The sequence below is a fragment of the Rhodanobacter caeni genome (assembly GCF_039523575.1).
In the GTDB taxonomy this organism is placed as follows: Bacteria; Pseudomonadota; Gammaproteobacteria; order Xanthomonadales; family Rhodanobacteraceae; genus Rhodanobacter; species Rhodanobacter caeni.
Genome location: NZ_BAAAFO010000002.1, coordinates 912,453 through 960,871 on the forward strand (window position 1 = coordinate 912,453; position 48,419 = coordinate 960,871).

Consider the following 48,419-nt stretch of genomic DNA (forward strand, 5'->3'; position numbering starts at 1 on the left):
ACAACACCGCACCCAGCAGAAAGCCGATCGCGGTGGGCCAGCTCAGAAAGAATCCGATCAGCAGAAGCAGCACCACGCCGACCATCGCGATGGTGGTGTACTGGCGGTTGAGGTAGGCACGGGCGCCTTCCTGGATGGCCGCGGCGATCTCCTGCATTCGTTCGTTGCCCGGCGATTTGGCCAGGATCCAGCGCGCCGAGAACGCGCCATACAAAACCGCCACTACCGCACACCCCAGAACGATCCACCAGCCATGCTGTTGCAGCATCGGAGCCTCCCCATGAGTTGTCAGTGGCCGTCCGGACGGGCGGTCGCAACGAGTATAGGCAGAGGTTGCCGCACTGGCTGTTGTGCGGCGCAGCGCCCGGTGCGGGGCGCAAACAAAGGGGCCGTGCACGAATGCACGGCCCCGGTGGTCACGACGTGTGCCTGGTTCAGTTCAGCGCCACATCCAGGATGATGCCGGTGGCGATGGCGACCAGCAGGTAGTCGTTGTTGTCGGCCCTCACCCAGTGATAGCCGCGCGGCGGCGGGCGCAGGCGGTAGTGGCGATAGTCGCGCACCACGTAGATCGGCCCGCCGTAGCGATGCCCGCGCTGCCAGTGGTGGCGATAGTGCGGACGGTCGTAGCGGTGGTGATCCTCGCGGATGACCACGCGCGTGCGGTTGTAATGGCGGTTGTCGTAACGGCGAACGTCGTGGCGGTCGTGGCCGCGGCGATGGCCGTCGTACCGGTGGTCGTGGCGCTCGTGATGCTGCGCGCGCCGGTCATGGTCGCGAGGGCCGTGCTGGGCCAGGGCCAGGTTGCCGGTGGCCAGCAAAGCCACCGCGATGAGCAAACGGCTGACAAGTTTCATGGCGTTCTCCCTCGGTAAGCGCCCGACGCACGATGGCGGTCGCGGCGGATGGGGGAATCGTAGAAACGCGTAGCTGAACCCCGCACATGCGCCGATCGGACCTTTCAGCCGGCACTCAGCAAACGACCGGCCGCCTCAGGGCTTGAACGCCGGCAGCCGCGCGGTCACCGCCGCGTTCTTCAGCTGGACGTAGCTGGGCAGGCCGTTCCTGCCATAGGGCAAGGGCGCCTCGCCGCGGATCAGCGGGGCCAGGTAGCGGCGCGCCGCCGCGGTAATGCCGAAACCGTCGCGGCTGATGAAGCTCCTGGGCATCTTCTTTTCGCGATTGGCGATCTTCGCCAGCGGCGCCGGTTCGATCTTCCAGCGATACGGCGCGTCGGACGTGCGCACGATCACCGGCATCACCGCGTTCATGCCGGCCAATGCGTAGTCGACCGCGGCGCGGCCGACCGCGAAGGCTTGTTCGGCGTCGACCTTCGAGGCGGCATGCCGCGCCGAGCGCTGCAGGTAATCGGGCAGTGCCCAATGGTATTTGTAGCCCAGCTTTTCCTTCACCAGCGCCGCCAGCACGGGCGCCACGCCACCCAGCTGCGCGTGGCCGAACGCATCGCGCGTGCCCGCTTCGGCCAGGAATTGCCCGGCGGCATTGCGCACGCCCTCGGAGGCCACCACGGTGCACCAGCCCACGCGTTCCACCGTGGCTTTCACCCGCGCCAGGAACGCGGCCTCGTCGAACGCGTTCTCGGGAAACAGGATGATGTGCGGCGCCGCGTCCGCGCCTTCGCCGGCCAGGCCGGCAGCGGCGGCGATCCAGCCGGCGTGGCGGCCCATCACTTCGAGGATGAACACCTTGGTCGAGGTTTCGGCCATCGAGGCCACGTCGAGGCTGGCTTCCAGGGTGGAGATGGCGGTGTATTTCGCCACCGAGCCGAAGCCCGGGCAGCAGTCGGTGACGGCCAGGTCGTTGTCCACCGTCTTGGGCACGCCGATGCAGCGGATGTCGTAGCCCAGCGTCTTGCCGATCTGCGACAGCTTCAGCGCGGTATCGGCCGAATCGTTGCCGCCGTTGTAGAGGAACCAGCGGATGTCATGGGCGCGGAACACCTCGATCAGCCGCTCGTATTCGGCGCGGTTGTCCGCCAGCGATTTGAGCTTGTAGCGGCACGAGCCGAAGGCGCCGCCGGGCGTGTGACGCAGGGCCGTAATGGCGCTGGCGGTTTCCTTCGACGTGTCGATCAGATCCTCGCGCAGGGCGCCCAGGATGCCGTTGCGCGCGGCGTAGACCTTGACGCCCCTGGCCCGCGCCGCCTCGATGACGCCGGCGGCGGTGGCGTTGATCACGGAAGTGACGCCGCCGGACTGGGCGTACAGCAGGTTTCCGGCAGTGGCGGAGGAACGGCGGACGGGGCTCATGGCTATCCTCGGAAACGGCAAAAGGGGAGTGTGGCCGCGCGGCGGCCGAAGCGGCAACCGGTACCCATCACTCATGGCCGGCGCCGTCGCGCGGCAGCATGCCCGGTTTGACGGAAACGGGTGCAGACGTTAATTTGACGGTTGGTTTTCGGCATACGTTCGGGCGGCGGCAGTGTGCGGCGGCCCGTCGAACTTGTGGAGCATTATGCGACTCGTCCTACTTGGTGCGCCCGGCTCGGGCAAAGGTACCCAGGCCGCCCGGTTGAAGACGGATCTCGGTGTGCCGCATATCTCGACCGGCGACATGCTGCGCGCGGCCGTGGCCGCCGGCACGCCGATGGGGCTCAAGGCGAAAGCGGTGATGGAGGCCGGCCAACTGGTTTCCGACGACATCCTGCTGGGCATGCTGGAAGACCGCCTGGCACAAGCCGATGCCAAGGGCGGTTTCATCCTCGACGGCTATCCGCGCAACCTGGCCCAGGCCGATGCGCTGGATCAGCTGCTGGCCAAGATCGGCCAGCCGCTGGATGCCGTGATCAAGCTGGAAGTGCCCAACGAAGCCATCGTGGGTCGTTGCGAGCTGCGCTTCAAGGCGGAAGGACGCGCCGACGACAACCCCGATACCGTGCGCCGCCGGCTGGGCATCTTCGCCGAGCAGACCGCGCCGGTCGCCGATTTCTACGCCCGCCGCGGCAAGTTGCAGGTAGTCGATGGCGTGGGTGAGCTGGACGAGGTCACCGCACGCATCAAGCAGGCATTGCGGCGCGACTCGGTAGCCGCCAACGGCTGAGTTCTTCCTTCCCGTCGGGAAGGCTTTCAGGAAGCCCGGCATGCGCCTGCATATCCTCGGTATCTGCGGCACCTTCATGGGCGGTGTCGCCGCGCTGGCGCGCGAGCTGGGCCTTGAGGTCGAGGGTTCGGACAGCAGCGTCTACCCGCCGATGAGCGACCAGCTCGAAGCCCTCGGCATCGAGCTGATGCGCGGCTACGAAGCGAAACACCTGCAACCGGCGCCCGACCTGGTGGTGGTCGGCAACGCGATGAGCCGCGGCAATCCCGCGGTGGAGTACATGCTCGATCAGCGACTGCGCTACGTTTCCGGCCCGCAATGGCTGGGCGAGACGGTGCTGGCCGGGCGCGACGTGCTGGCGGTGGCCGGCACGCACGGCAAGACCACGACCACCAGCCTGCTGGCGCACCTGCTGGAAAGCGCGGGGATGGCGCCGGGATTCCTGGTGGGCGGGGTGCCGGGGAATTTCGGGGTGTCGGCGAGGTTGGGCGGAAAGCAGCCTTGTGGCGCCCAGAGTCCCCCTTCCGGCGCTTCGCGCCTCCCTCCCCCGCGAGCGGGGGACGTTGGGGTGGAGCCGTCTTCGACGGCGCCATTTGTTATTGAAGCGGACGAATACGACACCGCGTTCTTCGACAAGCGCAGCAAGTTCGTGCATTACCGGCCGCGCATCGCGATCCTCAACAACCTGGAATACGACCACGCGGACATCTTCCCCGACGTGGCGGCGATCCAGCGCCAGTTCCACCACCTGGTGCGCACGGTGCCCGGCAACGGCCGGCTGATCGTCAACGCCATGGACGAGCGCCTGGCCGAGGTGCTGGCGATGGGTTGCTGGACGCCGGTGGAAACCTTCGGCATCGGTTGCGGCGATTGGCAGGCCAATCTGATCGAAGCGGATGGCTCGGTGTTTGCTGTGCATCGCCGTGGCGAGCTGATCGGTGAAATCCACTGGTCGCTTTTGGGCAACCACAGCGTGATGAACGCGCTGGCCGCGCTGGCGGCGGCCGCGGCGGCCGGCGCCGATCCGCGTGCGCTGCTGAGGGCGTTTGCCGGTTTTCACAGCGTGAAGCGGCGGATGGAACAGATCGGCGATGTCGGTGGGGTGCGCGTCTACGACGATTTCGCCCATCATCCCACCGCCATCGCCACCACGCTGGCGGGGCTGCGCGCCAAGGTGGGGACGGCGCGCATCCTGGTGGCGCTGGAGCCCCGCTCCAATTCCATGCGCCAGGGCGCGCACGCCGCCGCGCTGGCGCCGTCGCTGGCCGATGCCGATGCGGTGGTCTTCCTGCGGCGCCCCGACCTGCCATGGAATGCCGCGCAGGTCACCGACGCCCTGCAGGGGCGCGGCACCACCGCCGCCAGCGTCGATGCACTGCTGGCGGATCTGCAGGCACTGGCGCGACCTGGCGACCAGGTGGTGTTCATGTCCAACGGCGGCTTCGACAACGCGCCGCACCGCTTCGTGCGGCTGTTGGCGGCGCAGTAGCCGCGTCCCTCGATGCGCTCGCGTGCGTGGCTTGCGTTCACGCGATCGCTTGTGACTAACTCGAACGCATGGCCGGCCTCGAACTCCTCCCCGACGTGCCGTTGTTCCCGCTGCGCACGGTGCTGTTTCCCGGCGGGCAACTGGCCCTGCGCATTTTCGAGCCACGCTACCTGGACATGGTGCGCGAATGCACGCGGCAGGACAGCGGCTTCGGCGTCTGCCTGATCCTGCAGGGGCGCGAGGCGGGCGCGCCGGCGGTGCCCGCGGCGGTGGGCACGATCGCCCGCATCACCGATTTCCACACCGGCGACGACGGGCTGCTGGCCATCGTCGTCGAAGGCGGCGCGCGGTTTCGGGCCGTGCGCACCCGCGCGCGTTCGGATGGTCTCCTGCGCGGCAGCGTGATCCTGTGGCCGCCCGATCCGCCGCAACAGATTCCGGTGGAATTTGCGCTGCTGCAGAGCATCGCCGAGCGGCTGGTGGAAACGATGGCACCGCATTTCCGCCACGCGCCGCGTTCGATGTACGACGACGCCGCCTGGGTGGGATGCCGCCTCGCCGAGCTGTTGCCGCTGGACGTGGAGGAGCAACAGCGCATGCTGGAGCTGACCGACCCCTTGCAGCGCCTGGCCGAACTGCGCGACGTGCTGCCCCGGTTCCAGAAATCGTAGCCCGCCTAGGCCGATCGGGCAGGCCGTAAGGCCAGTGCGGAACTGGCTGAACGCCTACTGACCCTTCACATCGCACCGGTGCATCATCAGCGCTCGGTGTGGAGCGTCCTGGACCTCAAGGAAAGCGGTACAGGGCGCACCATGGATGCGACAAGGACATGGAGCAGCTGCGGAAGGGGGCCGGGTTGCCTGAACCGGGGTTGCTGGCGCAAGCCAGGCCCGGCGGGAGAGGCAAATGGTCAATGGGAGCCGGGGATGCATGGTGTGGTTCGGCCACCCCGCCGAGCATGAGCGCGACATCCAGGGTGGGCCCGGTTGGCGAATTCGCCGCGTCGGCACCTCGATGGGCGTGGAGACGGATGTCCCGCAGGCGCTGGAGGCGCTGCGGCGCGCGGGAGATCCCTCGCGGCACGAGCTGGCCAGCGACGACCCCCTGGCGGATATGGTCGGGCACAGCCCCGCCATGGCGGCGACAGTGGCCAGCCTGTACAAGTTTGCACCGGTCGAGCTGCCCGTGTTGATCACCGGCGAAACGGGCACGGGCAAGGAAGTGGCGGCCGCCGCGCTGCATCGCCTGTCGGCCCGCCGCGCCGGGCCATTCGTGCCGATCAACTGCGGCGCGTTGCCGCCCAACCTGGTGCAGTCGGAGCTGTTCGGCCATGAGCGCGGCGCCTTCACCGGCGCCAACGCGCGGCGCATCGGGCATATCGAGCGTGCCGCCGGCGGCACCGTGTTTCTGGACGAAGTGGGCGACCTTCCGCTCGAAGCGCAGACCAACCTGCTGCGGTTTCTGCAGGAGGGCTCGCTGGAACGCGTGGGCAGCAGCCGGCCCATCACCATCGATGCGCGGGTGCTGGCCGCCACCCATGTCGACCTGGAAAAGGCGGTGGATCAGGGCAGCTTCCGCGAGGATCTCTACTACCGCCTCAATGTCCTGCGCGTGCACATGCCGCCGCTGCGCGAGCGCGGTGGCGATGTGGACGTGCTGGCGCAGCATTTTCTGGATCAGTTCCGCGAGCAGCACTGCAGCTATGCGCGCGGTTTCAGCAGTGCGGCGCGGCGTGCGATGCGCAGTTTCAGCTGGCCCGGCAACGTGCGCGAATTGCTGAACCGTGTGCAGCGCGCCGCCGTCGTGGCCGAGGATGCCCTGATCAGCCCGGCCGACCTCGACCTCAGCCCCAACCCCGACCCGGCCCATCGCAGCCTGGGGCTGGCACGCATCGCGGCCGAGCGCGACGCCATCGTCGCCTGCCTGCGCGAGAGCCAGTTCAACATCAGCGAATGCGCGCGGCGGCTGAGCATCTCCCGCGTCACCGTCTACCGGTTGTGCAAGAAGCACCAGCTGCAGCTGGATGACCTGCGCTGAGCGGGCGAAGCGGCACGGCAGGCGGCGCTGAACCCGCATCTTCAGGTTCTGCCGTCGTACGTGGATAATTGAGGGGAAGCCAGCCGCATTGCGGGCGGGCTGACACCATCCCCTTTGAATCCACGAGGCTTCGTCCATGGCGAAGTCTGGAGCCATTCATGCAATCGCCCAGCCCCGCCACGGCATCCCTGATCGACCTTGCCCATTACTGGTTGCCGCTGTACCACCCGCGCGCCATGGTGCTCGACTACGGCAGGGGTTCGCGTCTTTGGGATACCGACGGCAACGATTACGTGGATTTCGGCGCCGGCATCGCGGTGAACTCGCTGGGGCACCAGGACCCGGACCTGCTGGCCGCACTGACCGCGCAGGCGCACAAGCTGTGGCATGCCAGCAACGTGTTCTATACCGAGCCACCGCTACGGCTGGCGGAGGAACTGGTGGCGGCGTCGGGCTTCGCCCAGCGCGTGTTCCTGTGCAACTCCGGCTCCGAGGCGAACGAGGCGGCGATCAAGCTGGTGCGCAAGTGGGCGACCGCGCAGGGCCGGCCGCCCGAGCGGCGGGTGATCCTCACCTTCCGCGGCTCCTTCCACGGCCGCACCCTGGGCGCCGTAACCGCCACCGCGCAGCCGAAATACCAGCAGGGCTACGAGCCGTTGCCGGAGGGTTTCCGCTACCTGGACTTCAACGACGTGTCGGCGTTGGAGGCGGCATTTGCCGCCGGCGACGTCGCCGCGGTGATGGTCGAGCCGGTACAGGGCGAGGGCGGGGTCATGCCTGCCGCGCCGGGCTTTCTGAAGCGGGTGCGCGAATTGTGCGACGCGCACGATGCCTTGCTGGTGCTGGATGAAATCCAGTGCGGCATGGGCCGTACCGGAACCTTGTTTGCCCACCCGCAGGACGGCGTGACGCCGGACATCGTCACCCTGGCCAAGGCGCTGGGTTGCGGCTTCCCGATCGGCGCGATGCTGGCCGGGCCCAAGGTGGCCGAGGTCATGCAGTACGGGGCGCACGGCACCACGTTCGGCGGCAATCCCATGGCCGCGGCGGTGGCGCGCGTGGCGCTGCGCAAGCTGGCGTCGCCGGTACTGCTGGCCAATGTGGAAAAGCAGGGCGCGGCGCTCCGTGCAGGCCTGGCCGCGATCGGCGAAGAAAGCGGCCTGTTCGCCAGTATCCGCGGTCGCGGACTCATGCTGGGCGCGGTTTTGGCTGACGCCTACAAGGGTCGCGCCGGCGAAGTGCTGGAATACGCGGCGAAACACGGTGTGCTGCTGCTGCAGGCTGGCCCGGACGTGCTGCGACTGGTGCCGCCGCTCAACATCGGCGGCGCCGATGTCGTCGAAGGCCTGTCGCGCCTGCGCCTGGCCGTGCAGGAGCTGACCTCCGCCTGATGGCTGACAGCTGCCCGTTCTGCGCGATCGCCCGCGGCGCGGCGCCGGCCAGCGTGGTGCTGGACGAGGGCAAGGTGCTGGCCTTCATGGACTGGCGCCAGGCGGTGCCCGGCCACGTGCTGGTGATACCGCGCCGGCACGTGCCCGACATCTATGCATTGGCAGACGACGAGGCCGCGGCGGTGATGCAGGCGGCCGTGCGGGTGGCGCGCGCGTTGCGCGCCGCCTGCGATCCGCCCGGCCTGAACCTGTGGCAGTCGAACGGGGAGGCGGGCGGGCAGGAAGTCTTCCATTTCCACCTGCACGTGCATCCGCGCCGGATCGACGACGGCCTGCTGCGCGTCTATCCCGACGCTGTGCCGCCGCGAAGCGATGCGGATCGACTCGCCGCCATCGCGCAAGCGCTCAAGGCCCGTCTTGATCGTTGACCGGACGTGCACCGGCTGCACACCGGTCGCGCGGCATCATGCTTTTTTCATCAAACTTGCGGAGCGGCAATGAAATACCTGCACAGCATGGTTCGCGTACGCGACCTCGATGCGTCCCTGCGCTTCTACTGCGACGGGCTGGGCCTGCGCGAAGTGCGCCGCATGGACGTGCCCGCCGGGCGCTACACGCTGGTGTTCCTGGCGGCCGCCGAAAGCCCGGATGCAGAGGTGGAGCTGACGTACAACTGGGACGCCGACGAAGACTACGGTTCGGCCCGCAATTTCGGCCACCTGGCATTTCGCGTCGACGACATCTACGCCACCTGCGAACGCCTGCAGTCGATGGGCTACACCATCGGCCGGCCGCCCCGCGACGGCCACATGGCGTTCGTGCGCTCGCCCGACCTCATCTCGATCGAATTGCTGCAGGACGGGCATCTGGAGCCACGCGAGCCGTGGGCGTCGATGCCGAACACCGGCGTCTGGTGAGGCTCCGTCAGCCGCGCGCCTGGCGTAGCGCGCCGCGCGCCGCTTCCAGCGTATCGGCGATGTCCTGGTCGCTGTGCGCGCTGGACATGAAGCCGGCCTCGAACGCCGAGGGCGCCAGGTACACGCCGCGCTCCAGCATGCCGTGGAAGAAGCGGTTGAACAGGGCGCTGTCCGCCGCCGTAGCCTGCGCGTAGGTCTCGACCTTTTCCGCCCTGAAAAACACCCCGAACATGGCGCCCACGCGATTCGTGCTGAACGGCACGCCTTCGCCATCGGCCACCGATTGCAGGCCGTCGGTGAGCAGTCGGGTGCGTGCGGCCAGTTGCTGGTGGAAGCCGGGTACCTGGATCAGCTCCAGCATCGCCAGGCCCGCCGCCATCGCCACCGGGTTGCCGCTCAAGGTGCCGGCCTGGTAGATAGGGCCGCTGGGGGCGATCTGTTCCATCAGGTCGCGCCGGCCGCCGTACGCGCCCACCGGCATGCCGCCGCCGATGATCTTGCCGAAGGTGGTGAGATCCGGCGTGACGCCGTAATGCGCCTGCGCGCCGCCGAGCGCCACGCGGAAGCCGGTCATCACTTCGTCGAAGATCAGCACGGCGCCATGACGCGTGCAGAGCTCGCGCAGCGCGGCGAGATAGCCGTCCCTGGGCGGGATGCAATTCATGTTGCCGGCGACCGGCTCGATGATCAGCGCCGCCACATCGGCGCCGTGCTCGGCAAACAAGGCTTGCGCCGCCTCGATATCGTTGAAGGGCAGGGTCAGCGTGAGATCGGCATTCGCGGTGGGCACGCCGGGCGAAGTGGGCACGCCGAAGGTGAGCGCGCCGGAGCCCGCCTTCACCAGGAAGCTGTCGCCGTGGCCGTGATAGCAGCCCTCGAACTTCACGATCTTGCTACGCCCGGTGGCGCCGCGTGCCAGCCGGATCGCCGACATCGTGGCCTCGGTGCCGGAGTTGACCATGCGCACCATGTCGATCGAGGGGATCAGCCGGGTGATCGTCTCGGCCATCGTCACCTCGGCCGCGCAGGGCGTGCCGAACGACAGGCCATCCTTGACCGCGCGTTCCACCGCTTCGCGCACGGCCGGGTGGTTGTGCCCCACGATCATCGGGCCCCAGGAGCCGACGTAGTCGATGTAGCGTCGTCCCTCCACATCCCACAGATAAGCGCCGTCGGCCCGCGCGGTGAAAAACGGCTCGCCGCCCACCGACTTGAACGCGCGCACCGGCGAATTCACGCCGCCGGGCATCAGCTGCTGGGCACGATGGAACAGTTCCTGGTTGGTGGTCATGCAGAATTCCGAATGTGGAGTAGAGCGCGAGCAGGCGCCGACGGGCGGAGCGCTGCAGTCAGCGCAGCTGTCGACCGACCATTCTCCGTTGTGCGGCGATCCATCGCCAGCCATGGCGCCCCGGCGTGACGTTTTGACACGCCGCATGGCCGGGTTGGCGCGAACATGGACGCCATGGTGTCGCTTCGCCGTCATCGGATGGCGGCGCGCTTTCGCATTGCGAAACGAGTTGCGAGAATGGCGCATCCAGTCATGATCGAAGAATCCCTGCCATGAGTGTCAGTTCCAACCAGGCTACGGCCTTGCGCAAATGGATGTGCGTTGTTTGCGGCTATATCTACGACGAAGCGGAGGGTGTGCCCGAGGAGGGGATTGCCCCGGGGACGCGTTGGGAAGACGTGCCCGATACCTGGACCTGTCCGGACTGCGGCACCACCAAGGACGACTTCGAGATGATCGAGCTGGACTGAAGTCCGCGTTCTGCCAGCAAACGGCCCGATCCGGACAGCCAATCGGCCGGGTCGTCTGCTTCGATGTTCCCCAGGTACGCGCCGCGTACGCCTTGGCCGGGAGCATCCCCTTGCGACAATTCATACCGTTTGAAGACGAATGGGACGTGCTGGAAACCTTGCGGCCGGAGGATCTGATCCCGTACCGCGTTGGCCTGTTGGACGCCGCTCCTTCGGGTCAGCGCACGGGGCCGATCTCGCCCTCGATCTTCAGCTCGTCACCCGGCTGCGCGCCAATCCGCCGCGCCGTCCCTCCCGAAAGCTCCAGCACATAGCGCGCCGGGCCTTCGCTGGGATAGACCGGACATGGATCGGCTTGGCACGGCGGCACGTTCAACTGCATCGACACCAGCCGGCGGGTGGCGTCGAAATAGAGCATGTCCAGCGGGATGAGCGTGTTCTTCATCCAGAACGCCTGCGGCTCGGTGCGCGGAAAAACGAACAGCATGCCGTGGTTCGCCGGAAGCGACGGACGCATCATCAACCCGCGCTGTCGTTGGGCATCGTCGGTAGCAAGTTCCACCGCGATGCGCTGTCCATGCAACACCACCGTGACGGGCTTTTGGCCAGACGGCGACGCCGCGTTGGCGCAGCCGGCAAGCAGGACAAATACCGCCAAAAACCAGGTCTTCATCGCTGCGCTCGTCGACGGGGAAGCCTGTAAGTCTAGCGTCGCGCCGGGCCGACGCCGAACGACGGTTCAGAAAAAATTCCGTCGAAGCCCTTCACAGATGTGCGACGCGGCGCTATGATTCACGCCCCTTCGACGAGACGCCCTCCGCGAAGGTCCTCCGCAACAAATCACCGCGAAAGATTCTGTTTCAAGGGTGTTGACGGTAGGGAAAAGCGATGTAGAATGGGCGGCTCACCCAGGACGAAACGTCTTGGGGCGGTACCGGGAAAAGCCGGTGCCAAGCGAACGATCTTTGACAGTGTGCGCAGGTGAATTGTGTGGACGTCTTGTGCTGATGGGTTGCGACCTGTCCAAGCAATGCAAGCGTCCCACCAAAGAAAGTCAGTAATGAGTTTTTTCGGTTGGGAAGAACGCTTCAGAAAGATAGATTGTCTTCGGATGATCGAAAACTTAAGTGAAGAGTTTGATCCTGGCTCAGATTGAACGCTGGCGGCATGCCTAACACATGCAAGTCGAACGGCAGCACAGGGGAGCTTGCTCCCTGGGTGGCGAGTGGCGGACGGGTGAGTAAAGCATCGGGACCTACCCAGACGTGGGGGATAACCTCGGGAAACCGGGACTAATACCGCATACGTCCTACGGGAGAAAGCGGGGGACCTTCGGGCCTCGCGCGGTTGGACGGACCGATGTGCGATTAGCTAGTTGGTAGGGTAATGGCCTACCAAGGCGACGATCGCTAGCTGGTCTGAGAGGATGATCAGCCACACTGGGACTGAGACACGGCCCAGACTCCTACGGGAGGCAGCAGTGGGGAATATTGGACAATGGGCGAAAGCCTGATCCAGCAATGCCGCGTGTGTGAAGAAGGCCCTCGGGTTGTAAAGCACTTTTATCAGGAACGAAATACCACGGGCTAATACCTTGTGGGGCTGACGGTACCTGAGGAATAAGCACCGGCTAACTTCGTGCCAGCAGCCGCGGTAATACGAAGGGTGCAAGCGTTAATCGGAATTACTGGGCGTAAAGGGTGCGTAGGCGGTTATTTAAGTCTGCCGTGAAATCCCCGGGCTCAACCTGGGAATGGCGGTGGATACTGGATAGCTAGAGTGTGTCAGAGGATGGTGGAATTCCCGGTGTAGCGGTGAAATGCGTAGAGATCGGGAGGAACATCAGTGGCGAAGGCGGCCATCTGGGACAACACTGACGCTGAAGCACGAAAGCGTGGGGAGCAAACAGGATTAGATACCCTGGTAGTCCACGCCCTAAACGATGCGAACTGGATGTTGGTCTCAACTCGGAGATCAGTGTCGAAGCTAACGCGTTAAGTTCGCCGCCTGGGGAGTACGGTCGCAAGACTGAAACTCAAAGGAATTGACGGGGGCCCGCACAAGCGGTGGAGTATGTGGTTTAATTCGATGCAACGCGAAGAACCTTACCTGGCCTTGACATGTCCGGAATCCTGCAGAGATGCGGGAGTGCCTTCGGGAATCGGAACACAGGTGCTGCATGGCTGTCGTCAGCTCGTGTCGTGAGATGTTGGGTTAAGTCCCGCAACGAGCGCAACCCTTGTCCTTAGTTGCCAGCACGTAATGGTGGGAACTCTAAGGAGACTGCCGGTGACAAACCGGAGGAAGGTGGGGATGACGTCAAGTCATCATGGCCCTTACGGCCAGGGCTACACACGTACTACAATGGTCGGTACAGAGGGTTGCGATACCGCGAGGTGGAGCCAATCCCAGAAAGCCGATCCCAGTCCGGATTGGAGTCTGCAACTCGACTCCATGAAGTCGGAATCGCTAGTAATCGCGGATCAGCTATGCCGCGGTGAATACGTTCCCGGGCCTTGTACACACCGCCCGTCACACCATGGGAGTGGGTTGCTCCAGAAGGCGTTAGTCTAACCGCAAGGAGGACGACGCCCACGGAGTGGTCCATGACTGGGGTGAAGTCGTAACAAGGTAGCCGTATCGGAAGGTGCGGCTGGATCACCTCCTTTCAAGAAACGACGGCGTGAGTCATCACGCAAGACGTCCACACAAGACACCTGTACTTTACGCGAAGTCCGTTTCGCGAAGAGCAAAACCGCACATCCGTGTGCGGACTCTTCGGGAACAGCCGCTTCGAACCGAATGCCAGCCAGCCTGGTGAGGTTCTGGGGGTTCAATCTCTGGGTCTGTAGCTCAGGTGGTTAGAGCGCACCCCTGATAAGGGTGAGGCCGGTGGTTCGAGTCCACCCAGACCCACCATTATGCCAAGGTTTCCTTGGGGCCTTAGCTCAGCTGGGAGAGCACCTGCTTTGCAAGCAGGGGGTCGTCGGTTCGATCCCGACAGGCTCCACCAAGGTTCGATCGGACGCGTGAAGTATCAGCACACAAAAGATTTTGAAATCGACCGGCATTGAGGCCGGCACGATGTTCTTTGAAAACACGTAAACGAGTGACAAGCGTCTTGGTTCAATCGAACCGAGGCAAGTGTTAAGGCACGAAACGAAGTAACTTGGCTGCACCTGATGAGGGTGCATGCCCCGAGGCGACTTGGGGTTATATGGTCAAGCGACTAAGCGTATACGGTGGATGCCTTGGCAGTCAGAGGCGATGAAGGACGTGGCAGCCTGCGAAAAGTGTCGGGGAGCTGGCAACAAGCTTTGATCCGGCAATGTCCGAATGGGGAAACCCACCGCTTAGGCGGTACCGTGCACTGAATCCATAGGTGTACGGGGCGAACCCGGGGAACTGAAATATCTAAGTACCCGGAGGAAAAGAAATCAACCGAGATTCCCTCAGTAGCGACGAGCGAACGGGGACTAGCCCAAAAGTATCTTGTGTTCTAGTCAAACGGGATGGAAAGCCCGGCCATAGATGGTGATAGCCCAGTCGACGAAAGGGCACTTGATATGAAATTGAGTAAGGCGGGGCACGTGAAACCTTGTCTGAACATGGGGGGACCATCCTCCAAGGCTAAATACTCCTGACTGACCGATAGCGAACTAGTACCGTGAGGGAAAGGCGAAAAGAACCCCGGAGAGGGGAGTGAAATAGACCCTGAAACCGTATACGTACAAGCAGTGGAAGCCCGCAAGGGTGACTGCGTACCTTTTGTATAATGGGTCAGCGACTTACTGTCAGTGGCAAGCTTAACCGTATAGGGGAGGCGAAGGGAAACCGAGTCTGAATAGGGCGCATAGTCTCTGGCAGTAGACCCGAAACCGAGTGATCTATCCTTGGCCAGGTTGAAGGTGCGGTAACACGCACTGGAGGACCGAACCCACATCTGTTGCAATAGATGGGGATGAGCTGAGGATAGGAGTGAAAGGCTAAACAAACTCGGAGATAGCTGGTTCTCCTCGAAAGCTATTTAGGTAGCGCCTCGGACGAATCTTCCTGGGGGTAGAGCACTGTTATGGCTAGGGGGTCATCGCGACTTACCAAACCATGGCAAACTCCGAATACCAGGACAGACTATCCGGGAGACACACGGCGGGTGCTAACGTCCGTCGTGAAAAGGGAAACAACCCAGACCCGCAGCTAAGGTCCCCAAGTTCTAGCTAAGTGGAAAACGATGTGGAAAGGCATAGACAGCCAGGAGGTTGGCTTAGAAGCAGCCATCCTTTAAAGAAAGCGTAATAGCTCACTGGTCGAGTCGGTCTGCGCGGAAGATTTAACGGGGCTAAGCTAGACACCGAAGCTCGGGGTGTGCAGTTTCGACTGTACGCGGTAGAGGAGCGTTCCGTAAGCCTGTGAAGGTGTGTCGTAAGGCATGCTGGAGGTATCGGAAGTGCGAATGCTGACATGAGTAACGATAATGGGGGTGAAAAGCCCCCACGCCGAAAGCCCAAGGTTTCCTCGCGCAACGTTCATCGGCGCAGGGTGAGTCGGCCCCTAAGGCGAGGCAGAAATGCGTAGTCGATGGGAAGCTGGTTAATATTCCAGCACTTTTCTCAAGTGCGATGTGGGGACGGAGAAGGTTAGGTCTACCGGGCGTTGGTTGTCCCGGGGAAAGGCGGTAGGCATGCATCTTAGGCAAATCCGGGATGCTTTATGCCGAGCACCGAGACGAGTCCTCTTTGGACGAAGTGACTGATACCACGCTTCCAGGAAAAGCCACTAAGCTTCAGCTTGAGAAAAACCGTACCGTAAACCGACACTGGTAGGCAGGGTGAGAATCCCAAGGCGCTTGAGAGAACTCGGGTGAAGGAACTAGGCAAAATGGCACCGTAACTTCGGGAGAAGGTGCGCCCCTTTTGGTGGCTACGTGCGTAGCTGAGCTGAGAGGGGTCGCAGTAACCTGGCCGCTGCGACTGTTTATCAAAAACACAGCACTCTGCAAACACGAAAGTGGACGTATAGGGTGTGACGCCTGCCCGGTGCTGGAAGGTTAATTGATGGGGTCAGCCGCAAGGCGAAGCTCTTGATCGAAGCCCCAGTAAACGGCGGCCGTAACTATAACGGTCCTAAGGTAGCGAAATTCCTTGTCGGGTAAGTTCCGACCTGCACGAATGGCGTAACGACAGCGGCGCTGTCTCCACCCGAGACTCAGTGAAATTGAATTCGCTGTGAAGATGCAGCGTTCCCGCGGCAAGACGGAAAGACCCCGTGAACCTTTACTATAGCTTTACACTGAACGTTGAGTTCTTCTGTGTAGGATAGGTGGGAGGCTACGAAACCGAGACGCCAGTTTCGGTGGAGCCATCCTTGAAATACCACCCTGAAGTGCTTGACGTTCTAACCTCGATCCGTAATCCGGACCAGGGACCGTGTATGGTGGGTAGTTTGACTGGGGCGGTCTCCTCCCAAAGCGTAACGGAGGAGCACGAAGGTACGCTCAGCGCGGTCGGACATCGCGCACTGTGTGCAAAGGCATAAGCGTGCTTGACTGCAAGATCGACGGATCAAGCAGGTACGAAAGTAGGTCTTAGTGATCCGGTGGTTCTGTATGGAAGGGCCATCGCTCAACGGATAAAAGGTACTCCGGGGATAACAGGCTGATACCGCCCAAGAGTTCATATCGACGGCGGTGTTTGGCACCTCGATGTCGGCTCATCACATCCTGGGGCTGTAGCCGGTCCCAAGGGTATGGCTGTTCGCCATTTAAAGTGGTACGCGAGCTGGGTTCAGAACGTCGTGAGACAGTTCGGTCCCTATCTGTCGTGGGCGTTGGAGATTTGAGGGGGGCTGCTCCTAGTACGAGAGGACCGGAGTGGACGTTCCGCTGGTGTTCGGGTTGTCATGCCCATGGCATTGCCCGGTAGCTATGAACGGAAGTGATAACCGCTGAAAGCATCTAAGCGGGAAGCACGCCCCAAGATGAGATCTCCCGAGAGCTTGACTCTCCTTAAGGCACCATCAAGACCAGGTGGTTGATAGGTCCGGTGTGGAAGTGCAGCAATGCATGAAGCTAACGGATACTAATGAGCCGTGCGGCTTGACCATATAACCCCAAGACGCTTCAACGTGCAGATCCCTCTGCGAAAGCCCAGCCATCCCTGGCCGGACTCCTCGAAAGAGCGATCGCCCCGAAGCATTTGCCGAATCGTTCGATCGATCTCGACGCTTGTCACTCGTTTATGTCTTATTTGACGCGAAGTCCTTTTCGCGAGGAGCCAAACCCGCCGTCCATGGCGGACTCTTCAGAAAGGCTTTGCTCCCAGACTGAAGCGGGCGCAACCTGCGCTGCTTCAACCCCTTCCCTGGCGGCCATAGCGGCGTGGTACCACCTGATCCCATCCCGAACTCAGAAGTGAAACGCGCATGCGCCGATGGTAGTGTGGCTCGCCCATGCAAGAGTAGGTCACCGCCAGGGGCTTTATCCCGAACAACCCTCACCGGAAACGGTGGGGGTTTTTCTTTGGTCGACGTTTGCGCTGATGACATTGCCCGGCTGGCGAGGCCCGATTGTACTTCCGGCGACAACCGGGTGATCGGTATTTCTGACAATCAAATCGCGTCGTTCCACCCCCGACGTCCCCCGGTTTGAGTAGCGGGACGGTCTAGAGTCCGGTGTCACTTTAACTGTTTCGCGTAGGCGGCAGGTGTCAGCCCACCCCAGCGCTTTCTTCGGTCGTTCCTCGTTGTACTCCCGTCGCCACCGTTCGATCTCGGCGCGTGCGTGCAACAGGCTGGGAAACCAGTGCTCGTTGAAACATTCGTCGCGCAAGCGGCCGTTGAACGATTCGATGTAGGCGTTCTGGTTCGGCTTGCCCGGTTCGATCAGACGCAACTGCACGCCGCGCTCGTGAGCCCAAGTCACCATCGCCTTGCCGCAGAACTCCTTGCCGTTGTCGCTACGGATGACCTTGGCAAGCCACGCGTGTGCGCCAGGCGATCCATCACGCGCGTCACGCCCAGGCCAGAAATCGCCCGTTCGACCTCGATGACCACCGCCTCGTGGGTGGCGTCATCGACGACCGTCAAGCACTTGATGACGCGACTTTCGGCCGTGCGATCAAACACGAAGTCCCTGGACCAGACTCCGTTGGCGGCTTTCGGTCGTGCCAATGGCTGTCGGTCCGCGACGGGGACCTTCTTCCGCTTGCGCCGACGCACCTGGAGCTTCGCTTCCTGATACAGCCGTTCCACGCGCTTGTAGTTCACCAGCAACCCCGCCTGCCGCAGCTTCAGATGGATCATGCCCACGCCATAGCGCTTGTGCCGCTGCGCCGGCGCCACGATGCGGTGCCGCAGCTCCACGTTGCGATCCGGGCATGGCGTATAGCGATACGCGCTGGCGCTCATGCCGGCGACCGCCAGCGAGCGTCGCTCGCTCAACCCCTTGTCGACCATCTGCTGCACCAGCTCGCGCCGAGCCGGTACGCTCACCACTTTTTTCGCAAGGCGTCCTTGATGACCTCATTCTCCAGCACCTGCTCGGCCAGCAGCTTCTTCAGCCGCCCGTTCTCCGTCTCCAGCTCCTTCAGCCGCCTGGCGTCGGGCACGCTCATCCCGCCGAACTTGCTGCGCCACAGGTAATACGAGGCCTCGCTGAAGCCATGCTTGCGGCACAACTCCTTCACTGGCATGCCGGCCTCCGCCTCACGCAGGAAGCCGATGATCTGTTCTTCGGTAAACCGCTTCTTCACGTCCAATCTCCTTCGGATGGGGGATTGGACTCCAAAGCACTGTGCTACTGAAAACCGGGGGCGTCGGCACGTCAATGCCACGGTGCTGAAGGTGAAGCTGGCGATGGCGATCATCGGCATTTCCTCGATCCACCTGCTGGCCACCTTCATCAAGGCGCGCAGCATGGATGGGGAAACGATCCTGTGGCAGATCCTGCTGCACCTGACCTTCGTGGTGTCCGCGGTGGCGCTGGCGTATATCGACCGGCTGACGCTGCCAGCGGGCAAGCATGCGGCCGCGCATTGAGCGCGCACGTCCCTTGCGCGCAACCTGGGGTTTCGCGCAAGGATGAAGTCAGGTGGCGGCAGACGATCAGTCCAGCGCGTAGCCGAACTGGCTGAGGAACTCGGCAGCAAACTCGTCGTAGGTGAATCGCTGGTTCTGGGTGCCCGGGTGTTCGACCTTCAGCGCGCCCATCAGCGAGGCCATGCGGCCGACGGTGGGCCAGTCCTTGCCGCGCATGATGCCGAAGATCAGGCCTGCGCGGTACGCATCGCCGCATCCGGTAGGGTCCACCACGGCGCGTTCGCGGGCGGGCGGAATCTCGTGGGTTTCGGTGCCGGCGTGGATGACCGACCCGCGCGGCCCCTGCGTCACGATATAGGCCTTCACGTGCGCCGCGATTTCCTCGGCGCTCCAGCCGGTGCGCGCCTGCAGCAGCTGGGACTCGTAATCGTTGACGATCACGTAAGTCGATTTGCCGATCATCGCGCGGAACTCATCGCCGTTGAACAGAGGCATCGCCTGGCCGGGATCGAAGATGAAGGGCACGCCGCGGGCCGCGAACTCCTCCACGTGCTGCAGCATCGCCTCGCGACCGTCCGGCGCCACGATGGCGAAATCGATTTGCGGAATGTCGCGGACGTGGTTCTCGTGCGCGCTGGACATGGCGCCGGGATGGAAGGCGGTGATCTGGTTGTTGTCGAGATCCGTCGTGATGAAGCACTGCGGGGTGAACTGGTCGTCGAATTCGCGCACGCTGCTCAGGCGGATTCCGCACTTTTCAAGATGCTTGCGGTAGGGCGCGAAATCCTGCCCCACCGTGGCCACCGGCAAGGGATCGCCGCCCAGCAATTTCAGGTTGTACGCGATATTGCCCGCGCAGCCGCCGAACTCGCGCCGCATCGCGGGCACCAAGAAAGACACGTTGAGGATGTGCACCTGCTCGGGCAGGATGTGATTCTTGAACTGATCCTGGAACACCATGATGGTGTCGTAGGCCAGCGATCCGCAGATGACGGCAGGCATGGTGGGCGAAGAGTCCCCGGAGTGAGTGGTATGCCGCGCTGGGCAGCAGGATGAGGCCGATGGCGGCCCGGACCAAAGGCTCGAATCCTACCGCGAACAGGCGCAATTCGCGACCGGACCCCTGCCTGCAAACTTCGTCCGGTGATACAGAAAACGTGCTTATCATCGTGTTGTGCAAGGCTTTCTTAACGTTATTGTCCTTGCGTGTATGGGTAACGCTGACTAGACTGGCGAGCTTGATTTTTGCTCAATACCGGCGCACGGCGGACCCATGTTCAAGAAGTTTCGCGGGATCTTTTCCAACGACATCTCCATCGATCTCGGCACGGCGAACACGCTGATCTATGTGCGCAGCCAGGGCATCATCTTGAATGAGCCATCGGTGGTGGCGATCCGCCAGGATCGCGGTCCCGGCGGCCCGCGCACGATTGCGGCGGTGGGCAGCGACGCCAAGCGCATGCTGGGGCGCACACCCGGCAACATCGCCACGGTGCGCCCGATGAAGGACGGTGTGATCGCCGACTTCACCATGACCGAGGCGATGCTGCAGCATTTCATCAAGCAGGTGCACAAGTCGCGCCTGCTGCGGCCCAGCCCGCGCGTGCTGGTGTGCGTGCCCTGCGGTTCGACCCAGGTCGAGCGTCGCGCCATCAAGGAATCCGCCGAGGGCGCCGGCGCGCGCGACGTGTTCCTGATCGAGGAGCCGATGGCCGCGGCGATCGGTGCCGGCATCCCGGTGCACGAGGCGCGTGGCGCGATGGTGCTGGATATCGGCGGTGGCACGTCCGAAGTCGCGGTGATCTCGCTCAACGGCATCGTGTACTCGCAGTCGGTGCGCGTGGGCGGTGATCGCTTCGACGAGGCGATCATCAACTACGTGCGGCGCAACCACGGTACGCTGATCGGCGAATCCACCGCGGAGAAGATCAAGCTGCAGATCGGCTGCGCCTTTCCGCAAAGCGAGGTGCGCGAGATCGAGATCTCCGGCCGCAACCTGGCCGAGGGCGTGCCGCGCATGTTTTCGATCAACTCCAACGAGATCCTCGAAGCGCTGCACGAGCCGCTGGCCGGCATCGTGGCGGCGGTCAAGTCGGCGCTGGAGCAGACGCCGCCGGAACTGTGCTCCGACGTGGCCGAGCGCGGCATCGTGCTGACCGGTGGTGGCGCGCTGCTGCGCGATCTCGATCGCCTGATTTCGGAAGAGACAGGTCTGCACGTGCAGGTGGCCGACGATCCGCTGACCTGCGTGGCGCGCGGTGGCGGCAAGGCGCTGGAGCTGATCGACCAGCACGGCAGCGATTTCTTCGCTCCCGAATAATCCACGGCAGCCGGGGGACCAGGGTCAGCCATGGCGCACGCGCGCGACGAATCCTCGCCGCTGTTCGCCGGCAATGCGGCCGGCACGCTGCGACTGATCTTCTACCTGGCACTGGCCGCGGTGGTGATGGTGCTGGACCAGCGCAATGGCTGGATGTGGCATGTGCGCCATGCGGCGGCGGCGGTGGTCGAGCCGATCTATCGGCTGGCGGGCCTGCCGGTTGCCGGGATGCGCACGATCAGCGTGGCGTTCGGCGATCGCCAGCGTCTGACCGAGCAGAACCAGCGCCTGCGCGAGGATCTGTTGCTGGCCAACGCCAAGTTGAACCGCATGGCTGCGGTGGCGCAGCAGAACCAGCATCTGAAGGAATTGCTCGACACCCGCCGCAGCCTAGAGCTCAACGTGCAGCTGGCGCGAGTCATCGGCGTTGACCTGGGCGCCTACAGTCACCGGATCATGCTCAACGTCGGTGCGCGCGACGGGGTCAAGGCGGGCCAGCCGGTGATCGATGCGCACGGCGTGATGGGGCAGGTGATCGACAGTCTCCCGACCACGTCGCTGGTGATGCTGGTGACCGACCCCGCACACGCCATTCCGGTGGTCATCGAACGAACGGGTTTGCGCACGGTGGCCTACGGCTCGCGCGGTGGTGATCAGCTGGTGCTGCCCACGATTCCGCTGGCAGCCGACGTGCGATCAGGCGACCAATTGCTGACCTCCGGGCTCGGCGGGCGCTTCCCGCCGGGGTTCCCGGTAGGGCGGATCACCGACGTGGCGCCTGCCGCCACCGGCATGTTCCTGGTCGCCCAGGTGAAGCCGGCGGCCGATATCGGCCGCAGCGAAGACGTGCTGTTGCTGCATGACCAGGCCGAACCGGATGGCCCGCCGCCGCCGGCCAAGCCGATCGGGCCGCCAAGCGAGCTGGCGCCGGCAAACGCGGTCGATGGATCGCCGAGCCCGCCGGCTCCGCCCGGAGCACCGCGATGAACCGCCAGAGCCTGATGCGCTGGTGGTTTGCCGCCACGCTGGTGATCGCGCTGTTGCTGATGCTGGTGCCGTTGCCCGGCCCGTTGGCGCCGTTCAAGCCGTATTGGCCGGCCCTGGTGCTGCTGTACTGGTCGCTGGAATCGGAAGATCGGGTGAGCCTTGGCCTGGCGTTTGCGGTGGGGCTGGGGGCCGACGTGGTCAATGGCGTGGTGCTGGGCGAACAGGCCCTGCGCTTGTGCGCCCTGGTGTTCATCGCCTTGCGCTTTCGTTCGCGGCTGCGTTTTTTCCCGATGTGGCAGCAAGCACTTGCGGTGCTGGCGTTGTTGTTGAACGACCGCATCTTGCTGCTGCTGGTACGGCTGCTGGGTGGCGCGTCGCTGCCGCCGGCCAGTTGGTGGATCGCGCCATTCGTGGGCGCGGCATTGTGGCCGTTCCTGTTCCTGCTGCTCGACGATCTGCGCGCGCGCTGGCGGATCCAATGAGGCCCGATCCCATCCAGCGCCATCCGGCGACATGAAGCGTCGGGCGATCAAGGACACCCGCGGCGAGGGGGTGATGTTCCGGCGCCGGGCCCTGGCCGGCTTTGCCCTGATCGTGGTGAGCCTGGGCCTGTTGCTGGCCCGCTTCGCCTATCTGCAGGTGGCGCGCCACGACGAGTTTGTCACCCGCTCGCAGAACAACCGAGTCAAGCCGCGTGCGATCCCTCCGGCGCGTGGCCTCATCTACGACCGCAACGGCGTGCTGCTGGCCGACAACGTGCCGGCGTTTCGGCTTGAGGTGGTGCCGGAGCAGGTCAAGGACATGCCCGCACTGCTGGCGCGGCTGGGCCGGGTGGTTCCGCTGGATCGCGATGACCTGGACGCGTTCGCCAAGCAGTTGAAGCAGAACCGCCGCTTCGAGAGCGTGCCGCTGAAAATGCACCTCACCGAAGACGAGATCGATCGCTTCGCGGTCAATCGCTGGCGGTTTCCGGGGGTCGACGTGGTGCCCTACCTGACCCGGCGCTACCCGCTGGGCGAGGCGTTCGCGCACGTCGTGGGCTACGTCGGGCGCATCGACGCCGACGATGTCGATCGTCTCGACCCGGTACGCTACAAGGGCACCAGCCACGTCGGCCGCAGCGGTGTCGAGCGGTCCTACGAGAACACCTTGCACGGCCAGCCCGGCTACGAGCTGGTCGAGGTCAATGCCGACGGCCGCACCCAGCGCGTGCTGGAAACACACGCGCCCACGCCGGGCAGCAACCTCTACCTCAGCATCGATGCGCGGTTGCAGAAGGCGGCCGAGGCGGCGTTCGAGGGGCGGCCCGGCGCGGCGGTGGCGATCGACCCGCGCAACGGCCAAGTGCTGGCCATGGTCAGCGTGCCCACGTTCGATCCCAACCTGTTCGTCAACGGCATCAGCCAGGTCGACTACAAGGCCCTGACCCACAACCCCGACAAGCCGCTGTACAACCGCGCGCTGCGTGGCGTCTATCCGCCCGGTTCCACGGTGAAACCGCTGGTGGGTCTGGCCGGGCTGGAAACCGGGTTTCGCAAGCCGCAGGACACCGTGTTTTCCACCGGCGTGTTCTACATTCCCGGCCAGTCGCGCGGGTATCGCGACGACGTGCGCGGCGGTCAGGGGCGGGTCAACCTGATGCAGGCGATCGAGCAATCGGTCAATACCTATTTCTACAAGCTGGCGCTGGACATGGGCATCGACCGGCTCAGCGACTACATGGCCAAGTTCAGCTTCGGCCGTCCCACCGGTATCGACCTGATCGGCGAGGTGTCCGGCGTGCTGCCTTCGCGCCAATGGAAGGCGGAGCATTCCAAGGAACCCTGGTATCCGGGCGAAACGGTGATCGCGGGCATCGGGCAGGGTTATTGGGCGGTTACCCCGCTGCAGCTGGCGCATGCCATCGCCACGTTCGCCGGGCATGGCATACCGTACGAGCCGCGCGTGGTGATGGCCACCCAGAACGGCATGGATGCGCCGCGCAAGCCGCTGCCCAATCCGCCGTCGGGACCTTCGCTGATCGCCAATCCCGCCGACTGGGACGCGGTGAACCAGGGCATGCAGATGGTCATCTACGGCGCCAAGGGCACCGGGCGCTCGCTGGCGGCGGGCTTTCCCTACCTGCTGGCCGGCAAGAGCGGCACCGCCGAGCGCTTCTCGCGCACCACCAACGCCTACGACACCAACCGCAGCACGGCCTATCTCGCCAGTCGCCATCGTGCCTGGTTCGTGGCCTATGCGCCCGCCGACAATCCGCAGATCGCGGTGGCGGTGCTGCTGGAATCGGGCGCGTGGGGCGCCTCGGCCGCAGGCCCGATCGCGCGGCGGATACTCGACGTATGGCTGGCCGGGCACGGTGGCGTATTGCCGGGGGCGACACGGTTGCCGGCGTCCACCGATCGCACGCCGTTGCCGGCCACCATGCCGACCGACGACGAGGAAGGCCCCGTCGCGCCGTCGCCGGAGGGCACGCCATGATCGAAGTGCTGTACGTGCGCGGGCGACGGTTCCTGCGCCGGATCATGACCCGCCCGCGCATCGACCTGCCTTTGGCCACGGGCTTGCTGCTGCTGGCCATCATCGGCCTGGTGACGCTCTACAGCGCGGGCGACGGCAACCTCGCCCTGGTGGGCGGGCAGGCCGGGCGCTTCGTGCTGGGCGGCGCCTTGTTGCTGCTGATCTCGCGCATTCCGCCGCAAGTGCTGCGCAGCTGGACGCCGTGGCTGTACGCCGGCAGCACCGCGCTGCTGGTGGTGGTGGCGGTGCTGGGCGAGGGGCGTGGTTCGATCCGCTGGCTGGATCTGGGCGTGATGCGCTTTCAGCCGTCCGAGTTGCTGAAGCTGACGATGCCGATGATGGTGGCCTGGTATCTGCACCCGCGCCCGTTGCCGCCGAGCTGGAAGGACATCGCGGTGGTGGGCCTGCTGATCGCCGTTCCCGCCGGACTGATCGCCGAACAGCCGGACCTGGGCACGGCGCTGCTGGTGACCGCCGCCGGCACCTTCGCGCTGTTCCTTTCCGGCATGGCGTGGTGGCGGATCGGCGCGCTGCTGGCGGCGGTGGGCGGCATGATTCCGGTGGCGTGGCATTTCCTGCATCAATACCAGCGCGACCGCGTGCTGACCCTGCTCAATCCGGAAGCCGACCCGCTGGGCAACGGCTGGCACATCATCCAGTCGCAGATCGCAGTGGGCTCGGGCGGCATCTTCGGCAAGGGCTGGCAGCACAGTACGCAATCGCGGCTGGATTTCCTGCCCGAGCACACCACCGATTTCATCTTCGCGGTGTTTTCCGAGGAGTTCGGCCTGGTGGGCGTCGTCGCGCTGATCGTGCTTTACGCCTTCATCATCGGCCGCTGCCTGTGGATCGCGATGGAAGCGCGCGAAACCTATTCGCGGCTGCTGGCAGGCGCCATCGGCATGAGCTTCTTCGTCTACGTGTTCGTCAACGGCGGCATGATCGCGGGCATGCTGCCGGTGGTCGGCGTGCCCTTGCCGTTGATCAGCTACGGCGGCACCTCGGCGGTGTCGCTGCTGGTGGCGTTCGGCGTGCTGATGTCGATCCACGCCAACCGCAAGCGGCATGCATGAACGCGGTCTTGCCGCGGGCCCGCCGTCGCGCCGAGTTGCCGCGGCGTGCGTGTTAGGCTTTCGAGCGACCTCCGTCATTCCGCAAGCGAAGCTTTCATGACTGTTCTCCGCGCCTCGCGCCCTGCCGGTTTCCTGGCCGCCCTCATCGTGCCCTTGCTGCTGTGTGCCCCCCCGGTTTCGGCGCAGACACATCCGGGTCAGGCGGCGCTGGTGCAGGAGGTGGTGCGCGATACCGGCAAGGACCCTGCCGCCCTGAACGCGCTGCTCGATGGGGCCAAACGGCAGCAGAGCATTCTCGATGCGATCAGCCGCCCGGCCGAAGCCAAGCCGTGGCGCGACTACCGCCCGATCTTCGTCACCGACAAGCGCATCAACGACGGCATCGCGTTCTACCGCGAGCATCGCGACCTGCTGCAGCGCATCGGCGCGCAGTACGGCGTGGACCCGGCCTACATCGTGGCGATCGTCGGCGTGGAAACCAGCTACGGCCGCAACACCGGCAGCTACAAGGTGCTCGATGCGCTGGTGACGCTGGGCCTGTACTACCCGCCGCGGGCGAAATTCTTCCGCGAGCAGTTGAAGGAGTTGCTGGAGATGCCGGCCAACCACCTGGCCGGCCCGCTCGACACGCTCACCGGCTCGTACGCCGGCGCGCAGGGCTGGGGCCAGTTCATGCCCACCAGCATCCGCGACTTCGCGGTGGACGCCGACCAGGATGGCCGTATCGACCTGCAGGGTTCCTTGCCGGACATCTTCGCCAGCGTGGCCAATTACTTCGCCGGCCACGGCTGGGTCAGCGGCGAGCCGGTGGCGGCCCGCGCGCAGCCGGACGCCAGCGCGCAGCCGATCACGGTGAAGGACAGCCAGCCGCGCTGGCCGCTGGAGCAACTGGAAGCCTGGGGCTACGCGCCGCTGCAGTCGCTGCCGCCCGCGCAGATGACCACCCTGCAGACGCTCGATGGCGTCAACGGGCCCGAGTACTGGTTCACCTTCCAGAATTTCTACGTCATCACCCGCTACAACCGAAGCCCGCTGTACGCGATGGCGGTGCATCAGCTGGCGCAGGCGATCGCCGCCGGCGTCGACCAGGCGGATGGCGCACGATGACATGGTGGCGCGTGTCGCTGGCGCTGGCCGCGTTGGCGCTGCTGGCCGGCTGCGGCGGCCACAGGACCAAGCCCTCGCGCAGCACGCATGCCACCCACCAGCAGGGCGGGCATCGCGCGGGCACGTCGTCGCCGTCGTCGGGCGACCGTTTCCATGACGATCTCAGCCGGCCGCAGAGCAGCCGCTACCGCGACCGCAACGACAGCATCCCGGACGGGCCGATACCCGACATCGACAAGCTGATCGAGCCGGTGCCCAAGGTCGAGCCGCGCTCGCTGTACGGCAACAAGTCGCCCTACACGGTGCTGGGCCGCAGCTACACGGTGTTGCCCACCGCGCGCGGCTACGACGAGCGCGGCATCGCCTCGTTCTACGGCAACAAGTTCCACGGCTACAAGACCTCCAGCCTGGAAACCTACGACATGTACGCGTTCACGGCCGCCAGCCCCACGCTGCCGCTGCCCAGCTACGCGCGCGTGACCAACCTGGAAAACGGCAAGAGCGTGATCGTGCGGGTGAACGACCGCGGCCCTTTCCACGAGAACCGGCTGATCGACCTGTCCTACGCCGCCGCGGTGAGGATCGGCATCTGGCCCAAGGGCACCGGCCTGGTCGAGGTGCGCGGGATCGACCCGCGGCAGGGTAGCCAGGAACTGCCGCCGCCGCCCGTGGTCACACGCCGGCATCCGGGGCTTTACCTGCAGGTGGGCGCGTTCGCCGACACCGACAACGCCAACCGCCTGGCGCAGCGCCTGCGCCAGGCCAATGTGGGCGCGGTGCAGGTCAGCGACGTGGACGTCAACGGACGACGCGTGCGCCGCGTGCGGATCGGGCCGCTCGTTGATGTGGATCGCGCCGACGCGGTCAGCGCCCGGATCGAGGGCATGGGTCTGCCACGACCGCAGGTCGCGGTAGACTGAGCAGGATTTGCAGCACCATTTCACCGACGCCGGCGGTCGCGCCGTCGGCATCCAAGACCGGACCGAACCCCACGATGAATTTTTTCCGCCGCACCCTGATCCCGTTTGCCGCCGCCAGCCTGTTGTTCGGCGTGGCGCTCGCCCAGACGCCGCCGCGCCCGTCGCCGGTGCCGCGGCCGGTGGTGCCCGACGCGCCGGTGCCGCCGCCGCCGGATGTCGACGGCAAGAGCTGGGTGCTGATGGACTACGCCACCGGCCGCATCCTGGCCAGCAAGGAGCCGGACCTGCGCGTGGAGCCCGCGTCGATCACCAAGATCATGACCGACTACGTGGTCTCGGCCGAGGTGGCCAACGGCAAGATCCACATGACCGATCCGGTCACCATCAGCGAGAACGCCTGGCGCGGTGGCGGCGCCGGCACCGACGGCTCCACCAGCTTCCTGAAACTCAACAGCCAGGTGCCGCTGAAAGACCTGCTGTACGGCATGATCATCCAGTCCGGCAACGATGCGGCGATCGCGCTGGCCGAGCACACCGCCGGCTCCGAGGAATCGTTCGCCGCGCTGATGAACGCCTATGCCAAGCAGCTGGGCATGGTCAATTCCCACTTCCGCAACGCGTCCGGCTACCCGATCGAGAACCACTACACCACCGCGCATGACGTGGCGATCCTGTCGCGCGCGCTGATCCACGATTTCCCCGAGGACTACGCGATCTCCGCGATCAAGGAGTTCGAGTGGAACGGCATCAAGCAGCACAACCGCAATACCCTGCTGTGGCGCGATCCCAGCGTGGACGGCATCAAGACCGGCCATACCTCGGCCGCCGGCTATTGCCTGGCGGCATCGGCCAAGCAGGGCGAATCGCGGATGATCGCCGTGGTGATGGGCGCCAGCAGCGAGAAGGCGCGCGCCGATTCGGCGATGGCGCTGCTCAACTACGGCTTCCGCTTCTACGAGACGCACCGCCTGTACGAGGCGGGCAAGGCGCTGGTGACGCCGCGGTTGTGGAAGGGCGAAAGCAACCAGCTGCCGCTGGGCGCCGCCGAGGACGTGCGGGTGACGGTCAAGCGCGGTGACTACGACAAGCTCAAGGCCACCATGGACATTCCCGCCACCCTGATCGCGCCGTTCACCAAGGGCCAGCAGGTCGGCACCCTGCGCGTCACCCTGGCCGGCCAGCCGGTGCAGAACGTGCCGCTGGTGGCGCTGGCCGATGCGCCCCAGGGCGGCTTCTTCTCGCGCCTGTGGGACACCATCCTGCTGTGGTTCCACAGTGACAAGACCGAGACCGCGCCGGCTGCGAGCGACAAATCGAGCGACAAATAATGCAACCGATCGACTTCACCAAGGCGAAGCAGGAAGGCAAGGGGTTCCAGTTCCCCGGTGAGTTCGAGATCACCGCCGTGGGCCATGCCAGCGCCGACCTGCCCGCCAGGGTGCCGCAGCTGCTGGAGCAGGCGGGGCTGAAGGTACTGCACGAAAGCGTGCGCCACCGGCATTCCGGCGGCGGCAATTTCGTCTCGGTGACGGTCAGCTTCCACTGCGAGAACCGCGGGCAGTACGACGCGGCGCACGTGGCGCTGCGTGCGTGTCCGGATATCCGGTATACGTTGTAGCCGGGATTTGGGATTCGGGATACGGGATTCGGAAAAGCCGTCCCCGCCCCCACGATGGAAGCGGCTGCACTTCCGTCACCCAGGAAAAATGCAAGGCAACAAGTTCATCGTGACCCCCGAATCCCCAATCCCCAATCCCCAATCCCGGCCCCTCGCCATCCGCCGCCTGGGTCGCCAGCCCTACGCGGCCACGTGGAAGGCGATGGGCGCGTTCACCGACAACCGGGTGGCCGATACCGCCGACGAGTTGTGGCTGCTGGAGCACGACCCCGTATTCACCCTGGGCCAGGCCGGCAAGATGGAGCACGTGCTGGCGCCCGGCGACATCCCGGTGATTCCGGTGGATCGTGGCGGCCAAGTGACCTATCACGGCCCCGGGCAGATCGTGGCCTATCCGCTGATCGACCTGCGCCGCGTGGGCGTCAGCGTGCGCGAGCTGGTGCACCGGATCGAGCAGGCGATCATCGACACGTTGGCGCAGTGGCGGATCACCGCCGTGCGCCGCGAGGGGGCGCCCGGTGTGTACGTGGGTGAGGCCAAGATTGCGGCGCTGGGCCTGCGCGTGCGCCGCGGCTGCAGCTTCCACGGGTTGGCCTTCAACGTGGCCATGGAGCTGGAGCCGTTCCAGCGCATCAATCCTTGCGGTTACAAGGGTTTGGCGGTCACGCAAATGCTAGACTTGGTCGGCCCCACGCGGCTGGCAGACGTCGAGGATGTGCTGATCGGCGAATTCTGCCGCCAGTTCGGTTTCTCCGCCGTACCCGCCACTCCCGTGCTGCCCGAACTCCCCGCCCGCACAGCGGTCCAGGCTTGATCGATCCAGGCGTTTCCATGAGCAACCTCTCCCCGTCCAAGACCATCCCGATCAGCGTTGTCGCCGGCGCGCCCGAGAAGCAACTGGGCAGCGACAAGATCGCGCTGAACCGCGCCGGTTTCGATACCGCCGTGCCGACGCTGCGCAAGCCGTCGTGGATCCGGGTGCGGCTGCCGCAAGGCAACGCCGTGCAGCAGCTGAAGGCGCGCCTGCGCGAGAACGCGCTGGTCACCGTGTGCGAGGAGGCCTCCTGCCCGAACATCCACGAATGCTTCAGCAAGGGCACCGCCACCTTCATGATCCTGGGCGAGGTGTGCACGCGGCGCTGCTCGTTCTGCGACGTGGCGCATGGCCGGCCGCTGCCGCCGGACACCATGGAGCCGGCGCGGCTGGCGCAGACCATCGCCGACATGCGGCTGAAGTACGTGGTGATCACCTCGGTCGACCGCGACGACCTGCGCGACGGCGGCGCCAGCCATTTCGCCTCGTGCATCCGCGCGGTGCGCCACGCCAGCCCGAACATCCGCATCGAGATCCTCACCCCCGATTTCCGCGGCAAGGGCCGCATGGAGCGGGCGCTGGAGGTGCTGAAGGATTTTCCGCCGGACGTGTTCAACCACAACATGGAAACCGTGCCGCACCTGTACCGCGAGGTGCGCCCGGGTGCCGACTACCAGTGGTCGCTGGATCTGCTCAAGCGCTTCAAGGCGCAGCATCCGGACGTGCCGACCAAGTCCGGCATCATGCTGGGCCTGGGCGAAACGTACGATCAGGTGATCGAGACGCTGCGCGATCTACGCGCCCATGACGTCGAGATGATCACCATCGGCCAGTACCTGCAGCCCACGCCGCACCATCATCCGGTGGTGCGGTACTGGAGCCCCGAAGAATTCGACGCGTTGCGCGAGGCCGGCGAGGCGATGGGTTTCCATCACGTCGCCTCCGGCCCGCTGGTGCGGTCGTCCTATCACGCCGACCTGCAGGCCCATGCAGCCGGCGTTACCGAGCACGCCTGAGAGAATCCATGAAATTTCGCCCCCTGCTGGCCCTGCTGCTCGCCATCGCCACCACCTGCGCCTGCGCGCAGTCCGCCGCCGAGCTGGGCGCCGGGCAGAAGAATCGCAAGGCGTCGGTATGGCCGCTGACGCCAACCACCACCGAGGCCGAGGCGGCGCAGCTGTCGGCGCGCTTCCTGACCCGCTTCCACTACGACGCGCAGCCGCTGGACGATGCGATGTCGGCGCGCATCTTCAAGGCCTACCTGAAGATGCTCGACAGCGAGAAGGTGTTTTTCACCCAGGCCGACATGGCGACCTTCGCACCACTGGAAACCCAACTGGACGACGCGATCTGGAACCAGGACCTGTCCGCCCCGTTCACCATCTTCAACCTGTACCTGCACCGCGCCGTCGATCGCATGACCTACGCCCGCGGCCTGCTGGCGAAGGGCTTCGACTTCGACGCCGACGAGAGCTACACCTTCGACCGCAAGGATGCCGCCTGGCCCAAGGACAAGGCCGAGCTGGACGACCTGTGGCGCAAGCGCACCATGAACGACTGGCTGCGCCTGAAGCTGGCCGGCAAGGCCGATGACGAGATCCGCAAGACGCTGACCAAGCGCTACACCGGCTACATTGAACGGGTGAAGCAGCTGGACAGCCAGGACGCGTTCCAGACCTTCATGACCGCCTATGCGGAAACCACCGACCCGCACACCGACTACCTCGGGCCGCGCGCGGCGGAGAATTTCGACATCGCCATGAAGCTGTCGCTGGAAGGCATCGGCGCGGTGCTGCAGGCGCGCGACGACTACACCCAGATCCGCGAGCTGGTGCCCGGCGCGCCCGCGATCAAGTCCGGCAAGATCCACGTGGGCGACCGCATCGTGGGGATCGGCCAGGGCGCCGACGGCCCGATCACCGACGTGATCGGCTGGCGCCTGGATGACGTGGTCAACCAGATCCGCGGCAAGAAGGACACCACTGTGCGGCTGGAGATCCTGCCGGCGGACAGCGGCCTCGACGGCAAGCATGAATTCGTGACCCTGGTGCGCAAGAAAGTCAGCATCGAGGAGCAGGCGGCCAAGAAGAAGATCGTGGAGATCAAGGACGGCGACGTCACCCGCAAGATCGGCGTGATCGAGCTGCCTACCTTCTATTCCGATTTCGGTGCGCGCAGCGAGGGCGACAAGAACTTCAAGAGCGCCACCCGCGACGTGGCGAGGCTGCTGGGCGAACTCAAGACCGCCGGCGTGCAGGGCGTGGTGATGGACCTGCGCAACAACGGCGGCGGCTCGCTGGCCGAAGCCAATGCGATGACCGGCCTGTTCATCGACACCGGTCCGGTGGTGCAGGTGCGCGACGCCAAGGGCCACGCCGAAGCGCAGGGTGACGACGATCCGGGCATGGCCTGGAGCGGCCCGCTGGCGGTGCTGGTCAACCGCGGCACGGCCTCCGCCTCGGAGATTTTCGCCGCCGCCATCCAGGATTACGGTCGCGGCCTGATCGTCGGCCAGCCCACCTTCGGCAAGGGCACGGTGCAGAACCTGGTCGACCTGGACCGCTTCAGCCGGGGTGCGTCCGAGAAGCCGCAATACGGCGAACTGAAGATGACCATCGCCGAGTTCTTCCGCATCAACGGCGGCTCCACCCAGCTCAAGGGCGTTACCCCCGACATTGCCTTCCCGAAGAACGGCGACGAGAAGGATTTCGGCGAATCCACCTACGACAATGCGCTGGAGTGGACGCACATCCCGCCGGCCCAGTACCAGCCGATCGCCGACATGAAGGCCTACCTGCCCAAGCTCGAGCAGATGCACGATGCGCGGGTGGTGAAGTCGCCGGCCTGGCAGCTGATGCTGGACGAGCTGGCGCAGTACAAGATCATGCGCAGCAAGAAGTCGATCTCGCTGAACCTCGCCACGCGCGAAGCCGAGCGCAAGCAGCAGGATGCCATCCAGGCCAGCTTCCGTGCACGGCACAAGGCCATCGACGGCACCACCAGCCTGCTGGACGAGGAGGACGACGTCAGCAGCCAGCTGGACGACGGCCTCAACCCGAACGAGCGCAGCCTGAAAACCGAGCTGAAGCAGGAGAAGGAAGCGAAGGAGGCGAAGGACGTGCAGCTCGACGAAAGCGCGCACGTGCTGTTCGACGCGGTCGGCCTGATCCAGGCCGACCCGAAACTGGCCGCCGAGGTCTTGCCCTACGGCGGCAAGTTCAGCCTGAACACCGTGGCCAGCACCGCGCTGCCCGCTTCCGCTTCAAGCGCGCCGGTGCATTGAGCTTTCGGGCGTAGGCATCGCAAAGAAAAAGGCGGCGCTTGCGCTGCCTTTTTTCATGTCCGCCGCACCGTCTATCCTGTAGGAGCGGCTTCAGCCGCGACCGCGGCTGGCTGTGCAGCCCGTGTCGCGACTGAAGTGGCTCCTACAACAGCCGGGTGGCTTCAGCCGAAGCGTTGCTGTAAGACGGCGAACACCGCGCGCAAGCCCATCGCCTCGCCGCCGCGCGGGCGGCCGGGGCGGTCGGCGTCGTTCCAGGCGTAGGTGTCCAGGTGCAGCCAGTCGATGGCGTCGGGCACGAAGCGCTGCAGGTACAGCGCCGCGGTGATCGCGCCGGCATGGCGCGAGGGGCCGGCGTTGGCGAAGTCGGCCAGGTGCGAATCCAGCAGCCTGCGGTAAGGGCGCCACAGCGGCAGCCGCCACAGCGGGTCGGCCACGGCGTGGCCGGCGGCGACCACCGCGTCGGCCAGCGCGTCGCGATTGCCGAACAATGCCGGCAGGTCCGGTCCCAGCGCCACGCGGGCGGCGCCGGTCAGCGTGGCGAAGTCGATCATCAGCGCGGGTTTCTGCTCGGCGCCGTAGGCCAGCGCGTCGCACAGGATCAGCCGGCCTTCGGCGTCGGTGTTGTCCACCTCGACGGTGTGGCCGGCGCGCGTGGTGATGACTTCGCCGGGGCGCATCGCATTGCCCGCCACCGCGTTTTCCACGGCGGGGATCAGCAAGGTCAGTCGCACCGGCAATTTCGCCTGCATCACCAGGCTCGCCAGCGCGATCGCGTGCGCGGCGCCGCCCATGTCCTTCTTCATCCAGCGCATGCCGTCGGACGATTTCAGGTCCAGTCCGCCGGTGTCGAAGCACACGCCCTTGCCCACGATCACCAGCTTCGGATCGCTGGCCTTGCCCCAGGTGAGCTCGACCAGCCGCGGCGCGCGATGGCTGGCGCGGCCCACCGCGTGGATGGTGGGAAAGTTGGCGGCCAGCAGCTCGTCGCCCACCCATTCGCGCAACTTGGCGCGATGCGTCTTGGCCACGCGGCGCACCGCGTCGGCCAGCTGTTGCGGGCCCATGTCCTCGGTGGGCGTGTTGACCAGATCGCGCACCAGGCAGGTGGCGTCGACCAGCGGCGCCAGCTGTTTCAGCGTGTCCGCGGCCACAGCCAGCTTGGCCGGCGTCCGGCGCGGCTTGCGGTAGCGGCTGAACTGATAGGCGCCCAGCGCCCAGCCCAGCGCGGCCTGCACGGGATCGGCCAGCACGCTCTCGGCGGCCAGATGGTAGGTGGCTTCGGGCAGTGTGCAGGGCAGCGCGCCCAGCGCGCCCAGGCTGTCGCGCGGATCGACGCCGGCCAGCACCCGCACCAGCTTGCCCGACGCGTCCGCCAGCAGGGCGAAACTGCCGGGCGCCGCATCGAAACCGGTGTCGGCCAACCAGCGCCGCTGGCTGGCGTCGAGCCGGCGCCGGCTGGCGGCCAGGTGGGCCGCGTCGGTGGTTTCGATGGGAATGCTGCGACGGTCGCCGGGCTGGCGTTCGATCAGGGCGGACATGCGGTCTCCTCGTGTTCGGTGGTGCCGGCGCGTGCTGACGCGCGCGGTGAATCGTCCATTTTGCGCGCATCGCGCAGGACGTGCCTATGCGGTGGCTTGCGCGTCCAGCCAGTCGGCCAGCGCCGCCATGTCGGGCAGGTCCAGATCCGGCCCCGCGCCCAGCGCCTCGGGCCAGGGCTCGCCGCGGCGGTTGATCCAGGCCGTGCGCAGGCCGGCATCGCGGGCGCCGGCCACGTCCATGGCCGGATCGTCGCCCACGTGCAGGATGTTCGCCGGCGGCACGCCCAGGCAGTCGGCGGCAGCCAGGAAAATGCGCGGGTCAGGCTTGGCCACGCCGGTGTCGCGGGCGCAGATGTGGTGGGCGAAATGCGCGTGGATGCCCACGCGTTGCAGGTCCGCGTTGCCGTTGGTGAGGCTGGCCAGCGGCACGCGCGCGGCGATGCGCTGCAGCGCGGGCAGGCTGTCGGCGTACAGCTCCACCGCGTTGCGCGCGGCGAAATAGATTTCCCACAGCGCGTCGACCGGCGCCTCGATCACGCCGCAGGCGTCGAACGCCTGTTGCAGGGTGAGCTGGCGCTGGGTGGTGAAGTCGTGCGCAAGGTCGGCGCGCTCGGCCGCCACCTGCAGGCGCAGGGCGCGCATCGCCTCGATCGGCCACTTCAGCGCCACGTCCGGATGATGCCGGCGCAGCCACGCATCGACCGCCTCGTCGGCGCGCTGCAGCGCGGGCAGCACCGGCCACAGGGTGTCATCCAGATCCAGCGTGAGCGCCAGGATACGCACCTGCGTTTGGCCGTCTATTTGTTTTCGAGGTGGAGCACCTGGCCGATCTTCAGGTTGTCGTTCTTCAGGTGGTTCCAGTCGCGCAACTGCGCCACGGTGAGGTCGTGCTTCTTGGCGATCACCGACAGCGTGTCGCCCTTGCTCACGGTGTAGAGCTTGCTCGGTGCGGGCGGCGGCGGGGGCGGGGCCTTGCGCTGCTCCATCGCCGCCCTGGCGGCCAGCGTGTTGGGCGAGGTGGGCGCGATCGCCGCACCGGCGGCGTAGGTGGCACCCGGCGCGGCGACCGTGGCCGGGCGGCGCGCGCCCACCGCGGCGAGGATCTTGTCGCGCCGCGCGCTGTCCAGCGCGGTCAGCGCACTGCCGTCCTCGAACGGCAGCACGGCATGCTTGCGCAGCGCCTCCTTGGCCGGGCCGGTATGCATGAAGTCGACGAACGCCTGCACCTGCGCGGCTTTGGGGCTGCGCGGGTTGGTCACCAGGTAGAGCGGGGTGAACAGCACGTAGCTGCCATCAGCGATGTTGGCCACGGTGGGTCGCACGCCGTCGATCGACAGCGCCTTGAGCTTGCTGTTGCCCTGGATGTCCGACAGCGTGGCGGCGCCCAGCCCGTTGGGGTTCAGCGCCACGCCTTCCTCCAGCTTGTGCGTGTTCACGTACAGGCGCGGTGCGGCCACCGGCTGGTTGCCGCGCCCAAACAGCAGGCTGCGCAGGCTGTACTCCACGCCGTCGCCGGGGCTGGCCACCGCATACACGTCGATCGGTGCATTGCGCCCGCCCACCTCGCTCCAGTTGTGGATGCGGCCGTAGTAGATGTCGTGCACCTGTTTCAGGCTGAGGCTGTTGACCGGGTTGGAGGCCTGGGTGATCAGCACCAGTCCGTCCCACGCCACCGGGGTGAACACCAGGTTGGCGTTCTGCGCGCTGCCGTCGCTGCCGCGCGCGCTGCCGGCCAGGTCGGCGCTGCCGCTGGCCACCGCGTCGATACCCGAGGCGGTGTTGAACGGCTGCAGTTCGATGGTGCCGTGGCCGGCTTTTTTCCAGGCGGCGGCCACCTCGCTGACCACGCCCTGTGCCGTGGCCACGTCGCCGCGCCAGATCAGGGTGGGGCCGGCGCTCTTGCTGGCGGTGGCCTTGTGGGCTTTCCTGGCGAAGGACGGCGTGGCGAGGCTGGCGCCGATCAGGGCGACGGACAACAAACAGGCAAGACGAACGGACATGACGATGGGAAGCCCCGGCGTGGATGGACAGAAGTGGCGCGAGTATGTCGCTTCGATGGCACGAAAGTGGTGAAGCAACCCGGCATTTCAGCGATCCGCCGCCGAAACATCAAGCCTTTCACCTTGAGCGCCGGCGCGGACGGCGCCCGCGAGCGTGCCGCCGCGTCCACGGCCGCACGCGCAACTGAACGCCCCCGCGGCTACGGGATCAGCACGTAATGGCTGCCCTCGTCGTCGGCCACCACCAGTACCAGTTGCCGCAGGTGCACGCCGGCCAGCCCCTGCAGCATGCGCAGGCTGACGATGCGCTGGTTGCCTATGCCGATCAGCATGTCGCCCGATTCCAGCCCGGCCCGCGCGGCGCGGCTGCCCGGCTTCACCGCGCTGATCGCCACGCCGTGGATGCCCTGGTCGCGCTGGCGCTGGCTCAGCTCGCTGAAGCGCACGCCGGCCAGGCGCGGGTCGAGCTGACCGCCGTCGAGCGTGGCCAGTTTCTCCGGGCTCAGCGTGGCGTTCATCTCGCGCACCTGGCCGTCGCGCAGCACGCCCAGGCGCACGCTGCTGCCCAGCGGCAGCAGGCCCTCGGCGTTGCGCAGCTGCTGCACGCTGCGCAGCGTCTCGCCGTTCAGCGAGGTGAGCACGTCGCCCGGCTGCAGGCCGGCGCGATCGGCGGCGCCGCCGGCCGTCACGCCGGTGACCACCACGCCGTTGCTGTTCTTCAGGCCCAGCGATTGCGCGATGCGCGGGGTGATCGTCTGCGTCTGCACGCCCAGGCTGCCGCGCTCCACCTTGCCGTGCGCCAGCAACTGGCTCATCACCGAGCTGGTGAGGTTGCTGGGGATGGCAAAGCCGATGCCCACGTTGCCGCCGGAGGGCGAGAAGATCATCGTGTTGATACCCACCAGTTCGCCGCGCAGGTTCACCAGCGCGCCGCCGGAGTTGCCCGGGTTGATCGAGGCGTCGGTCTGGATGAAGTTCTGGTAGCCACCCATGCCCGGCGCGTCCTGGCCCAGCCCGGAGCGGCCCAGCGCGGAGACGATGCCCGCGGTCACCGTTTGCCCCAGGCCGAACGGGTCGCCCACCGCCACCACGTAATCGCCCACCCGCAGCCGCGAGGAGTCGGCCAGCGGCAGTGCCTGCAGCTTCACCGCGGGAATCTGCACCACGGCCACGTCGGTATCCGGGTCGGTGCCGATCAGCTTGCCCTTCACCGTGCGTCCGTCCTGCAGGGTCACGCTGATGTCGTCGGCGCCGCCCACCACATGGTTGTTGGTCAGCACGTAGCCCTTGGCGGCGTCAACGATCACACCCGAGCCCAGGCTCTGCTCCACCCGCTCGCGCGGCGAGGCGGGCAGGCCGAAGAACTGGCGCACCATCGGGTCGTCGAAATACGCGTCGCGTACCTGCACCCGGGTGCGGGTGGAAATGTTCACCACCGCCGGCGTCACCCGCTGCAGCATCGGCGCCAGCGACGGCATCGGCTGGCCATCGACCGCGGCCGGCAGCGTGGCGCCGGCCGTCACCGGCAGGACGGCGCAGGCCAGCGCGAGCAGCAGGGCGGCAAGCCGGCGCGCGGCGCGGTCCGTGGCATGAAAGGGAGGGTGGGGCATCGCTTTCTCCTTGGCATGAACGGCGCAGGCTTCGACTGCATCGGCCGCGCACGGTTCCGGCGCCGCAATGTGACGCCGATGCTGCTTCGCTACTTTACATCGCCGATGGACGGGGTTACTTTCCTTCTCCGTTCGCAACCACAACATCTTGTGTCTGCCTTACGGTATTCAAACAAGTGCTGGTGCCGGTTGCGCTACCCTCGGGGGAGGCAAGGCCGCTGCCAGCGGCCATCGATCACCGCAGAAAAGCCTGCCGAAACGCCGCGTTCGGCCGTGCCTACATCCAAAAACACCGCATAAACACCAACGGGGCCGCAAGGTACCGGGAGGTCAGGAAATCCAATGAGCACAGTCCGTGCACCAGCCGCCGCAACCGTCGTGAGCCGTGACGCCGTGGACATCCCGCTGCAACCCGCCTCGCAGGACATCTGGGACAAGAAATACCGCCTCAAGAACAAGGCGGGCGAGCCGGTCGATGCCAACATCGACGCCACCTGGCAGCGCGTGGCGCGCGCCCTGTCCGACGTGGAGACCACGCCGGAACTGCGCGCGCACTGGTACGAGCGTTTCGTGTGGGCGCTGCGCCGCGGGGCGATCCCCGCCGGCCGCATCACCTCCAACGCCGGCGCGCTGGAACACAAGCCGGCCACCTCCACCATCAACTGCACGGTGTCGGGCACCATCCACGACTCGATGGACGACATCCTGGAGAAGGTGCACCAGGCCGGTCTCACGCTGAAGGCCGGCTGCGGCATCGGCTACGAATTCTCCACGCTGCGCCCGCGCGGCGCCTACGTCTCCGGCGCCGGCGCGTACACGTCCGGCCCGCTGTCGTTCATGGACATCTACGACAAGATGTGCTTCACCGTGTCCTCCGCCGGCGGCCGCCGCGGCGCGCAGATGGGCACGTTCGACATCAGCCATCCCGACGCCAAGGAGTTCATCCGCGCCAAGCGCGAGGACGGCCGCCTGCGCCAGTTCAACTTGAGCCTGCTGATCACCGACGGCTTCATGCAGGCGGTGGAGCACGACCGCGACTGGCCGCTGGTGTTTCCCGTGCATGTCAAGGAAAAGGACGAGGTCGACCTCACCGACCCCACCAAGGTGGTGTGGCGCGAGTGGCCCATCCACGAAAACTACGTGGACCGCGAAGACGGCCTGGTCGCCTGCAAGATCTACGGCACCATCCGCGCGCGGCATCTGTGGGACATGATCATGGTGTCCACCTACGACTATGCCGAGCCGGGTTTCATCCTGATCGACAAGGTCAACGAGATGAACAACAACTGGTGGTGCGAGCACATCCGCGCCACGAACCCCTGCGGCGAGCAGCCCTTGCCGCCGTACGGCTCCTGCCTGCTGGGCTCGGTCAACCTCACCACCTTCGTGCGCGACCCGTTCGGCCCGAAGGCGCGGTTCGACTGGGAGGAATACCGCGAGGTGGTGAAGGTGTTCACCCGCATGCTCGACAACGTGGTGGAGATCAACGGCCTGCCGCTGCAGCAGCAGCGCAACGAGATCATGGGCAAGCGCCGCCACGGCATGGGCTTCCTGGGCTTGGGATCCACGCTGACCATGCTCAAGATGCGTTACGGCAGCGCCGACGCGGTGGCGTTCACCGAGGACGTGTCGCGCGAGCTGGCCGTGGCCGGCTGGGAAGTGGCGCTGGAGCTGGCGAAGGAGAAAGGCGCAGCCCCGGTGCTGACGCAGGAGTACACCGTCACCGGCGACATGTTGCGCAAGCGCCCGGAAATGGCCGCCGACGGCTACAAGGTGGGCGACACCATCCCCGGCCGCGTGCTGCACGCCAAATACAGCCGCTACATGCAGCGCATCGCCACCGTGGCGCCGGCGCTGGTGGACGCGCTGGCCGAAACCGGCGCGCGCTTCACCCACCACAGCTCGATCGCGCCCACCGGCACCATCTCGCTGTCGCTGGCCAACAACGCCAGCAACGGCATCGAGCCCAGCTTTGCGCACAGCTATTCGCGCAACGTGATCCGCGAGGGCAAGAAGACCAAGGAGCGCGTGGAAGTGCTCAGCTACGAACTGCTGGCCTACCGCGCGCTGATCAACGCCGACGCCAAGCCGTTCGCCGAAGAGGCCGACAACAAGCTGCCCGCCTACTTCGTGGCCGCCGACGACATCAGCCCGAAAGAGCACGTGGACATCCAGGCCGCCTCGCAGAAATGGATCGACTCGTCCATTTCCAAGACCGCCAACGTGCCCACCGACTACCCCTACGAGGACTTCAAGGACATCTACTTCTACGCCTACAAGCAGGGCCTGAAGGGGTGCACCACGTTCCGCTTCAACCCGGCCGCGTTCCAGGGCGTATTGGTGAAGGAATCCGACCTCGAAAACACGCTCTACCGCTTCGAACTGGAAGACGGTAGCGTGATAGAGCTCAAGGGCAACGAGCAGGTGGAGTACGACGGCGAAATGCATTCGGCCGCCAACCTGTTCGATGCGCTGAAAGAAGGCTATTACGGCAAGTTCTAGGACCCGCTCCAGGCACGCGCGCCGGCACGGCGCGCGCAGGTTCGCTCCATCATCGAAGGGGAGTACGGCATGCCAACCGATCTCGACACACCCACCAGCAACAGCGAATTGTCCCCCCTCGAAGAACGGCCCACGCCGCTGATCCTGCCGGTGCTGCCCACCGTGGAATCCATCGGCAGGCCGCCGGCCGCCACCCGCAAGGCGGCGCCCCGAAAGGCCGCCGGCAAAGCCTCGCCGAAGGCGACGCCCGCCAGGCCCGCCAAGCCGGCGAAAGCGGCAGCGAGAAAGGCCGCCAGCAAACCGGCGGCCAAGCCCAAAGCCGCCGCCAAACCCGCCGCCAAAAAGGCCGCGACCAAGCCCGCCGTGCCGTACATCGTGAAGACCGCCGCGAAGAAAACCCCCGCCAAGGTCGCGAAGAAAGCCGCCGTCGCCAAGAAGGTGGCCGGCAAACCGCCGATCAGGAACACGGCGAAAGCCAGCAGCAAACAGACGGCCAGAAAGGCCGCGCCAGCGAAGGCGGCAAAGTCCGCCAGCAAGAAAGCCGCCCCCAAGGCGGCCAAGAGGTCCACTGCCAGCAGCAAACCGAGCGCCACGACGGCACGCAAGAGCGCCGCCAGAAAAGTCGCCGGACGAGGGAAATAGCCACACCACCCGGTCCGGCCCCGCGCCGGGCCGGGCATTTCTCCGCATAGCGCGCAGCCGAACACCAGTGCAGCGATCCGGCGCCACGCCGGCGGCACGTCACCCATACAAAGAAGCGAAACCATGGCAATCAAGATCAACAAGAAGATCACCGGCTACAACGTCGTGAAACCCGAAGACAAGGCCGTCGCCGCGCCCGCGACCCCTGCCGCGCCCAAGGCTGCGCCGACTGCCGAAGTGATCCAGATGCACGAAAGCGTTGAGCGCCCGGAAACCCTGGTCGGCTCCACCTTCAAGATCAAGTCGCCGCTGTTCGAGCACGCCCTGTACGTCACCATCAACGACATCGTGCTCAACGCCGGCACCCCGCACGAACAGCGCCGCCCGTTCGAGATCTTCATCAACTCAAAAAACATGGACCACTTCCAATGGATCGTGGCCCTCACCCGCATCCTCTCCGCCGTGTTCCGCAAGGGCGGCGACGTTACCTTCATCGCCGAGGAGTTGCGCGCCGTATTCGATCCGCGCGGCGGCTACTTCAAGGCCGGCGGCGTCTACATGCCCTCCATCGTGGCCGAGATCGGCGCGGTGATCGAGCAGCACATGAAGAACATCGGGCTGATCCACGATCCGGAGATGGATGAATCCACCCGCAAGCTGATCGCCGAGAAGCGCGCCGCTTATGAAGCTGCTGGGGCGAAGAAGGGTGCCGATGCCGGTGCTGTGACCGCGGAAGCGGGTGCGGGGGAGACGTTGACGTTTCCGGCCGGGTCGATGATGTGTGACAAATGCAATACCAAGGCGCTGGTGCTGATGGACAACTGCCAGACTTGTTTGAATTGTGGCTACAGCAAGTGCGGGTAACACAACCTTAAAGGAGTGAGGCAGTGAAAAAGGGAATGGATAAAAAGGCGGAAGGCAACAAGAAAAAAGCTCCGGCGCGTGAAACGCAGAAAGCTCCTGAGGATCTCTATGCCAAGAGGGTAGAACGGGCCGCCGCTGACCGCCACGCGAGGAAACAACGACCTTTTCCGGCTTGTTCGTTCGAAGAGGCTTTGGATTTTGCTAAGCAAATCTTCACCTTTGGTAGCGGTCAGCCTGTAAGACGCCTACTGATTTTTGACCACATTGGAAAGTCGTCGGAAAGTGGTCCTAGCCGCCAGTTAATTACGAATTCAAATAAATACGGTCTAATCGAAGGCGGTTATCAAGCAGAATTTTTAAAACTGACGCAAAAGGGTGCGCGCGCGGTCGATGATGAGATTCCTCGTCGCGAGCAGGCTAAGGCTCGCGCGGAGCTCGCAGTTTTGGACATCCCAGTGTTCAATCAGCTATATGAGAAGTTTTGTGGAAGCAAACTTCCGCCGAGAGCTGCCTTAATTGACGCTGCAAGCGATTTTTCCATTCCCACTGAATTGGGAGAGGAGTGTGTCGACACCTTTATCGTAAACGTAAGGTTCGCTGGGCTGCTCCAGACTCTTTCGGGATCAGAGCGACTCATTACCCTCGATCATTTTCTGGATTCCTTGCCAGCGAGCGGAGTGGGAAATACTCCTCGTATTGCGCACACATTCGAGGGCGCAGGTGGAGCGCTAATTACTGCATCTAGTGCAGAGTTCGAGAAAACTTGCTTCTACATCACGCCAATTGGGGATGAGGGTAGCGAACAAAGAAAACATTCAGACTTATTTCTTGGATCTATAGTCGAGCCAGCTATGGATCAATTTGGCTTGAAGGTAATTCGAGCTGATGCAATAGACAAGCCTGGCACAATTACGCGCCAAATTATTGATTATATTCTCCGTTCCAGGCTCGTCATCGCGGATCTATCATTCCACAACCCAAATGTTTTCTACGAACTGGCGATTCGGCATGCTGCAAAGTTGCCCATAGTTCAAATAATAAGGTTGTCAGAGCGTGTGCCATTCGACCTCAATCAAATGAGGACGATAAGAATAGATACATCCGATATCTACAGTCTCGTGCCAAAAATTGAGTCATACCGTTCGGAGATAGCGAGTCAGACGAGGCGAGTTTTGGAAGACCCGACTTCAAGTGACAACCCCATTTCTACGTTCGCACCATCCCTAACTGTGACTATCGGCTAGCGTGCCAAAAAAGGGCCGGGTTCATTTAAAATCGTTGAATGCGCTGTTGTTGACCGGTAGGTCATTGAAGCAAGAGCTTTCGTGCGCCTACCAACCTCAGGGCCAGAGTGCACTTTAATTTGGCTTGAGCGCTTAGGCTCTGAGTCGAAGCAGGAGCTTTTGCGCGCCTACAGGGCGCGAGTTGTGGCCATGCGTTGTTGGAATCACTGCGTTTCGGTGCCAGCCTATCATTGAAATGGTAGGTGGGTCCGAGGCCCGACCAACGGGGGCTGTATTGCTGTTTCCCCTGTTTCTACTTCAGGGCTGATACGTGATGATGGACGCACCGTGGACGACGGTCATGGAGGACGCATATGTATCGGTTGATAGTTCTGATTGGCTTGCTTGGCTGTGCTGCATGGCTGCAGGCCCAGGGCCGGCCAGTGGGACCACAGGAAGGGACGCGCATCACCAAACTTCGGGTGTCGTTACTCGGTGATCTTCCTGCATCGTGCGTCGCGCTGGAATCGGAGCGTGGACGGGCGACCATCGTGCTGCCCAGGAAAGCACTGGACCGGCTCGCCAAGCGCGACGAGGACGCGGTCGAAGACACGATTTCGCGTAGGGAGTTCCTGGCGTCGGGAAGGGCACGCGAGTTGTTGAGTTTGCTTGGCCCTGGCCGGGATCAGTTCGGATGCCAACGGTTGCAGGGCAAACCTTCGATGGAAACCAGCTATCTCGTGGGCTGGATGTTGGAGCAGGGGCACGCTGCGGTCGTTACGCGCCGCATGGGCAAGCCCGAGCCTGCCATCATCGTTCAGCACACCGATACCCTGATTTTTGGATACGAGGATTTCCTGCTGCTGGACGGCACGAAAATCTGGGGCTACAGCGTGTGGGTGGCCTGAAAGCAGCTAGGAGGCAAAAGGTCAGGTTCGTTTTCTGATAAGAAAAAGGAGAAAAAGGGGACGGAGGACGTTAAGGAGGACGTTAAGGAAAAACGAGGTCAGGTTCATTTATTTGATCCCCGAACCCGCAAGCCGAGGTAGTTCAATCCCGTGCCACGCCGCTACCAACCCCCGTTCCAGATCACTTCCCAAACCCTCAATCTGGTCGCCCAGATCAGCGAACTGCTGGGTCGGTGGTCGGTGTCGGGGCAAGCGGCGTTGGCGCCACGGCTGCGTCGCGACAACCGTATCCGCACGATCCAGGCGTCGCTGGCCATCGAGAACAACAGCTTGAGTCTGGAGCAGGTCACGGCGGTGCTGGATGGCAAACGCGTGCTTGGGCAGCCGCGTGAAATCCAGGAGGTGCGCAATGCCTTTGTCGCCTATGAGCACATGGCGAATTGGCGCCCGCAATCGCGCGAGGATCTGCTGACGGCCCATGGTTTGCTGATGGCCGGATTGATGGATGCTCCCGGCGGATTTCGGCGTGGCGGCGTTGGCATCTATCGGGGCGATCAACTGATGCATATGGCGCCACCGGCCAGTCGGGTAAGCAGCCTGGTCGATCAATTGCTTGGTTGGCTGGATCGCACCGATGCGCATCCGCTGATCGCCAGTGCGGTGTTCCATTACGAGTTTGAGTTCATCCATCCGTTTGCGGACGGCAACGGGCGCATGGGCAGGTTGTGGCAAACGCTGATGCTGGGTCGTTGGCAGCCGATGCTGGCCTATCTGCCGGTGGAGACCGTGATCCGCGCGCAGCAGCAGGCGTATTACAGCGCGTTGGCCGCGTCGGACAAGGCTTCCGACGCGACGGCCTTCGTTGAGTTCATGCTGCATGCCTTGCACGCCGCCATGGCGGAAGCGGTGTTGCCGTCTTCAGCCGCGCCCACCCCGGTGTCGGGGAAAATGTCGGGGAAAATGTCGGGGATCATCCTCGCTGCAGTCCGCCGTCAACCCTCCATCACCATTCCCGAGCTGGCTGCGCTGGCCGGAGTCAGCACACGAACCATTGAACGGCATCTGCGGGAATTGCAAATACAAGGAGCCCTGCGCCGCATTGGCCCGGCCAAGGGAGGCCAGTGGGAGCCCGCTTGATCAAAGCAGCAACAGAGCGATGTCAGTTGAGTTCCTGGCCCTCTGTAACTGGACCCGATGCTGCGTTTTCACCGGAGAGATCACTTGACGCAGCAGACCCGCATGTTCGTTGACGACAGGATGGCCGCGCTTCTCGAGACGGATGAGGACCTGCGCCGCATGCTGGCGGGTGACTGGATGCGGTATCGCGCGTCGCCTGCGCTGCAGCAGCTGACGCGCGAGGCGAATGCGGCCTGTGCAGTGATCAATCGCATCTACTACGACAATCCTGCGGAGGCGCTGCGCCTTTTCCATGCGCTCGTTCCCGGTGCTGGCGCGGGGATCGATTTCCGTCCGCCGATCCGGATCGACTACGGCGCTCGCGTGGTGATCGGCGAGCGTACTTTCATCAATGCGGATTTCATGATCATCGGCGGCGGTGAGGTCACCATCGGAGCCGACTGCCTCATCGGGCCGCGCTGCGGTATCTACACCCCCAATCACGCGGAAGACATCGCGCGACGTCTCGATGGCTGGGAGCTGCCCAGGCCGGTCACCATTGGCAACAACGTGTGGATCGGCGGCTCGGTCACGCTGACGCCCGGCGTGACGATCGGGGACAACAGCATCATCGGCGCGGGCTCCGTGGTCACGCGCGACGTCGCGGCTGGTGTCGTCGCGGCCGGGAATCCGTGCCGCGTCCTTCGGCCGATCGCGGAAGGTTGGGGCAAATCAATGAAAACAGATGAAGAGGCGCCACTCGGTTAGTTGCGCTCCTTCTTGCGAGTGCTTCTGTACGTATTGAATCTCAAAGACGAAGCGGCGGCGCCCTGATTCTCCGTGAAATGAACTTCGGGCCCGCCATTGCGGCGAGGCCAGCGGGCTCGTCACAATCGCGGTCTTGCCAATGGAAGGTGGGTCGAACATGCCGCAGCTCGTCAATCTTTTTCTGGTGATTTTCGGCGTGATCGCCGTCGGGGCGGGCCTGGCCGGGTTGCGCAGCCATCCCGCTTCATGGCTCGTGCTGATCGTCGGTATCGCCGTGATAGCGCTGGCGTATTTCAGCGACCGTCGCCGCGAGCGTCGGCGGGACGAGCGCAAGCGTGCCGACGAGCAGCGACGACTCGATGAGCTCACCCGGCGGAGCTGGGGCCCGGGTGATTCGCTGCGGGTGCCCGGTTCGGTCTGGGCGGTGCCAGCCAGTTTGTTGCTGGCCGCCGTCGGGGCAGGGATTTGGCATATGGGCGTCGCGACGGTACGGCAGGACTGGATTCCGCTCCTCGCCGGCGCCTTCTTTCTCGCGTTCGGAGGCTTGCTTCTGGCGCGCGCCTTGCCCGGTATCGGGCGTCCCGCCCTCGAGTTGACTTCGGCCGGTTTCGCCACGCCGCTGAATGGCCGGATTGCATGGCGCGATGTTTCCGGTGTATTCCTCCAGGCGGTCACTCACCGCAATGGCGTCGAGAGCTTTCGCCTGATGTTTCGCGTCAAGCAGTTCGCGCGTGTGGCCCCCGCCATTCACTGGACCGATCGGTTGTTTGCGATGTTTCGCCTCGGCGCGCTTGCCCGTGGCGTGGTGAGCGTGGGCCTGCCGACATCGAAGGAGCCGCCGAAAGTGGTTTATGCGCTGGCTCGGCAGCTGTGGAAGCAGGCGACCGGTCACGACCACGACTGGAACCCCCTGATGTCCGACCAGTACAACGAGGCCATGCAGCGGATGGATGCGGTCACGACCCGGATGCGGGCATCGGGTGCCGTCGAGGCCTCGCTGGCGGACCCGGAGCGGCTGACGCGCGACATGGCGCAACTGGAACAGGACATGGCCCTGATTACCGGTGAACGCAGGCGCGAGTTGGCGAAAGCCAAGTGGGTGACTGGCGTGGTCGTGCTTCTGATGCTGCTGGCCGTGGCGTGGCCCTGGATCAGGCGGTTGCTGCGGCCCTGAGCAAGCCGGCGCCGGTGATGTCCGGAATAGTGAGGTGGCCCGGTTTCAGGTCAACCGCGCTGAAGGCGCACATCGACCTGCGCCAACGTCCGCACCATCAGCACAGCCAGCAGCGGGATACTGATCGCGTAGATGTACTGCGTCCGCGACACGCCAATGTTGAACGGGAACCAGATGCCCGGCACGCCGATCGGGTCGAGCAGTTCGCTGCCGAACAGGGCGGCCAATACCGTGGCCAGGGTGAGGAGTGCCAGCGTGCGCGGCGGGCCGCCGCGGACGATGCGCGCGATGATCACCACGAACAGCGCGATCGCACCCCACCGGCTGATGCTCGTCCAGATCGGCAGGTGGGCCAAGGCGCCGACGATGCCGGCGATGCCCAGCGAGACGGCCAGCGCGTCGATGCTTCGTAAGCGTCCGCCCGTCTCATCTTCCCCTTGTCCCGTCTGACTGCTGCGATGCGTCCCGACTTTCACGGGAGCGTAGCGATGAGCAGGCGCGGCAAGGTAGGCGGTCTCGGGCCGGCGGTGTGGGTGTGGTGGCTGGTCAGCGGCCCGGTGGATTTTCGCTGTGGTGCGGATCGGTTGCTGGTGCACGTGCGCGAAGTGTTGGGCCGCGCGCCGCTGGAGGGTTCGGCGTTCGTGTTCCGCAATCGTCGCGGCACGCGCCTGAAGGTGCTGGTGGTGGATGCCCAGGGTGTGTGGCTGGCGATGCGCCGACTGCATCGCGGGCGCTTTGTTTTGCCC

General features: G+C 65.0%; 41 protein-coding genes, 2 tRNA genes, 3 rRNA genes and 1 pseudogene (1 of these 47 only partly in view). 34 read left to right on the forward strand and 13 right to left on the reverse strand.

Annotated features, from left to right (window positions below):
- The 3 genes from ABD017_RS08460 to ABD017_RS08470 all read right to left on the reverse strand — a co-directional run.
- Positions 1–268, reverse strand: the 5' end (the start) of a protein-coding gene (locus ABD017_RS08460; RefSeq protein WP_343882075.1) for a sodium-translocating pyrophosphatase. The gene continues 1,784 nt to the left of window position 1, outside the view; 268 of the gene's 2,052 nt are visible here — the first part of the coding sequence; it begins with the start codon at positions 266–268; its stop codon lies off the left edge, out of view.
- A 166-nt stretch (positions 269–434) separates the two neighbouring features.
- Positions 435–857 (reverse strand): RcnB family protein, encoded by a 423-nt coding sequence (locus ABD017_RS08465; protein ID WP_343882077.1) that lies wholly within the window; start codon positions 855–857, stop codon positions 435–437.
- 135 nt (positions 858–992) lie between these two features.
- Complete coding sequence (locus ABD017_RS08470) at positions 993–2,270, reverse strand: 6-phosphofructokinase (RefSeq protein ID WP_343882079.1); 1,278 nt, start codon at positions 2,268–2,270, stop codon at positions 993–995.
- A gap of 205 nt (positions 2,271–2,475) precedes the next feature.
- Here ABD017_RS08470 and ABD017_RS08475 point away from each other — a divergent pair, with 205 nt between their 5' ends.
- From ABD017_RS08475 to ABD017_RS08505, 7 genes are all read left to right on the forward strand, one after another.
- Positions 2,476–3,060 carry an adenylate kinase gene (locus tag ABD017_RS08475; RefSeq protein WP_343882081.1) on the forward strand — a complete coding sequence of 195 codons (585 nt, stop codon included), beginning with the start codon at positions 2,476–2,478 and terminating at the stop codon, positions 3,058–3,060.
- Positions 3,061–3,100: 40 nt separating this feature from the next.
- Complete coding sequence (gene mpl / locus ABD017_RS08480; RefSeq protein ID WP_343882083.1) at positions 3,101–4,549, forward strand: UDP-N-acetylmuramate:L-alanyl-gamma-D-glutamyl-meso-diaminopimelate ligase; 1,449 nt, start codon at positions 3,101–3,103, stop codon at positions 4,547–4,549.
- A gap of 68 nt (positions 4,550–4,617) precedes the next feature.
- Positions 4,618–5,220 (forward strand): LON peptidase substrate-binding domain-containing protein, encoded by a 603-nt coding sequence (locus tag ABD017_RS08485; protein WP_343882084.1) that lies wholly within the window; start codon positions 4,618–4,620, stop codon positions 5,218–5,220.
- A gap of 259 nt (positions 5,221–5,479) precedes the next feature.
- Positions 5,480–6,586 carry a sigma-54 interaction domain-containing protein gene (locus tag ABD017_RS08490; RefSeq protein WP_343882087.1) on the forward strand — a complete coding sequence of 369 codons (1,107 nt, stop codon included), beginning with the start codon at positions 5,480–5,482 and terminating at the stop codon, positions 6,584–6,586.
- Between the two features lie 158 nt (positions 6,587–6,744).
- Complete coding sequence (locus tag ABD017_RS08495) at positions 6,745–7,977, forward strand: acetylornithine/succinylornithine family transaminase (protein WP_343882089.1); 1,233 nt, start codon at positions 6,745–6,747, stop codon at positions 7,975–7,977.
- A complete protein-coding gene (locus ABD017_RS08500; protein WP_343882091.1) occupies positions 7,977–8,405 on the forward strand; it encodes an HIT family protein in 429 nt (142 codons plus the stop codon). The genes ABD017_RS08495 and ABD017_RS08500 overlap by 1 nt, the downstream gene beginning before the upstream one ends.
- 69 nt (positions 8,406–8,474) lie before the next feature.
- Positions 8,475–8,894 (forward strand): VOC family protein, encoded by a 420-nt coding sequence (locus tag ABD017_RS08505; RefSeq protein ID WP_343882093.1) that lies wholly within the window; start codon positions 8,475–8,477, stop codon positions 8,892–8,894.
- 7 nt (positions 8,895–8,901) lie between these two features.
- On the opposite strand, the gene hemL is transcribed toward ABD017_RS08505, so the two are convergent.
- Entirely contained in the window at positions 8,902–10,185 is a 1,284-nt protein-coding gene (gene hemL / locus ABD017_RS08510) for a glutamate-1-semialdehyde 2,1-aminomutase (RefSeq protein WP_343882095.1), read from the reverse strand.
- A 272-nt stretch (positions 10,186–10,457) separates the two neighbouring features.
- Here hemL and ABD017_RS08515 point away from each other — a divergent pair, with 272 nt between their 5' ends.
- Entirely contained in the window at positions 10,458–10,655 is a 198-nt protein-coding gene (locus tag ABD017_RS08515) for a rubredoxin (protein WP_343882097.1), read from the forward strand.
- Positions 10,656–10,872: 217 nt separating this feature from the next.
- Here the strand turns inward: ABD017_RS08515 and ABD017_RS08520 are convergent, their stop codons facing one another.
- Positions 10,873–11,328 carry a DUF192 domain-containing protein gene (locus ABD017_RS08520; protein WP_343882099.1) on the reverse strand — a complete coding sequence of 152 codons (456 nt, stop codon included), beginning with the start codon at positions 11,326–11,328 and terminating at the stop codon, positions 10,873–10,875.
- A gap of 451 nt (positions 11,329–11,779) precedes the next feature.
- Here ABD017_RS08520 and ABD017_RS08525 point away from each other — a divergent pair.
- From ABD017_RS08525 to rrf, 5 genes are all read left to right on the forward strand, one after another.
- Positions 11,780–13,324: ribosomal RNA gene (locus tag ABD017_RS08525) — 16S ribosomal RNA — on the forward strand.
- Positions 13,325–13,497: 173 nt separating this feature from the next.
- Positions 13,498–13,574: transfer RNA gene (locus tag ABD017_RS08530), tRNA-Ile, on the forward strand.
- A gap of 18 nt (positions 13,575–13,592) precedes the next feature.
- A tRNA-Ala gene (locus ABD017_RS08535) sits at positions 13,593–13,668 on the forward strand.
- A gap of 206 nt (positions 13,669–13,874) precedes the next feature.
- Positions 13,875–16,757 (forward strand): 23S ribosomal RNA (locus ABD017_RS08540).
- A 256-nt stretch (positions 16,758–17,013) separates the two neighbouring features.
- A 5S ribosomal RNA gene (rrf, locus tag ABD017_RS08545) occupies positions 17,014–17,127 on the forward strand.
- Together the 16S, 23S and 5S rRNA genes with 2 tRNA genes alongside form the textbook arrangement of a ribosomal RNA operon.
- Before the next feature lie 200 nt (positions 17,128–17,327).
- On the opposite strand, the pseudogene ABD017_RS08550 reads toward rrf, so the two are convergent.
- Positions 17,328–18,343: pseudogene (locus ABD017_RS08550) on the reverse strand (IS3 family transposase).
- Between the two features lie 142 nt (positions 18,344–18,485).
- Here ABD017_RS08550 and ABD017_RS08555 point away from each other — a divergent pair.
- Positions 18,486–18,689, forward strand: a complete 204-nt coding sequence (locus ABD017_RS08555) for a hypothetical protein (RefSeq protein ID WP_425543699.1) — start codon at positions 18,486–18,488, stop codon at positions 18,687–18,689.
- Positions 18,690–18,755: 66 nt separating this feature from the next.
- Here the strand turns inward: ABD017_RS08555 and ABD017_RS08560 are convergent, their stop codons facing one another.
- Positions 18,756–19,691 (reverse strand): carbohydrate kinase family protein, encoded by a 936-nt coding sequence (locus ABD017_RS08560; protein WP_343882101.1) that lies wholly within the window; start codon positions 19,689–19,691, stop codon positions 18,756–18,758.
- A 271-nt stretch (positions 19,692–19,962) separates the two neighbouring features.
- Here ABD017_RS08560 and ABD017_RS08565 point away from each other — a divergent pair, with 271 nt between their 5' ends.
- From ABD017_RS08565 to ABD017_RS08620, 12 genes are all read left to right on the forward strand, one after another.
- Entirely contained in the window at positions 19,963–21,009 is a 1,047-nt protein-coding gene (locus ABD017_RS08565; protein ID WP_343882103.1) for a rod shape-determining protein, read from the forward strand.
- Positions 21,010–21,039: 30 nt separating this feature from the next.
- Complete coding sequence (gene mreC / locus ABD017_RS08570) at positions 21,040–21,996, forward strand: rod shape-determining protein MreC (protein ID WP_343882105.1); 957 nt, start codon at positions 21,040–21,042, stop codon at positions 21,994–21,996.
- The gene (mreD, locus tag ABD017_RS08575) at positions 21,993–22,478 is read left to right on the forward strand and encodes a rod shape-determining protein MreD (protein WP_343882107.1); all 486 of its coding nucleotides are present in this window, start codon (positions 21,993–21,995) and stop codon (positions 22,476–22,478) included. Before mreC ends, mreD begins: the two co-directional genes overlap by 4 nt.
- 31 nt (positions 22,479–22,509) lie before the next feature.
- Positions 22,510–24,474 carry a penicillin-binding protein 2 gene (gene mrdA / locus ABD017_RS08580; RefSeq protein WP_343882109.1) on the forward strand — a complete coding sequence of 655 codons (1,965 nt, stop codon included), beginning with the start codon at positions 22,510–22,512 and terminating at the stop codon, positions 24,472–24,474.
- A complete protein-coding gene (gene rodA / locus ABD017_RS08585) occupies positions 24,471–25,586 on the forward strand; it encodes a rod shape-determining protein RodA (RefSeq protein WP_343882111.1) in 1,116 nt (371 codons plus the stop codon). Before mrdA ends, rodA begins: the two co-directional genes overlap by 4 nt.
- A gap of 96 nt (positions 25,587–25,682) precedes the next feature.
- The gene (gene mltB, locus ABD017_RS08590) at positions 25,683–26,693 is read left to right on the forward strand and encodes a lytic murein transglycosylase B (protein ID WP_343882113.1); all 1,011 of its coding nucleotides are present in this window, start codon (positions 25,683–25,685) and stop codon (positions 26,691–26,693) included.
- Positions 26,690–27,613, forward strand: a complete 924-nt coding sequence (locus ABD017_RS08595) for a septal ring lytic transglycosylase RlpA family protein (RefSeq protein WP_343882115.1) — start codon at positions 26,690–26,692, stop codon at positions 27,611–27,613. The genes mltB and ABD017_RS08595 overlap by 4 nt, the downstream gene beginning before the upstream one ends.
- A gap of 74 nt (positions 27,614–27,687) precedes the next feature.
- Positions 27,688–28,941, forward strand: coding sequence for a D-alanyl-D-alanine carboxypeptidase family protein (locus tag ABD017_RS08600; RefSeq protein WP_343882117.1), 1,254 nt, complete (start codon positions 27,688–27,690; stop codon positions 28,939–28,941).
- Positions 28,941–29,231 carry a YbeD family protein gene (locus ABD017_RS08605; protein ID WP_343882119.1) on the forward strand — a complete coding sequence of 97 codons (291 nt, stop codon included), beginning with the start codon at positions 28,941–28,943 and terminating at the stop codon, positions 29,229–29,231. Before ABD017_RS08600 ends, ABD017_RS08605 begins: the two co-directional genes overlap by 1 nt.
- Before the next feature lie 88 nt (positions 29,232–29,319).
- Positions 29,320–30,045 (forward strand): lipoyl(octanoyl) transferase LipB, encoded by a 726-nt coding sequence (lipB, locus tag ABD017_RS08610; protein WP_343882121.1) that lies wholly within the window; start codon positions 29,320–29,322, stop codon positions 30,043–30,045.
- Positions 30,046–30,062: 17 nt separating this feature from the next.
- Complete coding sequence (gene lipA, locus ABD017_RS08615) at positions 30,063–31,061, forward strand: lipoyl synthase (protein WP_343882123.1); 999 nt, start codon at positions 30,063–30,065, stop codon at positions 31,059–31,061.
- Positions 31,062–31,069: 8 nt separating this feature from the next.
- On the forward strand, positions 31,070–33,328 hold the full coding sequence (locus ABD017_RS08620) for a carboxy terminal-processing peptidase (RefSeq protein ID WP_343882125.1): 2,259 nt from the start codon (positions 31,070–31,072) through the stop codon (positions 33,326–33,328).
- A gap of 161 nt (positions 33,329–33,489) precedes the next feature.
- On the opposite strand, the gene ABD017_RS08625 is transcribed toward ABD017_RS08620, so the two are convergent.
- The 4 genes from ABD017_RS08625 to ABD017_RS08640 form a co-directional block, all read right to left on the reverse strand.
- Positions 33,490–34,866 carry a leucyl aminopeptidase family protein gene (locus ABD017_RS08625; protein WP_343882127.1) on the reverse strand — a complete coding sequence of 459 codons (1,377 nt, stop codon included), beginning with the start codon at positions 34,864–34,866 and terminating at the stop codon, positions 33,490–33,492.
- An 84-nt stretch (positions 34,867–34,950) separates the two neighbouring features.
- Positions 34,951–35,649 carry an HAD family hydrolase gene (locus tag ABD017_RS08630; RefSeq protein WP_343882129.1) on the reverse strand — a complete coding sequence of 233 codons (699 nt, stop codon included), beginning with the start codon at positions 35,647–35,649 and terminating at the stop codon, positions 34,951–34,953.
- 14 nt (positions 35,650–35,663) lie between these two features.
- Positions 35,664–36,866 (reverse strand): LysM peptidoglycan-binding domain-containing protein, encoded by a 1,203-nt coding sequence (locus ABD017_RS08635; RefSeq protein ID WP_343882131.1) that lies wholly within the window; start codon positions 36,864–36,866, stop codon positions 35,664–35,666.
- A 200-nt stretch (positions 36,867–37,066) separates the two neighbouring features.
- On the reverse strand, positions 37,067–38,476 hold the full coding sequence (locus ABD017_RS08640; protein ID WP_343882133.1) for a Do family serine endopeptidase: 1,410 nt from the start codon (positions 38,474–38,476) through the stop codon (positions 37,067–37,069).
- 342 nt (positions 38,477–38,818) lie between these two features.
- Between ABD017_RS08640 and ABD017_RS08645 the strand changes: the two genes are divergently transcribed.
- Positions 38,819–40,978 (forward strand): adenosylcobalamin-dependent ribonucleoside-diphosphate reductase, encoded by a 2,160-nt coding sequence (locus ABD017_RS08645; RefSeq protein ID WP_343882135.1) that lies wholly within the window; start codon positions 38,819–38,821, stop codon positions 40,976–40,978.
- Here the strand turns inward: ABD017_RS08645 and ABD017_RS08650 are convergent.
- Entirely contained in the window at positions 40,975–41,763 is a 789-nt protein-coding gene (locus ABD017_RS08650; RefSeq protein WP_343882137.1) for a hypothetical protein, read from the reverse strand. The two genes, ABD017_RS08645 and ABD017_RS08650, sit on opposite strands and share 4 nt — an antisense overlap.
- Between ABD017_RS08650 and ABD017_RS08655 the strand changes: the two genes are divergently transcribed.
- From ABD017_RS08655 to ABD017_RS08680, 6 genes are all read left to right on the forward strand, one after another.
- Entirely contained in the window at positions 41,744–42,484 is a 741-nt protein-coding gene (locus ABD017_RS08655; RefSeq protein WP_343882140.1) for a TSCPD domain-containing protein, read from the forward strand. The genes ABD017_RS08650 and ABD017_RS08655 overlap by 20 nt on opposite strands.
- Positions 42,485–42,507: 23 nt before the next feature.
- Complete coding sequence (locus tag ABD017_RS08660; protein WP_343882142.1) at positions 42,508–43,728, forward strand: hypothetical protein; 1,221 nt, start codon at positions 42,508–42,510, stop codon at positions 43,726–43,728.
- A gap of 353 nt (positions 43,729–44,081) precedes the next feature.
- Entirely contained in the window at positions 44,082–44,615 is a 534-nt protein-coding gene (locus ABD017_RS08665) for a hypothetical protein (RefSeq protein ID WP_343882144.1), read from the forward strand.
- 150 nt (positions 44,616–44,765) lie between these two features.
- Positions 44,766–45,752: a Fic family protein gene (locus ABD017_RS08670; protein WP_343882146.1), complete on the forward strand. Its 987-nt coding sequence runs from the start codon at positions 44,766–44,768 to the stop codon at positions 45,750–45,752.
- 84 nt (positions 45,753–45,836) lie between these two features.
- Positions 45,837–46,499, forward strand: a complete 663-nt coding sequence (locus tag ABD017_RS08675; RefSeq protein ID WP_343882148.1) for a sugar O-acetyltransferase — start codon at positions 45,837–45,839, stop codon at positions 46,497–46,499.
- Between the two features lie 157 nt (positions 46,500–46,656).
- The gene (locus ABD017_RS08680; protein WP_343882150.1) at positions 46,657–47,673 is read left to right on the forward strand and encodes a hypothetical protein; all 1,017 of its coding nucleotides are present in this window, start codon (positions 46,657–46,659) and stop codon (positions 47,671–47,673) included.
- Positions 47,674–47,723: 50 nt separating this feature from the next.
- Here ABD017_RS08680 and ABD017_RS08685 read toward each other — a convergent pair whose 3' ends face one another.
- Positions 47,724–48,149 carry a hypothetical protein gene (locus ABD017_RS08685; protein ID WP_343882152.1) on the reverse strand — a complete coding sequence of 142 codons (426 nt, stop codon included), beginning with the start codon at positions 48,147–48,149 and terminating at the stop codon, positions 47,724–47,726.
- Between the two features lie 12 nt (positions 48,150–48,161).
- Between ABD017_RS08685 and tnpB the strand changes: the two genes are divergently transcribed.
- On the forward strand, positions 48,162–48,419 hold a 258-nt coding region (tnpB, locus tag ABD017_RS08690; protein ID WP_343882154.1), incomplete at its 3' end, for an IS66 family insertion sequence element accessory protein TnpB.

Excerpts from the sequence above, each read along its gene's own strand:
- ABD017_RS08600 (WP_343882117.1), top strand. The coding sequence starts at position 27,688 with ATGAATTTTTTCCGCCGCACCCTGATCCCGTTTGCCGCCGCCAGCCTG.
- rodA (WP_343882111.1), top strand. The coding sequence starts at position 24,471 with ATGATCGAAGTGCTGTACGTGCGCGGGCGACGGTTCCTGCGCCGGATC.
- ABD017_RS08620 (WP_343882125.1), top strand. The coding sequence starts at position 31,070 with ATGAAATTTCGCCCCCTGCTGGCCCTGCTGCTCGCCATCGCCACCACC.
- ABD017_RS08655 (WP_343882140.1), top strand. The coding sequence starts at position 41,744 with ATGGCAATCAAGATCAACAAGAAGATCACCGGCTACAACGTCGTGAAA.
- ABD017_RS08605 (WP_343882119.1), top strand. The coding sequence starts at position 28,941 with ATGCAACCGATCGACTTCACCAAGGCGAAGCAGGAAGGCAAGGGGTTC.
- ABD017_RS08520 (WP_343882099.1), bottom strand. The coding sequence starts at position 11,328 with ATGAAGACCTGGTTTTTGGCGGTATTTGTCCTGCTTGCCGGCTGCGCC.
- ABD017_RS08495 (WP_343882089.1), top strand. The coding sequence starts at position 6,745 with ATGCAATCGCCCAGCCCCGCCACGGCATCCCTGATCGACCTTGCCCAT.
- ABD017_RS08475 (WP_343882081.1), top strand. The coding sequence starts at position 2,476 with ATGCGACTCGTCCTACTTGGTGCGCCCGGCTCGGGCAAAGGTACCCAG.
- ABD017_RS08680 (WP_343882150.1), top strand. The coding sequence starts at position 46,657 with ATGCCGCAGCTCGTCAATCTTTTTCTGGTGATTTTCGGCGTGATCGCC.
- ABD017_RS08635 (WP_343882131.1), bottom strand. The coding sequence starts at position 36,866 with ATGTCCGTTCGTCTTGCCTGTTTGTTGTCCGTCGCCCTGATCGGCGCC.
- ABD017_RS08515 (WP_343882097.1), top strand. The coding sequence starts at position 10,458 with ATGAGTGTCAGTTCCAACCAGGCTACGGCCTTGCGCAAATGGATGTGC.
- hemL (WP_343882095.1), bottom strand. The coding sequence starts at position 10,185 with ATGACCACCAACCAGGAACTGTTCCATCGTGCCCAGCAGCTGATGCCC.
- ABD017_RS08505 (WP_343882093.1), top strand. The coding sequence starts at position 8,475 with ATGAAATACCTGCACAGCATGGTTCGCGTACGCGACCTCGATGCGTCC.
- ABD017_RS08645 (WP_343882135.1), top strand. The coding sequence starts at position 38,819 with ATGAGCACAGTCCGTGCACCAGCCGCCGCAACCGTCGTGAGCCGTGAC.
- ABD017_RS08665 (WP_343882144.1), top strand. The coding sequence starts at position 44,082 with ATGTATCGGTTGATAGTTCTGATTGGCTTGCTTGGCTGTGCTGCATGG.
- ABD017_RS08485 (WP_343882084.1), top strand. The coding sequence starts at position 4,618 with ATGGCCGGCCTCGAACTCCTCCCCGACGTGCCGTTGTTCCCGCTGCGC.
- ABD017_RS08565 (WP_343882103.1), top strand. The coding sequence starts at position 19,963 with ATGTTCAAGAAGTTTCGCGGGATCTTTTCCAACGACATCTCCATCGAT.
- ABD017_RS08640 (WP_343882133.1), bottom strand. The coding sequence starts at position 38,476 with ATGCCCCACCCTCCCTTTCATGCCACGGACCGCGCCGCGCGCCGGCTT.
- ABD017_RS08470 (WP_343882079.1), bottom strand. The coding sequence starts at position 2,270 with ATGAGCCCCGTCCGCCGTTCCTCCGCCACTGCCGGAAACCTGCTGTAC.
- mrdA (WP_343882109.1), top strand. The coding sequence starts at position 22,510 with ATGAAGCGTCGGGCGATCAAGGACACCCGCGGCGAGGGGGTGATGTTC.
- ABD017_RS08490 (WP_343882087.1), top strand. The coding sequence starts at position 5,480 with ATGGTGTGGTTCGGCCACCCCGCCGAGCATGAGCGCGACATCCAGGGT.
- mltB (WP_343882113.1), top strand. The coding sequence starts at position 25,683 with ATGACTGTTCTCCGCGCCTCGCGCCCTGCCGGTTTCCTGGCCGCCCTC.
- ABD017_RS08625 (WP_343882127.1), bottom strand. The coding sequence starts at position 34,866 with ATGTCCGCCCTGATCGAACGCCAGCCCGGCGACCGTCGCAGCATTCCC.
- mreD (WP_343882107.1), top strand. The coding sequence starts at position 21,993 with ATGAACCGCCAGAGCCTGATGCGCTGGTGGTTTGCCGCCACGCTGGTG.
- ABD017_RS08595 (WP_343882115.1), top strand. The coding sequence starts at position 26,690 with ATGACATGGTGGCGCGTGTCGCTGGCGCTGGCCGCGTTGGCGCTGCTG.
- lipA (WP_343882123.1), top strand. The coding sequence starts at position 30,063 with ATGAGCAACCTCTCCCCGTCCAAGACCATCCCGATCAGCGTTGTCGCC.
- mreC (WP_343882105.1), top strand. The coding sequence starts at position 21,040 with ATGGCGCACGCGCGCGACGAATCCTCGCCGCTGTTCGCCGGCAATGCG.
- lipB (WP_343882121.1), top strand. The coding sequence starts at position 29,320 with ATGCAAGGCAACAAGTTCATCGTGACCCCCGAATCCCCAATCCCCAAT.
- ABD017_RS08560 (WP_343882101.1), bottom strand. The coding sequence starts at position 19,691 with ATGCCTGCCGTCATCTGCGGATCGCTGGCCTACGACACCATCATGGTG.
- ABD017_RS08500 (WP_343882091.1), top strand. The coding sequence starts at position 7,977 with ATGGCTGACAGCTGCCCGTTCTGCGCGATCGCCCGCGGCGCGGCGCCG.
- mpl (WP_343882083.1), top strand. The coding sequence starts at position 3,101 with ATGCGCCTGCATATCCTCGGTATCTGCGGCACCTTCATGGGCGGTGTC.
- ABD017_RS08465 (WP_343882077.1), bottom strand. The coding sequence starts at position 857 with ATGAAACTTGTCAGCCGTTTGCTCATCGCGGTGGCTTTGCTGGCCACC.